This window comes from Nonomuraea sp. NPDC050786 (assembly GCF_040654115.1).
Classification (GTDB): domain Bacteria; phylum Actinomycetota; class Actinomycetes; order Streptosporangiales; family Streptosporangiaceae; genus Nonomuraea.
The window spans coordinates 170183-227500 of sequence record NZ_JBFAHJ010000013.1; the positions used below are offsets into that span (position 1 = coordinate 170183).

Here is a 57318-nt window from a genome sequence, read left to right on the forward strand (position 1 = left end):
CTGGCCCCGCGCGTTCCGCAGCTGGCCCCCGCGTCCACTGCCGGCCTGGCCGCGCAGCGCACCGCACCGCACCACGCCGCACCGCCTCGCCCGGCGGGGCGCTTGACCAAGCTTCTCTGTCCGTGCCGGCAGCCCGCCCAGCACAGTCTTCCCTTCCCAAGAGGCCCGCACCATCATGAAACGAACCGGGATGCGTGACATCCTGATTTCCGGTAAACAAGCCACTCCTCGCCCCTTCCGCGCGATCTTCGTCCTGGCCCTCGGCACGTTCGCCGTCGGCACCGACGCCTACGTGGTGGCCGGCTTCCTGCCTGCCATGGCCGGATCCCTGCACGTCTCCGAGGGCGCGGCAGGCCAGTCCGCGACCGTCTTCGCGATCGCCTACGCCGTTCTCGCCCCTGTGCTCGCCACTGCCGCCGCCCGCGTTCCCCGCCGCGCCCTCCTGGTGATCGCACTGCTCGTGCTCGCCGTGGCCAACCTGGGCTCGGCGCTGTCTCCCAGCTATGGGTGGCTGATGGCGTCCAGGGTGCTGGCCGCGTTCGGGGCCGCCGGGTTCACCCCCAACGCGGGCGCCGTCGCCGCCTCTCTGGTCGCCCCCGCGCAGCGGGCCCGCGCGCTGGCCGTGGTGGTCGGGGGCCTGACCGCCGCGACCGCGCTGGGGGTGCCCCTGGGCAACCTGGCCGACAGGCTCCTGGACTGGCGGGCCGCGCTCACCCTGGTCGCGCTCCTGTGCCTGGTGTGCGCCGCAGGCGTGTACGCCGTCATGCCCGCACTGCCGGGCAGCCCCCACGTGCCCCTACGTGACCGGCTCGCCGCCCTGCGCCGCCCTGGCGTGGTGGCGGTGCTCCCGCTGACCGTGCTCGGCCTGGCCGCCGGCTATGGGCTGTACGCGTACGCCGTCCCGCTCCTGCACGCGCTCGGCGCGGCAGGGGCATCGGAGATGTGGATGCTGTTCCTGTACGGGGTCGGCGCCGTGGCCGGAAACCTGGTGGCGGGCGCGGCGGCCGACCGGCACGGGCCGATCCGCGTCCTGGCCGTCGGATACGCGGTCCTGGCGGTGACGCTGGCCGTGTTCGCGTGGGCGGTGGAGGCCCGCTGGCTGCCGCTGGCCGGTCCCCTCATGGTGATGTGGGGCGCGAGCACCTGGTCCCAGACCCCGGCCCAGCAACTGCGGCTGATCTCGGCCGCGCCCCAGGAGACGGCGGTGGTCGTCGGCCTCAACGCCTCGGCGCTCTACCTGGGCATCGCTCTCGGTACGGCGCTCGGCGGGCTGCTCCTCCCCGTCGGCGTCCCCCTCGCACTGGCGGCCGCCGCGGGGCTCGCCGTCCTGGCCCTCGTCTACCTGGCGCTCACCCGCCACACCGGCCGGCGCGGAAACCCTTGACCGGTGGTCAGCGGTCGCGCTGCGCCAGGGTGAGGCGTGTGCGCGCCGGCCGGTGGGGGCGGCCTTCGACCGGTCAGCGGTGGCGCTGCGTCCGGGTGAGGCGTGTGCACGCCGGCCGGCGAGGGCGGCGCCTTTGATCGGTCAGCGGTCGTGCTGGGCATGGGCGATGCGTTTGCCGAGGCCGGCCAGGGAGTCGTCGGCCATGAGGGCGGGCAGCCGGGGTGCGTCCGTCTCGACCTGGGCGAGCACCTCGGCATGGCCTCCGGAGAACCGGCTCCAGGCCCGCACCACCTCCGGCATCGCCGCGATCCCCGCCTCCGACAGGATGGCCTCCCTGGGCAGCCACGACGTCAGGAACTGGGAGACCCGCGCAGGGCTCCACCACAACGGGCGATCACCCACGAACTCGGCCAGCTTCTCGAACGCCTCCTGCGCGCCGGGCAGCTCCGGCAGCTCCTGGAACCGGCTCATCGTGTCGTCGGGCGCCGGCCGTACGAGATCGGGCACCGCGTGAGCCCGCAAGAGCGCGACCGGCCGGACGGCGGGCAGCGTCTCGGCGACCAGCGCGCCCATGATCCGGTCACCCAGCTCGAACGCGTCCAGCACCCGCCCCGCGACCACACCCGGCTCCTCCGCCCGCAGATCCAGGTCGTCGAGGAACTTCACCTCCTCGACCACCGCGTCAACGGCCAGCCCGCCGCTCACCTGGTCGATGCCGACGACGAGGAGGTGCGGCTCCTTGCCGTTCTCGTAGCGGAAGGACAGGGCCGCGAGGGTCTGCTCGCCGTACGGGTCTGCCTTGCCGTACCAGGCTCCCTCGCACGTCACCCGCCCCATGCGCCGTACCCACCCGGGCAGCGTCTCCATCACGCCATTCGCGGCACGCGCGAACACCCCACCATCCACGGCTCCGCCCGCAGCCGGGCCCGTGCCTGCACCTGCGGACAGGCTCGCGTCCTCGCCGGTGGGCGGGTTCGCCTCAGCGGAGGCGTTGACCGCGGAGAGGGCCGCGAGGGTGAGACGTGCCTCCGCGCTGCCGTCCTCGACCAGCCGCCGCAGGAAGGGCTCCGCTTCGTCCGGCTGAAGGTCGGCGGTGAGCCGCGCAGCCCACAACTCGGTCCGCAGCGGCGACCGCCACCTGAGGAGGTCGCGGGCCTGCCCGATCGCCGTGCTGAACGCTGTGCTGCTCACACCTCGACCGTATCGCCCCCGGCCCGCTGGGCGCGCAAAGCAGCGCACCGCCGGGCGAGACGGGCGTCGGCGGCTCATCCGGCACCCGTCTGCGGCAGACCGGCGGCTGGCCGGTCGGCGTGGACGGGTGCCGGCAAGCTAGCGGTCGTTGCCTGTGAGGCCCGCCTTGCGGAGGGCTTCGGCCATCGCGCCGGTGGGTGCCGGGCGGTCCTGGCGGCGGCCGCCGCGCTGGCCGTCTCCGCGCCCGCGCTGGCCCCCGTCGCCGCCTCGGCTGCCGTCGGCACCGCGGCCTCCAGCGCCGCCCCGGCCTCCCTCACCACTGCGGCCGCTGTCCCCGCCTCGGCCGCTGTCCCCGCCTCGGCCGCTGTCCCCGCCTCGGCCGCTGTCCCCGCCTCGGCCGCTGTCCCCGCCTCGGCCGCCGTCAGCACCGCGGCCTCCAGCGCCGCCTCGGCCGCCGTCGCCTCGGTTGCGCTGGTCGTCGCCGCGGCCCTGGGCGCGGTCGCGCTGGCCGTTGCCCCGTCCGTCACCCCGTGCGCCGTCCCCGCGCCCCGAGCCCCTGCGTGAGCCGTCGCCCGAGGTCTGAGCCGGCGTCTCGTCCTCCAGCCGGAGAGTCAGGGAGATCCGCTTGCGGGGAATGTCGACGTCGAGGACCTTGACGCGGACGATGTCGCCGGGCTTGACCACGTCGCGGGGGTCCTTCACGAAGTTTCGGGACATGGCCGAGACGTGGACCAGGCCGTCCTGGTGGACGCCGATGTCCACGAACGCGCCGAAGGCGGCGACGTTGGTGACCACGCCCTCGAGGATCATGCCGGAGCTCAGGTCGGAGATCTTCTCGACCCCCTCCTTAAAGGTGGCGGTCTTGAACGCGGGCCGCGGGTCGCGGCCGGGCTTCTCCAGCTCCCGCAGGATGTCGGTGACCGTCGGCAGGCCGAACGTGTCGTCGGTGAACTCGGCGGGCTTCATGGCCCGCAGCGCCGCCGTGTTGCCGATCAGGGACTTGAGGTCGGTCTTGGCCGCCGTGAGGATGCGGCGGACGACCGGGTAGGCCTCGGGGTGGACGCTGGACACGTCGAGCGGGTCGTCGCCGCCCCGGATGCGCAGGAAGCCCGCGCACTGCTCGAACGCCTTGGGCCCGAGCCGCGGCACGCTCTTGAGCGCGGCACGCGTCCGGAAGGGGCCGTTGGCGTCACGGTGGCGGACGATGCTCTCGGCCAGCGTGGAGCCGATGCCGGACACGCGGGTGAGCAGGGGCGCGGACGCGGTGTTGACGTCGACCCCGACGGCGTTGACGCAGTCTTCGACCACCGCGTCGAGCGAGCGGGAGAGCTTGGATTCGGCCAGGTCGTGCTGGTACTGGCCGACGCCGATCGACTTGGGGTCGATCTTGACCAGCTCGGCCAGCGGGTCCTGGAGCCTGCGGGCGATCGATACCGCCCCGCGCAGGGACACGTCGAGCTCGGGCAGCTCCTGCGACGCGTACGGCGAGGCCGAGTAGACCGAGGCCCCGGCCTCCGAAACGACGATCTTGGTGATCGACGGCATGTGCTGGACCAGCTCGCCGGCCAGCTTGTCGGTCTCGCGCGAGGCGGTGCCGTTGCCGATGGCGATCAGCTCGACCCCGTGGCGCTGCGCGAGCGCGCCGAGGACGGCCAGCGACTGGTCCCACTGCCGCTTGGGTTCGTGGGGGTAGATGGTCGCCGTCTCGACGACCTTGCCCGTGGCGTCGACCACGGCGACCTTTACGCCCGTACGCAGGCCGGGGTCGAGACCCATCGTGGCCCGGCTCCCGGCGGGGGCGGCGAGCAGCAGGTCGCGCAGGTTGGCCGCGAAGACCCGCACCGCCTCGTCCTCGGCCGCCTGCCACAGCCGCATCCGCAGGTCGATGCCGAGATGCACGAGGATACGGGTGCGCCAGGCCCAGCGCACGGTCTCGTTCAGCCACTTGTCGGCCGGCCTGCCCTGGTCGGAGATGCCGAAGCGGGAGGCGATGCGCAGCTCATAGTCGGGGCTGTCGTCGGGCTCCAGCGTGACGGAGAGCACCTCCTCCTTCTCGCCCCGGAACATGGCGAGGATCCGGTGGGAGGGCAGCTTCGTGAACGGCTCGCCGAACTCGAAGTAGTCGGAGAACTTGGCCCCCGCCTCCTCCTTGCCCTCACGGACCTTCGACACCAGCCGACCGCGGTTCCACAGCTGCTCGCGCAGGCCGCCGATCAGGTCGGCGTCCTCGGCGAAGCGCTCGATCAGGATCGCCCTGGCGCCCTCGAGGGCAGCGCCCGCGTCGGCCACGCCCTCGGTGACGAAGCCCTCGGCCGTCGCGGCGGGGTCGAGCGTGGGATCGGCGAGCAACTGGTCGGCCAGCGGCTCCAGGCCCAGCTCGCGGGCGATCTGCGCCTTGGTGCGCCGCTTGGGCTTGTAAGGCAGGTAGATGTCCTCGAGCCTGGCCTTGGTCTCCGCCGCCATGATCTGCTCGCGCAGCTCGTCGTCGAGCTTGCCCTGAGACTCGATCGACTCCAGGATCGCCGTCCTGCGCTCCTCCAGCTCGCGAAGGTAGCGCAGCCGCTCCTCGAGCGTGCGCAGCTGCGCGTCGTCGAGGGCGCCGGTGGCCTCTTTGCGGTATCGCGCGATGAACGGCACGGTCGCGCCGCCGTCGAGCAGATCGACGGCCGCCTGCACCTGGCCGTCGCGTACGCCCAGCTCTGCCGCGATCCGCTGGTGAATAGAGAGCACTTGCCTGCCTTTCGATGGTCCCGCCGGTCAATTGTGCAGGACGACGCCGTCTTTCATGACCAGAGTGCGCGCAGGGTGAACGACCACCGCCTCCGCCGCGCCCCCGCACGGCACGGCGACCAGATCGGCCCGGTCACCCGGCGCCAGCCCGTACGACTCCAGCCCGAGCGCGCGGGCCCCGCCGTAGGTGGCGGCCTCCAGCGCCAGCTCGATCTCCTCGTCCCTCCGGAACGTGCTGCGGTAGGCGACGTGCATGGCCCGCTCCAGCATGTCGCCGCTGCCGTACGGGCCCCACAGGTCGCGGATGCCGTCGTGACCGCAGGCGACCGTGACGCCGGCGGCCCGCAGCTTCTTGATCGGCGGCACGGGGAAGCTGTAGACGGCCGCGGTCGCGATGGCGACGCCCGCCTCGTCGAAGCCCTGGATCAGCCGATCCTGGTAGGCGTCGTCGAGCTGGCCGAGCGCGTACGCATGGCTGACGGTCACCCGGCCGCCCAGCCCCAGCGCCCTGGTGCGCTCGGTGATGAGCTCGAGCTCCCACCCGCCCAGCGAGCCGCCGTCGTGCAGGTGGAGGTCGAGATGGGTGCCGTAGCGCTCCGCCAGTCCGAAGATCAGGTCGAGGTGGCGTACGGGGTCGCGGTCGATGCCCGCCGGGTCGAGGCCGCCGACCGCCTCGACGCCGCTCTTCAGTGCCTCTTCGAGCAGCTCGGCCGTGCCGGGGTTGACCAGCACGCCGTGCTGCGGGAACGCCACCTGGCGCACGTCGACGGGGGAGCCCGCGGCGGCCTCGAGCACGGCCTCCACGCCCCGCAGCCCCACGACGGGGTCGATGTCGGTGTGGGTGCGGACATGGCATGTGCCGGCCGCGCTCATGCGCTCCAGCAGCGCGCCTATCCGCTCGACGCTCGGCACGCCCAGCTCCGCGCGGCGGCCGAGGTCGTTTCCGATGCGCCCGGCCAGCGTGTCGTCGGCCGAGTGGGGCACCCACGGGCCGCCGAAGAGGGTCTTGTCGAGGTGGCAGTGCGCCTCGACGAGGCCGGGCAGGACGAGCTGCTCCGCGATGTCGACGACCAGGGCGCCGGGCGCATCGATGCCCTGGCTGACGAGGTGGATCCGGCCGTCGCGGACGAGGATGTCGGCAGGGCCCTCGAGCCCCCAGGGGAGCCCGCCGCGGAGCAGGACGTCGGTCATGCCAAGCACCCTAAACGGCGGCGCCGACGATTTCCGCTCCTCCGCCGCGACCGGTCCCACTCGCGAGGGTCGTTCGGCCTCGCTCACGGTGAGCGGCCGGTCCCGCTAACGGGCGGCGGCCGGTCCCGCTGACGAGCGGTGGTCTGTCCCGCTCACGACGGGCGGCCGGTCCCGCTGACGAGCGGCGGCCGGTCCCGCTTACGACGGGCGGTCGGCGAAAAGCTCCAGGTGGTGGCAGTAGCGGCAGCGGTAGGCGTCGATCTCCCACTTCGGCCGGCCCATCAGCTTGGCGCCGCCGAAGATCCCCCGCTCCAGCGCGCCCTCGACCCACCTGGCGAACCCGCGGGAGTTCTCGCCGGAGTCCATGATGAACCCGGGCTCCAGCCCCTCTTCACCGCAGTGCGTACAGCGTAAGTCCATACTTGTATAGCGTAGTCAGATCTCCTCCAGATGGGAGACGTTCGCCACGTCGGCGGCGTCGGTGCTGGGCCGCCCGTCCAGCCAGGCGTTGAGGATCTCGTCGAGCACCACGTCGGACGTGAGCCGGAGGCTGAGCGCCAGCACGTTGGCGTCGTTCCACTTCCTGGCCCCGTCGGCGGTGTAGGCGTCCACGCACAGCGCCGCGCGGACGCCCGGCACCTTGTTCGCCGCGATCGATGCCCCCGTGCCGGTCCAGCAGCAGACCACCGCCTGGTCGGCCCGCCCCTCGCTCACGTCGCGGGCGGCCAGCTCGGAGGCCCACGCCCAGTCGGCGCGCTCCTCGTCGCTGAGCGCGCCGTGGGTCACCACCTCGTGCCCCCGCCTGCGCAGCTCCGACACGACCCGCTCCGCCACCCCGTCCTTGCTGTCGGCGGCCACCGAAATACGCATGCGCCCTCCCTTACCCGATCTCAGGTCTACCAAGGGCCGCGGACGGAGGTAAAGGCACGAGCACCTCGCCTGGACTGGCTATATGAGATGAAATGTGCTTGGTTGTGTCGCCATATGAGCAGCGTTGATGTGAGCGACATTCCCGCTCTCGCCCGAGGGTGCGCCGTTCTGGGCACCGGAGGCGGCGGCGACGTCCGTACGGGATCGCTGGCGGCGATCAGGGCCATCCGCGAGCACGGTGAGGTGCCGCTGGTCGAGCTGGACGACCTGCCCGAGGACGCGTTGGTCGTGCCGCTGTCCGGCATCGGGGCCCCGACCGTCAGCCACGAGATGATCCACAGCGCGGACGAGCCCGTACGCATCGCCGAGGAGGTCGAACGCCTCTTCGGCCGGCCCCCGAGCGCGATCATGTCCTCCGAGATCGGCGGCTCGAACGGCGTGGCGCCCGTCGCCTGGGCCGCCCAGCTCGGCCTGCCGCTGCTCGACGCCGACGGCATGGGCAGGGCGTTCCCCGAGGTCCAGATGGTCTCCATGTACGTGGCGGGGCTCCCGGCGGACCTGGTGATCATGTCGGACATCGTGGGCAACGTGGTGACCATCCGCCCCGTCGACGGCCTCTGGTCGGAGCGGCTCGCCCGCGCCGTGTGCGTGGCCGCGGGCTCGTCCGCGCTGATGGCCGACTACGTGCTCACCGCCGCGCGGGCCAGGGGCGCGGTCATCGAGGGTACGGTCACCCGCGCCATCGAGATCGGCAGGGCCGCGGAGGGGACGGCGGATCCGCTCCGAGCGCTCCAGGAGACCCTCGGCGCCGTACGGCTGATCACCGGCAAGCTCACGGACGTGGAACGCCGCACCACCGGCGGGTTCGTCAGGGGGACGGCCACGATCGAGGGCACCGGGGACGACCGGGGCCGCCGCCTCACCCTGGAGCTGCAGAACGAGAACCTGGTCGCCCTCGAGGACGGCCGGGTGCGGGCCATGGTGCCCGACCTCATCACCGTCGTGGACACCGAGACCGCCGGCGCCGTCCAGACCGAGGCCCTCAGGTACGGCCAGCGCGTCACGGTGCTCGCCTGGCCGTGCGACCCGCTCTGGCGCACCCCCAAGGGCCTGGAGACGGCCGGGCCACGGGCCTTCGGGTACGACCTGGACTACGTTCCCGTCGAGGAGCTGACGGCGCATGGCTGACCTCAGGATCGGGATCGATGTCGGCGGCACGAACACCGACGCGGTGGTGCTCGGCGCCGACGGCCAGGTGATCGCCAAGGCCAAGCGCCCGACCAGCCCGGACGTGACCGAAGGGCTGCGGGCCGCCCTCGACGCGGTCCTCGGCGAGCTCGAGGGCGGGTGGGGGCGGATCGGCCGGGTCATGCTCGGCACCACGCACGCCACCAACGCGATCCTGGAGCGCAGGAACCTCGGCCGCGTCGCCGTGCTGCGGCTCGGCGCGCCCGCCACCACCTCCGTCCCCCCGCTCTCCGGCTGGCCCGACGACCTGCGCGCGGCCGTCTCGGCGGGGGAGGCGATCGTGCCCGGCGGCCACTACGTCGACGGCCGCGAGATCGCCCCGCCGGGGCTCGACGCGGTCCGGCGCTTCCTGGACGGCGTGGAGGCCGACGCCGTGGCCGTCACCAGCGTGTTCAGCCCGGCCGGTGACGAGCACGAACGGCTCGTCGAAGAGCTGGTCAAGGCCGAGTACGGCCTGCCGGTCTCGGTGAGCCACGAGATCGGCTCGCTCGGCCTGCTCGAGCGCGAGAACGCCACCGTGCTCAACGCCGCCCTGTACGGCGTCGCCGCCCATGTGACCGAGGCCCTGGTCACCGCGCTGGCCGAACGCGGCCTGAGCGCGCGCCCGTACCTGGCGCAGAACGACGGCACGCTCATGACGCTCGAGCACGCCGCGCGACTGCCGGTCTCGACGATCGGCTCCGGCCCGGCGAACTCCCTGCGCGGAGCCGCGTACCTGTCCGGCGTGTCGGACGCGATCGTGGTGGATGTGGGCGGTACGTCCACCGACCTCGGCGTGCTCGCCGGCGGCTTCCCGAGGGAGTCGGCGGCGGCGGTGGAGATCGGCGGGGTGCTGACCAACTTCCGCATGCCCGACATCCTGGCCATCGCGCTCGGCGGCGGGACGGTGGTGCGGGACGGCGGCATCGGCCCCGACTCGGTCGGTTACCGGATCGCCAGGGAGGCGCTCGTGTTCGGCGGCGCCACGGTGACGATGACCGACGCGGCCGTGGCGGCGGGCCGGAGCCCGCGCGGCATGACCGGGTGGCGTGAACGCCTCGAAGCCGCCGTCAAAGCCGACATGTCGGAAAGAATGAAAGACATTCTGGAAAGAGCGGTGGCCATCGCGGACGAGACGGTCATCGACGCCGTGGACAGGATGGCACTCGGCAGAACCGACCGGCCCCTGGTCGCGGTGGGTGGCGGGGCCTTCCTGCTGCCCGACGCCATCCCTGGCGCGAGCCGGGTCATCCGCCCGGAGCACGCCGAAGTGGCCAACGCCGTGGGCGCCGCCATCGCCCTGGCGAGCGGCAGAGTGGATACGATCTTGCCAGCGGGAGACAGCCGGTCAGCAGCGATCGAACGGGCCAAGGAGGAGGCGGCGGCGCGGGCCGTGGCGGCGGGGGCGGATCCCTCCGGCGTAGAGATCGTGGACCTCCTCGAGGTGCCGCTGAGCTACCTCTCCCAGCCCGCCGTGCGGGTACACGTCAAAGCAGCCGGACCCCTCGCCCGGTAGAAGATCGAAAGGATCCCCCCACCATGCGCTGGCACAAGCGTCTGCTCGTCGCCGGGGTCACCGGTGCCGTGGCCTTGACCGCATCCGCGTGCGCGGGCGGCCAGGTGCGCGGCGCCGGCGGGACCCCCAAGCCGGCGGCGAGCGACAGCAGTCAGCCGGCGGCCTCCCCGGCCGCGCAGGCCAACGACAGCACGTTCGTCTACGTGCCGAACCTGGACGTGGTCACCGACTGGGACCCGGCGACCTCGTACTCCAACGAGATCATGGCCATGCAGAACATCTACGAGGGCCTGACCAGGTACAACTCCGAGTCCCGCAAGGCCGAGCCGCGTCTGGCCACCGAGTGGAGCTCGGCGGACGGCGGCAAGGAGTGGACGTTCAAGCTGCGCCAGGGCGTCAAGTTCCACTCCGGCGCGACGCTCGACGCCGAGGCCGCCAAGAAGGCCATCGAGCGGACGATCGAGAAGAAGGGCGGCGCGTCCTACATCTGGGGCGCGGTCAAGAAGATCGACGCGGTGGACCCGGCCACGCTGAAGTTCACGCTCAAGTACGCCACGCCGCTCGACCTGGTCGCCTCCTCCGCCTACGCCGCCTACATCTACGACGTGAACGCCGTGGACAAGGACGGCAAGTCGGACGCCGGCACCGGCCCGTACACGATCGGCTCCTGGCAGAAGGGCAAGGAGACCGAGCTCACGCTGAAGGCGTTCGACGGCTACTGGGGCGGCTGGAAGCCGGAACAGTACAAGAAGGTCGCCTTCCGCGTCACGCCCGAGATCACCACGGCCTGGCAGCTCCTGCAGAAGGGCGAGGTGAACTTCGTCCAGCGCCTGAACCCGCAGCTGTTCGAGCAGGCCGGCATGACCCAGAACGTGAAGACGTCCTCGTCGCCGTCGTTCCAGAACCTGCTGGTGCTCTTCAACACGGCCGCGGGGCCGACGAAGGACGTCAAGGTCCGGCAGGCGCTCCAGTACGCGATCGACTACGACGGCCTGACGGCGGCGCTGAAGGGCTCGGGCCAGAAGGCCAGCGGCCTGGTGCCGCAGGGGCTGCTCGGCCACGTCAACGGCATGGAGCCCAAGCAGGACCTGGCCAAGGCGCAGGCGCTGCTCGCCGAGGCCGGGTACGGCCCCGACAACCCCGAGCTCAAGCTCACCCTGACCTACGCCCAGGGCGACGACGACCAGAAGCTGCTGGTCACGCTGCTCAGCTCGGCGCTCAAGGGCATGAACGTGACGCTGCAGGCCAAGCCGATGTCGTGGGCCGCGCAGTGGGACCTGGGCAAGAAGCAGGGCCAGGACATCTTCGTCATGTACTGGTATCCGGACTATCCGGACGCCTATTCCTGGTTCCTCAACGTGTTCAAGAGCGCGGACAAGCCGCAGTTCAACCTCTCGTACCTGAAGGACCCGGCCATCGACAAGGAGATCGACTCGCTGCCGCAGCTCACGGCGACCGACCAGCTCCAGGCCGACCAGGCGTACCAGGACTTGCAGAAGAAGATCATCCAGGAGCAGGCGGCGGTGGCGGTGCCGTACGTGCAGAAATACTCCCGCGCACTGACGGCCGACGTCGAGGGATATGTGGACAATCCCGCCTATCCCAACGTCGTCTTCTTCTACGACCTCAAGCGCGCAAGCTGACCCATGCTGCGTTACCTGACCCGCCGGCTCGGCCAGGCCCTCCTGGTCGTGGCCGGCGTGGTCGTGCTCACGTTCGCCGTCATGCGGCTGGTGCCGGGGGACCCGGCGGTCGCGTTCGCCGGGCCGAAAGCCACGCCCGAGGAGCTCGCCGCGGCACGCAGGCAGTTCGGGCTCGACGACCCGATCCCCGTGCAGCTCTTCAACTACGTACGCGACCTGCTCTCGGGCGACTGGGGCATCAGCCTGCACACCAGGCAACCCGTGCGTGACGACCTCTACCTGGCTTTTCCCGCTTCTCTGGAGCTGGTCGGTACGGCTCTGCTCATCGCGGTCGTCGTGGGCATCCCGGTCGGAGTGCTCGCCGCCCGCTACAAGACGAAATTGCCGGATATGGGGGTGCGGTTCGGCAGCATGCTGGCCGTCTCCGTCCCGGTCTTCTGGCTGGCCCTCGCCCTGCAGACGGTCTTCGCCAGCAACCTCGGCTGGTTCCCGATCGCGGGCGAGTACGACTCCAAGCTCGACACCACCAGCCCCCTCACCCTCTGGACGAACATCACCGTCGTCGACGCCCTCATCACCGGCAACTGGCCCATCTTCACCAGCACGCTCCAGCACCTGGTGCTGCCCGCGCTGGTCGTGGCCGCGTACCCGACGGGCGTGATCGCCCAGATGACCAGGGCGGCGCTCATCGAGGAGTCCGGCCAGGACCACACCAGGCTGGAGCGCGCGCTCGGCTTCGGGGAGACGTCCATCCTGACCAGATTCGCCCTGAGACCCGCGTTGAATCCGGTCCTGTCGCTGATCGCCCTGGTCTTCGCCTACTCGATCGTCAACGGCTTCCTCGTCGAGGCCGTCTTCAACTGGCCCGGTCTGGGCCGCTACGCCGCCGACTCGATCCGCTCGCTGGACACCCCGGCCATCGCGGGCGTCACGCTGCTGGTGGCCCTGGTGTACGTGCTGGCCAACCTGCTCGTGGACGTCCTCCAGGGCTTCGTCGACCCGCGAACGAGGGCCCGATGACCGAAGCTCCGCTGCGCCGCACCCTGCCCAGGATCCCCGACCGGTTCGCCGCGCTCGGCGCGGTGCTCATCGTGCTGGTCCTCCTGGCCGCGATCTTCGCGCCGTGGCTCGCGCCGTACCCCGTGGACCGGCTCAACCCGGTGGAGGGGCTGCAGCCGCCGAGCGGCGCGCACTGGTTCGGGACCGATCAGGTGGGCAGGGACGTGCTCACGAGGATCCTGTACGGCGGCCGCACCTCGCTGTTCATCGCCGTCGCCGTCCTGGCCGTGTCGTCGGCGGTCGGCGTCACGCTCGGCGTGGTCGCCGGGTACGCGGGCGGCTGGATCAGGGACGTCATCATGCGGGTCACGGACGTCTTCCTGGCCTTCCCCGCGCTGCTGCTCTCGCTGGCCCTGGCCGTGGTGCTCCAGCCCAGCGTGACCACGGTCATCCTGGCCATCGCGGTGACGTGGTGGCCCTGGTACACCCGCCTGGCCGCCTCCGTGGCCGCCTCGATCGCCACCCGCGGCTACGTGGACGCCGCCAGGTGCCTCGGCGTGCCGGCGCCGCTGATCGTGCTCAGGCACGTGCTGCCGAACTCGCTCACCCCCGTCCTGGTCCAGCTCTCCCTGGACGCGGGTGGCGTGATCCTGACCTCGGCGGCGCTGTCGTACCTGGGGCTGGGCGCGCAGGAGCCGACGGCGGAGTGGGGGCTGATGGTGCAGCAGGGGCAGACGCTCTTCACCACGAACTGGTGGGTGGTCACGTTCCCCGGGCTCGCGATCCTGGTGACGGCGTTCGCGTTCAACGTGCTGGGCGAAGGGCTGCGCAACGCGCTGGATCCCCGGAGCGGAGGAGCTCGGCAGGAGAGAGCGGAGCCAACGAGTGCCGAAGCGGCCGCGACCATGAGCACGAGGGCGGTCAGATGATCGAGGTGCGCGACCTCCAGGTGCGGTACGGCGGGCGGCTCGTGGCCGACGTGCCGGAGCTGGACGTGGGGCGGGGGGAGTGCGTCGCGATCGTGGGGGAGAGCGGGTCGGGCAAGTCGACCACGCTGATGTCGCTGCTCGGCCTCACCCCTGATGCCGAAATTTCAGGACACGTACGGGTGTGCGGCGTGGACGTCCTGACGGCCCCGCCGCGCCGGCTCCGCGAGATCCGGGGCGCCAGGGTGGCACTCGTCATGCAGACGCCCCAGGCCGCCCTCAGCCCCACCACCCGCCTCGGCGTCCTGATGCGCCGCGCACTCAAGCTCCACGGCGTCGGCAAGGTCCCCAGGCCGGCCCCTGACGGGTCCCCTTCCTCCGCCCAGGACAGCACCCCTCCACAACGTGCCGTCACGCACGGTGGAAAGGGGAGCCTGGACGAGATCATGGGGGAGGCCGTGGAGGCGGTCATGCTCGACCGCGAGATCCTGCGCCGCTACCCCCACGAGATCTCCGGCGGCCAGGCGCAGCGCTTCGCCATCGCGCTGGCCATCGCCCTCGGCGCCGAGGTGATCCTGGCCGACGAGCCCACGAGCGCTCTCGACGTGACCGTGCAGGCCGAGGTGGTCGGCGTCCTGCGCAGGCTGCGGGCGGAGCGCGGCCTGGCGCTGCTGCTCGTCTCCCACGACCTGGCCCTGGTCTCCACGATCGCCGATCGGGTGCTGGTCATGAAGGACGGCGCCGTGGTGGAGTCGGGGCCCGCCGCGAAGGTGCTGGCCGAGCCGTCCCATCCGTACACGCGTGAGCTGCTGGAGGCGCTGCCGTGACCATGCTCAGGGCCGAGCGGGTGACGCTCGGGTACGGCCGCCAGCCGGTCGTGCACGACGTGACCCTGGACATCACCGAGGGCGGCGTCGGCCTGATAGGGGAGAGCGGCTCGGGCAAGACCACCCTGGCGCGCGCGTTCCTGGGCCTCCTCACCCCCATGTCCGGAAATATCTGGTACGGCGACCAAAACCTGAAAAAGACGGACATGCGGAAGTTCCGCAAGGACGTCCAGCCCGTCTTCCAGGCCGAGGCCCTCGACCCCAGGATGCGCATCGGCACCTCCGTCGCGGAGGCACTCCCGAGAAGCGCCCGGTCCAGAGTGAAGGAGCTGCTCGAACAGGTCGGCCTGGACCCCGACGTGGCCACCCGCAGGCCGCACCAGCTCTCCGGCGGCCAGCGCCAGCGCGTGGTCATCGCCAGGGCCCTGGCCGTCGGCCCACGCCTGCTCATCCTGGACGAGCCCACCAGCGCGCTCGACGTCACCGTCCAGGCCAGGATCCTCGACCTGCTGGCCTCCCTGGAGACCGAGCGCCTGCTCATCACGCACAACCTCGCCGTCGTGGACCGGCTCTGCCGCGCCTCGCACGTGCTCTTCGCGGGCCGCGTGGTGGAGTCGGGCCCCACGGGCGACCTGCTGGCGAAGCCGGCCCACCCCTACACGCGTGCGCTGCGCGACGCCGTGCCGAAGCTGGGCGGCGCTCCGCCCGAGGCCAGGGGCAGGACGGAGGCCGTACCCGCCCGGACCGGATGCGCCTTCCGGCTGCGCTGCCCGCTGGCCGTGCCGGAATGCGAGCAGCCGCCCGCGCTCAGAGAGATCGGAGGAGGCCGTCAGGTCGCCTGCCACCGCGCGGAGGACGTACTGGCTAGATAACGCCCCGCAGGTGTGCGGTGAGGTCGTCGGCCAGTTTCCCCATCAACCTGGACAGCTCCGCTCGATCCGCCGTCGACCACTCGGCGAGCGCGCCCTCGAACCAGTCGGTCGTCACCTTGCGGCACTTGTTCGCGACCTCGATCCCCTCCTCGGTGAGCGCGATGCGCCACGCCCTGCCGTCGTTGGGGTCGCGTACCCGCTCGACCAGCTTGCGCTGCTCCAGCGAGGCGACGTGCCTGGTCACGTGAGGGCTCTCCACCCGCAGGCCTTCGGCGATCGCCCCGATCCTGCACGGCTCGGGCGCGTCCAGCAGGTGGGCGAGGATCTGCACGTCCGGCCGGTCGAGCCGGACGCCGGCCGCCTCGGTCAGCCGCTCGTGCGTCTTGGCGCGGTTGAGTGAGTTCACGAGTGTGCGGAACGCCACAACCGTCCTGTTGAGATCTTCGTCCATCCTGATTTACTTACCTAACTTACGTATGTAGTATCGTCGCTTGTTACTTACCTAAGTTACCTAAAGGAGCCGACATGGCGACAGTGGTCGTGCCCGCCGCGCGCGAGACGCCCACCAGGAACCCGTGGCCCGCGGTGGTCGCGCTCTCCTTCGCGGCCTCCATCGCCGCGCTGCAGAACACCGCGGTGGTGCCGTTGCTTCCCGTGCTGCAGCGGGAGCTGGATGTCTCGATCTCCGCCGTGAGCTGGACGCTCACCCTGAGCCTCCTGGTCGGGGCGGTCGCCACGCCGCTGCTGTCGCGCTTCGGCGACATGTACGGCAGGCGCCCCATGATCCTCGGCGCTCTGGCCCTGCTGGTGGTCGGCTCGGTCATGGCGGCGCTGGCGACCTCGCTGACCTGGTTGATCGTGGCGCGGGTGCTGCAGGGTGCGGTGGCCGCGCTGGTGCCGCTCTCCATCGGGGTGGCGCGCGACGTGCTGCCCAGGGAGCAGCTCGCGACCGGCATCGGGGTGATCAGCGCGACGATGGGGTTCGGGAGCGGCGGCGGGATGATTCTGGCCGGGCTCGCGTCCGGCGACTTCCACCTGGTGTTCTGGATCACGGGTGGCATCTCGCTGGTGGCCGCGGTGATCGTGGCCTTCCTCGTACGGGACGGCGCTCCGGCCGGCAAGGGCCGGCCCGACCTGGTCGGCGCCGCGCTGCTGACCGCCTGGCTGGTCGCACTCCTGCTGGCCATCAGCGAGGGCGGCTCGTGGGGCTGGACCTCGCCGGGCGTGCTGGGCCTGTTCGCCGCCGCGGTGGCGCTGGCGGCCGTCTGGGTGCTGGTCGAGCGGAGGGTGGCCGAGCCGCTGGTGGAGATGGCCATGCTGACGCAGCGGGGGACGATCGGGGCGACGGTGGCCTCGATGCTGCTCGGATTCTCGTTCTTCACCCTCATGACGGGCATCTCCAACTTCGCCCAGATACCCGAGAAGACCGGTTACGGCTTCGGCGCGTCCACCCTGGAGGTCGGCTTCCTCCTGCTGCCGAGCACGCTCTTCATGCTGGTGATCTCGCTGTTCGCCGGGCGGTTCATGCGCCGCTTCCAGGCCTCGTCCATGGTGGCGGTGGGTTCGGCGGTCACCGCGCTGGCCGCGCTCTGGCTGGTGGCCGAGCACAGCAGCCCGGCCCACCTGTACGTCGCGACCTCGCTGATGGGCATCGGGCTGGGCGTCGGCTACGCGGCGCTGGGCACCATGGCCGTCGAGCACGTGGACCCCGCCAAGACCGCCCTGGCGGCGGGCGTCAACGCGCTCGTGCGCATCGTGGGCGGCAGCACGGCGGGCGCGGCCATCGCCGCCATCCTGGCGGCCCAGCCGGGCGTGGGCGGCTACCAGCGGGTCTTCGGGGCGGCCGCCCTGGCAGGCGTCGTGGCCGCGATCTTCGCGGCCGTGTACGGGCGCCTCAACCGCAGGGCGGTCACAGCGCCTTCAACCCGCTGATCACCTCGAGCAGCACCTTCGCGTCGGGGGCGGGTGGCGGGTGCTCGACCTGCACGAGCTGCTGCGCGTGCAGGTCGCCGACCAGCACTCTGACCACGCCGATGGGCAGGTTCAGCTCGGCCGCGACGTCCACGAGCCGAGTCGGCTTGGTGCACTTCTGCAGGATGATCAGATGCTCGGGGCCCAGGCCCATGGGCAGGCTCAGACCGCCGGCGGTGATGATCACCGCGATGAGGTCGATGGCCTCGCTCGCGGGCACCGTACGGCCCCGGGTAAGCAGGTAGGCCGGGACGATAGGACCGGCGTCCTCGTCCAGCCAGCGCTCGTCATTCACTTCGCACCACCCGCATGGGTCGAGCGGGCTCGTTCACGTGGGCCTCCGGTTCTGGCTCGGCCACGTGCTCTTCCGGGATCAACACGATCGCGGTGGTCCCTCCATATGGTGAACCGCGCAACGTCACGCGGATGTCATGCCTGGCGGCCAGGCGGGAGACGACGAAAAGGCCGAGCCGGTCGCTGTCGGCCAGGTCGAACTCGGGTGGGCTGGCCAGCCGCTCGTTGAACTCGGCCAGCTCCGCTGCGCTCATCCCGAACCCGCGGTCCTCGACCTCGAAGACGAAGCCGCGGGCCGCCACCTCGCCGCGCACGATGACCGACGTGTGCGCGGGCGAGTAGACGGTGGCGTTCTCGATGAGCTCGGCGATCAGGTGGATCACGTCGCCCACCACGGGCCCGGCCAGGCGCTGGCCGGACATCGGCTCGACGGTGACCCGCTGGTAGTCCTCCACCTCGGCCGACGCGCCGCGGGCCACGTCGAGCATCGGCACCGGCCGGCTCCAGCCGCGGCCGGGGGTGGCGCCCGAGAGGATGATCAGACCCTCGGCGTGGCGGCGCATGCGGGTGGTCAGGTGGTCGAGCTTGAACAGGTCGTCCAGCGCGTCGGGGTCGGTGGCGCGGTGCTGCATGTCCTGCAGCTGGATGCGCTGGCGGTGCAGCAGCGTCTGGCTGCGCCTGGCCAGGTTGCGGAACACGTGCCCGACACCCTCGCTGAGCTGCGCCTGCCCCACCGCGGCCTCGACGGCGGTCTGCTGGACGGTGGAGAACGCCTGGCCCACGTCGTCGATCTCGACCGTGGTGCTCGCCACGGAGAGCTCCGGCACCTCGACCGTCTCTCCCTTGCGGAGCTTGGCCACCACGCGGGGGAGCCGTTCCTGGGCCACCTCCAGCGCGGCCATGCGCAGCGCGCCCAGCTCCTTGGAGAGCCGGTTCCCCATACGCAGTGAGAACGCGATCGACACGATCACCAGGCCCAGCGCCGTGCCCGCCAGCAGGAGCGCCCTGGACAGCACCTGGTCGGCGATCGGGTCCGCCCGCCCGTTCAGCACCGTGCTGGCCTGCATCTGCGCGTCCTGGAACGACTTCGCCAGCGACTCCGTGGTGGCGAGCCAGCCCTGCGGCGCCCGCCCGGCGATGATCTGGTCCTCCATCAACCGCATCCGCTGGTAGGCGGGGCTGGTGATCAGCGCCACCTGGGTGTCGCGCAGGACGGGGTCGAGCTCGCTGAGCGACTGGTCGACCAGGAAGCGCCGGTTGCCGGCGAGCTGGGTGAACAGCCTGCGCTCCGCGGGCGTCGTCGGCCCGAACGCGACGGCCTGCTCCCTGGTGAGCAGCTCCTTGGCGTACCCCATGTCGATGACCACGCGCGACTGCTCGTAGATCGGGATGTCGTCGATCATCTCGACCCGCTTGTGCAGGCCGAACAGGGTGTCGATGATCGCGCTGTACGCCTCCACGGTGTGCAGACGGTCAGACAGGCTCGTGTCGATCTCTCCTCGGATCGCCTCGAGCCTGTCGAGCTGCGTGTTCACCGCGTCCACTTGTGTGCGGATCTCTTCCGATCGGTCCTTGGATGTGCTGGAGCGCTGCCTGAACTCGTCCCTGGCGGCGTCGGTCCGGGTGCGCTGCGCTGTCACGGTCGACTTGCTCTCGGAGTGGCGGAGATACTTGGCCGCGACAAGACGCTCACGCTGAATCTCGCTGATCAGTTTGTACGCGGGGAGGCGGAGGTTCGTCCAGAGTGTCTTGTATTCGCGCAGCTCCAAGCTCTCAGTGGCGGTGACGGCGGTGATGACCCCCCACAGGACCACCATGGAGGTCAGCGGCACGAGCAGCAGTCCGATGATCTTCATGCGGATCGTTCGGCTACGACCCATGGCACCTCACTCCGGTCGGTCCCCTGCTGGCAACCCCGGACGGGACAAGCCCCGAGGATAGCAATTCGATCACCAGAATGCCCAATTTTTCGGGACTTTTGGACACCTGGGCACGGATCCTATCGATCTTGGAGTAGGTTTCCCGAGTACATCGCTGACAGAGGGAGTTGCGTTGCGCCGTCGTCTCGCAGCGGCCGCCGCGCTGATGCTCCTCGCGGCCTGTTCGACGCCTCCGGAGCCGCCTCAGGCCCCGGCGGGGGTGTCCTCGTTCGTCTACGTCAAGAACCTGGACATCGTCACCGAATGGGACCCGAGCAAGTCCTACTCCAGCGAGGTCGTCGCCTTCCAGAACATCTACGAGACGCTCACCTTCTGGAACCCCGTCACCAAGAAGTCCAGCCCCCGCCTGGCCACGTCGTGGCGCTCCTCACCCGACGGCCGGACGTGGACCTTCAACCTCCGTCCCGGGGTGACCTTCCACACCGGCAGGCAGCTGGACGCGGCCGCCGTCAAGGCGTCGATCGAGCGGACCATGCAGGCCAGGACGGGCGCCTCCTACATCTGGGACGCCGTCTCCTCCATCAGGGTCGACGGCCCCACCACGGTGACGTTCGCGCTGAAGTACCCCGTTCCCCTGGACCTGGTGGCCTCCTCCACGTACGCGGCCTACATCTACGACACGCAGGCGGCGCCCGACCTCGGGGCGTTCTTCGCGACCGGCAGGGACGCCGGCTCGGGGCCGTACACGGTGACGAAATGGCAGAAGGGCAAGGAGGACGAGCTCACACTCACCGCGTACGACAAATACTGGAGAGGGTGGGAGGGGCCGCACTACAACACGGTGAGGTTCCGCGTCGTGCCCGACCCCGACCGGGCGTGGCGGCTGCTGCAGCGGGGCGAGGTGAGCTTCGTGCCGCGGCTCAATTCGCGCCTGTTCGCCGAGGCCGCCGCAGAGCCGGGCGTGCGCACGTCGGAGCGGCCGTCGTTCCAGACGGCGATGATGCTCTTCAACACCGCGAGCGGGCCGATGCGCGACGTGCGCGTGCGCCGCGCGGTCCAGAAGGCCGTCGACTACCAGGGCCTGATCAAGGACCTGAAGGGCGCCGTCTCCCCGGCCAGCGGCATCGTCCCTGAGGGGCTGATGGGTCACGTGCCGAGGCGCGTGCCCCGGCAGGACCTGGCGGGCGCGGCCCAGCTGCTGGCCAAGGCGGGGTACGGCCCGGGCGGCCGGCCGCTGCGGCTGAAGCTCACGTACGGGGAGGGCGACACGGACTGGCACCTGCTCGCCACCAGGCTCGCGTACGCCCTCAAACCGCTCAACGTCACGATCGACGCCCAGGCCATGCCGTGGACCGCCCAGTGGGAGCTGGGCAAGAAGCGCGGCCAGGACATCTTCGTCATGTACTGGTGGCCCGACTACGCCGACGGCTACTCGTGGTTCGGCAACGTCTTCCACAGCGCGAACCCGCCCGTCTTCAACCTGACCTATCTGCGCGACCAGACCCTGGACGCGCTGCTCGACACCGTGCCCGAGCTGACCGTGACCGACAAGACGGCGGCGCAGCGGGCGTACGAGCAGGCCACGAAGCGGGTGCTCGACCTGCGGGCGGCCGCCGCGATCCCGTGGGTGGTCAACTACCAGCGGTCCTTCCAGGGCGCCGTGCAGGGCTACGACGACAACCCGGCCTACCCGGACGTGGTCTTCGTCTACGACCTGCGCCCCTCGGGCTGACCCGTCTCTGCACTTGCTCCTTGGACGCGCTCTTTCAGGCGCGCCCGGATCTCCTCGGGGGTGTAGGCGCGGCGGCGGCGCTCGGCGCGCGCGATCACCACTCCCGTGGCCGCGACCCCCATGATCCCCGCCAGACCCAGCATCTTCCACCAGCGCATGCGCATGTTGCCTAGGCTAGCGGTGTGCTGACTCTCGATGAGGCCGTCAGGGTGACCAGGACGGGCGATCTGTGGATCTTCCGCGGGCGTTCGGTGCCCGACCGCGCCATCCAGACGATGACCAACAGCCCGGTCAACCACGTGGGCATGGCCATCGTGGTCGAGGACCTGCCGCCGATGATGTGGCACGCCGAGCTCGGCAGGTCGCTGCTCGACCTGTGGTCGGGCACCCACCAGCGCGGGGTGCAGCTGCACGATCTGCGCGACGCGGTGACCACGTGGGGCGACCGCTACGGCCAGCGGGCCTGGCTGCGCCAGCTCGAGCCGGAGGCGACGCGGGAGATGGAGGACGCGGCCCTGCGCACGGTGGCCCGGCTCGACGGCACCCCGTTCCCCTCCACCGCCCGCCTGGCCGGCCGCTGGGCCAAGGGCCGCCTCCCGCGGCTGCGCCGCCGCCTCAAGGAGGAGACGCTCGAGAGCGCGTACTGCGCCGAGGTGGTGGCCGTCACGTACGAGGCCATGGGCCTGCTGCCCGCCGGGCGGCGCCCCAACTGGTACGACCCGGGCAAGTTCTGGAGCGGCGACGACCTCGAGCTGCTCATGGGGCACAGGCTGAGCAACGAGATCATGGTGGGCGTGGAGCGCAGCCGCCCCTGACTTACGGCGCTTCTCCATGAGGGTGCTTCCCCTGCCACGACGTTCAGCGGCGCGTCGGCGTGGCAGGGTGGAGACATGCGGCTCGCAACGTGGAACGTCAACTCCGTGAAAGCCCGTCTGCCCCGTCTCCTCGAGTGGCTGGCCGAGACGAAGCCGGACATCCTCTGCCTCCAGGAGACCAAGTGCCCGGCGGAGGCGTTCCCCACGGCGGAGGTGGCCGAGCTGGGCTACGCCGCCGCGGCCCACGGCGACGGGCGGTGGAACGGCGTCGCCCTGCTCTCCAAGGTCGGCCTCGACGACGTGACGCTCAGCTTCCCGGGCGAGCCTGGATTCGGGGAGCTCGACGGGGTGGGCGCGGCCATGCCCGAGGCCCGCGCGATCGGCGCGACCTGCGCCGGCATGCGCGTGTGGTCCCTGTACGCGCCGAACGGCCGCACCGTGGACTCGCCGCACTACGCGTACAAGCTCGACTGGTTCGCCGCGCTGCGGGACGCGCTGGCGGATGAGATGACCATGCCGCTGGTGGCGTGCGGCGACTACAACGTGGCGCCCACGGACGCCGACGTGTGGGACCCCGCGCTGTTCGCCGGCTCCACCCATGTCACCCCGGCCGAGCGCCAGGCCCTGGCCGAGCTGCGGGCCCTGGGGCTGCACGACGTGGTGCCGACGCCGATGAAGGGGCCGCACCCGTTCACGTACTGGGACTACCGGGCCGGGATGTTCCACAAGAACATGGGGATGCGCATCGACCTGGTCTACGCGAGCGCGGACGTCGCCGGACGGGTGCGCGCGGCGTACGTCGACCGGGAGGCCCGCAAGGGGAAGGGCCCGTCCGATCACGCGCCGATCGTGGTCGATCTCGAGCCTTAATTGCGATTACAAACCGCTGTCGGCCGAGTATCGTGAGTTCTCAAAGTTTCGGGGGCGTGAGTAACCTTCAGAGCCACAGGGGGTCTCCGTGGAACCTGCAGACGGTCGCATCATCTTATTCATCATCATCGCATTCGCCGTGTTCGCTCTCGGCCGCCGGTTCCAGCACATGATCATTATGCGTCAGGTCTGGAAGCAGAGCGCCAAGCAGGTGGTCGCCAGGAAGGAGGTGGCGAACAGCGCAGCGAAGTCGATGATCGGGATCACCCTGGTGGCGCTATTCGTCGTCTGGCTGGTGCTCAACCTCAACCGCGTCATGTGAAAAGCGCTCAATAGCAGTTGATTACCGCGCAATTGCGCCGCGGCCCGCAATCTTCCAAATGGCCTATTTGTGCCGATTTTTTAGGGCCCAGGCTGTCAGTACGGCCACTCCCGCAGCGGCCAGGCTCACCGCACGTGTCAGGCGCACGGCCCGGCGGATGTCCTTGACGCCGGGCTCCGGCCCGTCGCCCATGGTGGGGCGGTGCTCGGTCCTGCCCTGATAGACGTTCGTGCCGCCGAGGGTGACGCCGAGCGCGCCGGCGAAGGCCGCCTCGCACCGGCCGGCGTTCGGGCTGGGGTGCCGGTGGCCGTCCCTCCTGAGCACGGCCAGCGCGCGGCCGGGGCTCGGGCCGGTCAGGACCGTCAGCAGGGCGGTCACCCTGGCCGGCACGTAGTTCGCGACGTCGTCCAGCCGCGCCGCCGCCCAGCCGAACCGCTCGTAGCGGGGCGAACGGTGGCCGATCATGGCGTCCAGCGTGTTGATCGCCCGGTACGCCAGCAGCCCCGGCACCCCCGCCACCGCGCCCCAGAAGAGCGGGGCCACGACGGCGTCGGAGGTGTTCTCGGCCAGCGACTCGACCGTGGCCCTGGCCAGTCCGTCAGCCTCGAGGTGCGAGGGGTCGCGGCCGCACAGGTGGGGGAGGCGCGCCCTGGCCCGCGCCAGATCGCCGCGATCGAGGGCGTCGGCCAGGTACTCGCCCTCGCGGGCGAGCGTGGTGCCGCCGAGCACGGCCCACGTGGCGACGGCTGTGACGGCCGTACGCGCCTGTGGGATCCGCTGCGCGACGATACCGAGCGCGGTCACGCCCCCCACGCACATAGCGACATGTACGACTCCGTACGCCTTCTTATCCGCGTACAGGGATTTTTCAATCTTCGCGGCGGTACGCCCGAAGACCGCGACCGGATGGGCGGGGCTCTGCGGGTCGGCGAACAACCGGTCGAGGGCCACCCCGAGGGCGAGCCCCAGCGGATCACACCAGGTGCGCATGGAGTGCGTCTTCGTGCGCGTCCAGCCAGGCGGAGGCGCGGCGGATGCGCTCGCCGGCGCCGCCGGCCCACATCTTCGCCCAGTTGCCGCCGGTCGAGGCGCGGGTGCGCATGACGGTGTAGGAACGGTGGAAGCGCAGCCTGGCCAGGTCGAGGAGGCGGCGGCGGTCGCGGGGCGGCACGCCGTACGCGTCGCAGAACAGCCGCAGCCGGGCGCCCACGTCGAGGTCGCGGAGGAGGGGGTGCCGGTCGACGGGGTCGGCGATGGGGGCCCAGTGGCGGAGCGTGGTGACGACGTCGAAGAGCCTGGTGGTCGGGCGGGCCAGGTCGAAGTCGATCAGCGCGCGGGGCGTGTTGTCACGAAATATCACGTTTTCTGGCGTTAAATCACAGTGTCCTATGACTTCTGGCGCTTTGTCGTCATTCGACCCGTACGCCCATCCTTCGGTCGCCAGCGGGAACCCGGCGGTCGCGTCATGGAACTTGCGCACCAGCACGGCGAGCCCGGCCAGCGCCTCGTCGGTCACGCACTCGACCCGCAGCCCCGTCGTACCCGGCACGTAGGTGAGGATCTCGCGCCCCAGCGCGTCCATCCCCAGCACCCGCGGCGCCCCCTCGAACCCCGCGGCCTCGAGGTGCCTGAGCAGGGCATGCACAGCGGGCGTCGACGTACTGGCCGGTCTCCGTACGGTGTCACCGACCCGCACCACCCCGTCAGTCACGTCGCCGCCCTGCAGGGGAATCTCATGCAGGAGCGTCGCGACCATGCCACGAGAGCTTAGACCCTTTTGCCCCGTCCCCGCCCGGCCTTTTCACGGCTCGGCCGTCACACTCCCGCGCCTCTGACGTTGACTCCCATGCCGATCCTGCTGGCTCTGGCGGCGTTCCTCATGGCCATCCTGGGCGGCCTGGCCGCCGACCGCGTCGGCAACCGCCGCCACCTCCTCGTCGGCGCCGCCGCCGGGATGATGCTCGGCGTGGTGGCCTTCGACCTCCTCCCCGAGGCTCTGGCCCACGACACGCTGCGGGCGTACGGCGTATCCCTGCCGCTGCTGACCTTCGCCCTGGCGTTTCTGGCCCTCCACGTCGCCGAACGCGCGATGGGCATGCACGACGCCCACGAAACCGACCACGCCACCCACCGGCGCCACGCCCGTTCGGGAGCCGGCCTCACCGCCGGCGCGGCCCTCGTCGTCCACAGCCTCCTGGACGGGGCCGCCATCGGCGCCGCGTACCAGACGGACACCTCGCCGGCGGTGGCCGTGGCGGCAGGAGTGATCGCTCACGACTTCACGGACGGCTTCAACACGTACACGGTCACCTCCCTGTACGGCAACGCCCGCCACCGCGCCCTCACCCTCCTGCTCCTGGACGCCCTGGCCCCCGTGCCCGGCGCCACCCTGACCACCCTCGTCACCATCCCGGACGGCCTCCTGGGCGCCTACCTGGGCTTTTCTCCGGTTTTCTCCTCTACCTGGCAACCTCCGATATCCTCCCAGAGGCCCACACACCCAGACGTGCCACCGGCTGGACGCTGACGGCGACGGTCGTGGGGACGCTGGTGATGTGGGGTGTGATCGGGCTGACAGGCTGACACGAGGAAAACGTGTGCATGACAAGTCGCCGGATCATGCACAATAAGGCGGGAGCGCCCTTAGCTCAGCTGGATAGAGCACCGGACTTCTAATCCGACGGTCGCAGGTTCGAATCCTGCAGGGCGCGCTTTGATGATGGTCTGACCTGCGGTTATGCGGGATCGGATGCGTTCTAGAATTTTCGTCTAGCGCTTGCGTGCTCCGTGCGTGCTCGCGCGCACCAACCCCGCACACACCATGATCCATTAGGCCTCTCCGACTGCTACGGGAACTGCAGCGGCCCCGCCTCGCCGCGACAAGGTGGCGAATGCGGGGCCGGATGCTTAATCCGACTGTCAGCTTCTCAGCGAGATGAGTTTCCCGGGCGCGGCCTGGCCTTCGTCACCGAAGAGCAGGGCGGCGGTCTTCTCGGCCGCGGCCGTGGCCACCTGCGGGTAGACGGAGGTGTAGGTGTCGGCGGTGAACGCACTCGAGGTGTGTCCCAGAGTCTCCTGCACCACCTTCATCTCCACCCCGGCCGCCAACATCAACGAGGCCGCGCCATGACGCAGGTCATGGAGCCGGATCGGCGGTAGCCCCGCCAGGTAGGCCAGCCAGAGAAACTGGTCGGAGACGTGCTGGGGATGCAGGCGGCTGCCGTCGGGCTGGGTGAAGACGAACCTGCTGTCGGTCCATACCTCGCCCATGGCCAGCCGTTCCTGGAGTTGCTGCTGCCGGTGGACGCGCAGCACCCGGGCAGTGTCGCTGTCCAGGGCGATGGTGCGCACCGAGGCGTCGGTCTTCGGGGTGCCCTCATGAACCTCCCAAGCCAGCTGCACGAGCTGCCAGTTCACGGTCAAGGTCTGGCCGTCGAGGTCGACCTCTTTCCAGCGCAGTCCGCAGGCCTCGCCCCGGCGCAGCCCGCGCAGCGCGATCAACTGATAGAGGGCGAACAACCGATGCCGTCGTGCTTCTTCGAGGAACAGGCGGGTTTGCGCCGGTGTCCAGACCATCACCGGGGAGGGACGGGGCACGCCGGTGTAGGCGTCGATGGGATCGACCCGCCGCCCGCCCCGGCGCTGCTTCTCCCTCTCCCGGTAGCTGCGGTAGTCCTGCTGCCAGGCGCGGATCCGGTCGTCGGTCCACACCAGCGGCTTGGGCCGGGTGTGGGCGGCCATCTCCAAGACAGCGGCGGGGTTGAAGTCGATGAGCCGGTCTTGCCGCATGGCCATGTTGAGCGCGTGCCGCAGTGTGGCGCGGATGCGATGCATGGTGGAGACGCTGATCGGCCGCCGGTACTTCACACTCGCCCGAACCTTCGGGTCGGGGTCGGCGCGGCGTTCGGCGATGGTGTCGCTGAACTCCTCGATCTGCTCGAACATCAACGCGATGTCGCTAACCTTGAGCTGATCCAGCCTGAGCTGCCCCAGGTAGGGGGTGAGGTAGAGGCGGATGTGGCCTTCATAGGAGCGGCGGGTGGTCTCCTCGATCTTCCGTTTGCGGTTGAGGAACTCGGACAACCACTGCTCGACGGTGATCTCCTGAGTGAGATGCTGCCCAGTCTTGATCTTGCGGCGGATCGTTTCCGCGTCCGGGAGGGTGTCGGTCTCGGCCAGGGTGCGTTTGATCAGGTCGGCGATCTGGGTACGGGTGGCCGGCTCGCGCGGGTCGGCCAGCGCCAGCAGGTCACGCACACTGCTGAGTTCGTCCTTGGCGGCGTCCTGGGTGGCGAAGCCGCCCCGGCGCAGTGGCCCACGCCGCTTACCGTCAGGTCCAGGCGGGAGTTCGATCTGATAGTTCCAGATGCCATGCCGGTAGCTCCATCCGCCGTCGGCGCGGCGCAGCTTGGGGCATTGCTGCCCGAGTGCCTTGCCGACGCTGTCGCGGCAGGAGCAGCGTTTGAAAGTGCGTCCCTCGGCCATTGTGGTGACTGTCCTGTTCTCTTCGGTGCTGTTGGGCGGGGCCGACGTGGGGTCGTGAGAGGGGCAGGGTGGCACTCGGCACAGGATTGCTGCGCCCAGCTCCGGTAGCGGTGCTGGTGAAGGGACCGATCGCCCCGGTCAAAGGGCGTGCCTCTGAATGCTCCTGTTCCGGACACGCATCCCGCGCTACCCCGTTCAGTCATGGCCCCGGTGATTGCTGGGTATGGACGCACGGCAGCCCCTGTCGCCCGTGCCGCTGTCTGTGCGTTGTGGAGCGACGGGGCCCGTCGTGCTTCCCGTCCGGCGCGGCCGATGCGGTGGCGTGATCGGGCGAGCACGCCCGTGGTCGTCACCCCGCCGCATCGATGGCCGTGCCGGACATGGCGTATCGACGCCCACCTGGATGGCGTTGGTCAAGGCCGAATCCGACGGTCAACGCCGGAACGGGGCGCCGGCGGTTTTCGCACGGAGTCGCCGCCGTCTCATCGCGAATCGCTTCGAGGCGCCACAGCGTAAGGACAGCTTCCGTGTGCAGGAACGCACCCATGCGTGCCAGCGGGATGAGAAGCCGTTTCCAGTACGCCGGCCGGGGATGACATGTGCCGTCGCTGCCGACTCGATGGGCTCTTTGCAGCGGTCGGGGCCGTCGGTCGTGCTGAGCGGTAGGGTTCGCGATTCGCCTGGTACGGCGGATGATGTGGTTGGTGGTGTCGCGTTGTCCTGCGGTGAAGTCATGTCGGTGCGGCCCAATTACTTGGGCCACCTGATCCCTGTCACCTTTATAAATACCTGCGATCAGGTCCGGTTTTGGACAGCAGGCGAAGCAAAGATCTGACTATGATTACCGGACAAAGCATTCGTTTCCGGTTCATGTTCGCTGCCCTCGACCGGCGGGTGGCCGCCGCAGGTCGTAGAGGCCGGGGGCATGGCGGCGTGCAGGATGTGAGCGATGAAGGGAGAGAAGCTGGCGCGCCTGCGGATTAAAAGTCCGAAGCTCTTATGTCGAACCCTATCTCAACGTATCCGATTATATCACTCTGCGCGCTGATGTCAGTTTCGAAATGTCCAAGAATATCGCATGGTGCTATGCTGTATCAGGTGCCGCTGAGCATTTAACGGGCAACCATGGGGCGGATGGCATCTCTTGAACATTCTCACTTTTCATTCAATTGGCCGATTGGGGTCGCCTGATCCGTATCGAATATTATCCGGTGGGTGTTAACAGCTGGCCTGAGCCTGAGTGTCGCCGTGTACCGTGCCGGATCCAATTGCCGATCCACAGCGATTCGTCGCCCCCACCATACGTCTACGGGGCAGGCTCAGTGAAGTCCTCGACGGGCATTAACGCGCCGCTTGATCAGCCCGGATAGAGTTTTCGGCAGGCACGGTGCTCTCGTGATTCATTCGCTCGCCTCCAAGAGCTCGCCGCGAAATGCCTTCGCAAGTACGACCTGTCCAGCACGCTCCAGGCGCGTAGAGGAATCGTCGATCTTCTGCAAGGCTCTATCGGCTATTTTAAGTAGCTCGTCAACACGCCGAACTATCTCACGCTGCTCGTCGAGTGGCGGAAGGTCAACAATCAACCCACGAGCGTCGCGGACGTTTATTCGCGGCATCGCCAGGCCAACATACTGGTCGCGCATCCTTTGCTGAGTGCTTGGGGCGGATAGGTAGTATGCCAGATATTTGCCTACGATGTTACTGCCCGGACGGATGCGAACCATTCCTTGCGTTATGTTTGCTCCGTCAATTCCTGGGGCGACAATGGCAACGCGAAGATTGCGAATTATGCATAGGAGTACATCGCCTTCTCGGAGAGCTGTCCGCTGGCGTTTAGACGCTATGTCGGTGCTTGTGTGGGCAAGCTGATCAACGAGAACCGTGCCGTTGATAACATCCTGCTGGCGCACATACGGGGTCTTCGTAATTGACGGGGCCGGTGTTGTCATGTGATCACCTTGGGTGATCTTGTTGTGGGTTCGGAACGTGACGATGGTCGGCGGCTCACCCGTGTTGTCGCGTAGCGGGCGCGGCGGCGTTGGTTGACAGGGTTGCGGAAGCCGAAGGCGATCCGCCCCACCAGTTTGATGATGCGGTTGGTGCCTTCGCTGGCGGCGTTGGAGACGCCGAGCAGGACGGCGGCGGCGATCTCGTGCCGCCAGGTGCTGACGGTCTGGGCCAGCCCTGCCAGCTCGGGGATGTGGGAGTGATCGGCGCACCAGGCGAAGAAGGTGGCCAGCCGGTCGCGGACACCGCTGGCGCAGGTGGCACGGAAGACCGCGCGCAGTTGTTCCTTGGCCACCCAGCAGGCCAGCACCTGCTCGCCTGCGCCGCCGGCGGCCAGAAAGACCTCCCACATCGCGTTCACCCGTTTCTCGGGCACGTCTTCCCGGTTGCGCAGCAGCGTGCGGCGCATGCCGTACTCCGGGTCCCCAGCGCGGCCCCGACGGCCGTAACGGGCATGGATGGCGCGACGGCGCACCAGGTTGATGACCTTGCTGGCGGCCTGGATCACGTGAAAGTGGTCGACGGCCAGCACGGCGTGCGGCAACGCGGCGCGCACTGCGTTGGCATAGGAGGTGCTCATGTCGATGGCCACCACCCGGATCTGGTCGCGCCAGGCGGCCGGCTGCGCGGCCAGCCAGGACATGATGGTCTCGGCGGTGCGGCCCTCGACCTGCCCCAGCAGGCCCTGCCCGCCGTCGAGATCGACCAAGCCGGTGTGTCAGGTGTCGGCCTGCAGTACCCGCTGTCCCTGCTCATCGAGCCGATAGCGGGGCTTGCCGCGGCGGGTCTCGTCAATGCCCAGCGCGGCGACCGGCTCCAGCGGGCGCTCCAGCACCGGATCGGCCACCGCCGCGAAGGCGGCATGGGCGGTATGCCAGCTCACCCGATGAGTGGCGGCGACCTCGGATACCGGACGCACCTGGTCGCCGATCTCGACGGGCCATCTGCTCGCGCAACGCCTGGCTCAGCCGGGCGCCGCAGGCGATCGGCGGCACCTGCTCGGTGAAGGAGGCCCGCTCACACCACGGTGTGTCACAGCGCCAGCGCCGCTTGTGCACCACCAGCGTGACCGGCTCCAGCCCGATCGGCACATGCGCCGCCCGCGCCGTCACCCACTGCTTGGCCCGGCCTGCAGGAAGATCGCAATCCGGGCATAACGGCGGCCCCGACCGCTCCGGGACGACGTGCACCACCCGGCCATCGTCCCCGTCGTGTTCCACCTCGAACACCGACACACCTATCAGCCCCAGCAGGGCCGAACCCGTATGCTGCTCCATGCACCCGTGTGGCTGTGATCTTTATTCTTTGGCGAGAACATGATCCATCACCACGGGTGCTTCTTCGTCAATGGGTGCGGCTCTCCCGCAGGGACTGATTCGCCCAGCTCAGCGGATCCCTCCATGAGAGCTGCACCCAACCTGTAAAGTCCCCACCATGTCGACCCAGCGCCTGGCCTTTGTGGCTCCGCTTGACGAAGACAGCGAGGTCGAATGGGATGAGGACGGGGGATGGTGTCACGTTGCAACCAACCACCCGTTTGTCGTATTCGCCGGTGACCAACGATGGCAGCCAATTCGGCTGCCCGAGTCGTACGGCGATGGCGACCGCGCCGCGTGCGACTGGCAGACCCCCGATAAGACAGTCGTACGGCTGACCTTGGACACGATCGTCGCAGTGAGCCATGTCGAACTGCAGGGCGACTCGGTTAAGACGACGGAGGCGACGATTCGGACGAGCTGGGAGTGCGGAAGCTATGCCGACGTACTGTCCGGGCTCGTCCACCTGCATATGCTTAGCGAGGCGCAGGCCAAACAGGAGCTTCGGCGGCTCGCCGTGACAGGGCCGCGAGACCCGGACGCACGAGCTGTCGAGGTGGTCGAGGCTGCCGTTCGAGACCCACGTCCAAAGGTCCGTTCGGCGGCGATGACAGTCGTCCAATACCTCAAGTGGCAAGAATTTCGTCCCAGCGTGGAGGAGGTCTTGCGCCTCGACTCCGACGACGTTGCCGCATCGACGGTCCTCTATTTGCTGGACCTGGTGAGGCAGGCGGCGGGCGGCTGACCGTCATTCCGCCCACCGTGGGAATCTGGCTTGGGTGCAGCTCTCATGGAGGGATCCGCTGAGCTGGGCGAATCAGTCCCTGCGGGAGAGCCGCACCCTTCGTCTATCCAGCCCTGTTCGCTTCTCAGGCGACCGACCGTCACCGCACGGGATCACTCAACGTGATCAACTAGCAACTCAAGCCGGCGAACTACGAGAAGCCATCAAAGCGCCGCTGGACTACTCTCGCGGCCCTGAAAAGACCTGGGTATACGGAGGCCTGCGCATCGCCGACGGGACCGCGGTGACCATGACCGCCCCGCCCCGCAGCAGCCACTACTACCAGCAGTTCCTCGCCACGATCGAGGCCGCCAACCCCGGCGATAGCCTCATCTTCGTCATCACCGACAACTTATCCAGCCACAACAGCTACGCCACCCGGGACTGGCTGGCCGGCCATCCCCGCATCCGACAGGTCTTCATCCCGGTCGGCGCCTGCTGGCTCAACCTGCAAGAGGCCTGGTGGCGCATCTTCCGGCGGCATGCCATCGCCGGGCAGTGCTTCGTCGGCCCCGACGACATCGACTATGCCACGCGAATCGCCACCGCCCAACTCAACGCCCAGGCCAAACCCTGGGTCTGGGGACGCCCACCACCGCTACCACGGCAGCTACGCCGACGGTTCACCTACACCCTTTGAGGAACGCAGCACTAGTGCTGCGACCAGAACGGTTCACCGGCTTCGCCGCCCCCATGTTCCACCTGGTGACCCGCTTCCTCCAGGACGGTGACGGCCTGCTGCTTTCTCTGCTGAGGAACGAGCACCAAGTCGGCGTGGGAAGTCGAGGCGACGAACACCGTTATCGCTGCATCCGCCAACGGTTTGACGATTGCCGACAGCATGCCGGGAGTGTCAAGGTCGTGGGCGGTGGCGCCACTGTAGAAACCGATCCACCGTTCCCCTGGGTCCCGAGGCCCGGCCTTGCGAACAACGGTCAATCCTTCGGGCGCGCGGACAAGTACAACCCAGTCATCCTCGAGCGAGTCTGCATGCGTCAATTGCTCGATGACGAACAGTGGAGACACGATTCGCAGGTGTTGGGTCGTGAGGGGATCCATGGATGGGTTTATACCAGAAGTTCTGCGGCTCCACGGGATCGCATGCCAGAGCCGCTCAGCCGGACTTCCATGGAGCACAGCGTGTCACGGGCCGGAACAATTTAGCTTTTTCTAAAACGATACCGATGGCCTCGCCAGGCGTTTTATCCTGATTTCGTCACGCAGAAAGTGTCCACGGGGAGGACAAGGATGCCGATCGTGTTCCGGAGTGAGGATCTGCCGGCAGATCAGCGATTCGAGGCCTGGCGGGAGTTGGCCAGTCGCACACCGGCGCCGCTGGCGGTACGCAGCGACCATGAACACGATTTCCGCGCGACTTTTCGAGCTCTTGATTTGGATGCCGCCTACGTCACCTCGGCATTGGTGCCCTCACTTCGAGCTCATCGGAACTCGCGGATGATCCGTCAGTCCGACCCTGAACATTACCAGATGGAGCTGGCTCTCCACGGCAGTTTCGGAGTCTGTCAGGCGGGCCGAGAAGCCTTGATCAGTCGTCATGAGCTGGTACTCCACAGCTCTTCCCGTCCATTCATGGCGTGGTCGACGGGTAAGGGCGTCGTATCGGGTATCGCGGTGCGCGTGCCCCGTGCGCTGCTGCCGTTGCCGGCTGCTCAGGCCGACCGGCTCTTAGCACGACCCCTACGAGGGCGGGACGGGATCGGAGCTCTCCTGGCCGGATTCCTCACCTGCCTGGACATGGACGGTTACGGTTATCGCTTGAGCGATGCCACTCGATTGGGAACGATCCTGATAGACCTGGTCACCGCACTGTTCGCGCACGAGTTGGACGCCGAATCAGCCGTGCCGCCCGAGTCTCGGCACCGGACCCTGCTGTTGCGCATTCAAGCCTTCATCCAGCAGCACCTGCACGACCCGAACCTCACACCGGAGATGATCGCCGCGGCTCATCACATCTCCGTCCGGCAGCTGTACCGGCTCTTCGAGCAGGAACACTGCACCGTCGTCTCATGGATTCGCCATCAGCGCCTGGAAGGTGCCCGCCGCGACCTGGCCGACCCCCTCCAACGCAGCACGCCCATCCACGCCATTGCCGCCCGCTGGGCTTTCAGCCATCCCGCCGACTTCAGCCGCGCCTTCCGTGCCGCCTACGGGGAAGCCCCTCGCAACTACCGCCGCCAGGCCACGGACGGCAGTGGCAGGGAGCGTTAAGAAACCCGGCATACACAGCCAACGACATATTGCCTGCCAGAACGCAATAGTTGAGCCCGTCTTCGCTGCGTACACGTGAAGGAATCACATCTGGCCCATGCCGGTTACACCGCCGATCCGCGCCAGCACCCACTGCAACGTCGGATCACTTTCCCACGACACTTCCTCGCACCGCCGGCAGGGAGCTGCTGCGCCACCACGTCACGCGGGGCTGGGACGGCCGGCGGCCCGCCATGCCGGCGATGATCGGAGACGAGAACGAGGAACGCCCTTGAAGCACATCAGACCGCCCTACCACCACGTCGCGACGATCAGGAAGGTGATTGCAGAGCTTGCGGCCCTGTCGGATCGGGAGCTCGCCGTGCTCACCCGCGCCTTACGCGGCCGTCTCGCCTCGGGCGAGAGCCTGGACGACCTTCTGCCGCAGGCGTACGCGGCGGTCTCGGAGGCAATGCGCCGCACCGGCGGTCGGCCGTGCTCGGATGCCGAGTTGCGGGCCGGGATCGCGATGCACCATCGGGCGGTGGTGGAGGTCGCCGACCCCGGCGCCTGGCCTGCGGCGCTGTCCCTGGCCGTCTACCTCGGTGCGCTCGAAGGGCGCGGGGTGCACCTGATGACCGCTGACGGCGCGCCGCACACGACCGTCGTCTGCCGACTGCTCGGGCTGAGCGTGGCCCACCTGTCCGAGCACGAGGAAGACGAGCGAAAAGATGAGGCGTATGCGGCCGACGTGACGGTGGGCTCAGCCGTGCAGTTCGGCCGCGACCACCTGCACGACAACTGGCGTTGCGGACCTGGCGAGCGGATGCGGCGGGGTGCGTACCGGGCCGTGGTGGCCGACGCCGACCACGTTCTGCTCGACCTGGCCGCCGACCACGTGATGCTGAAGCGGGACGAGGACGTGCTCGCGGTCATCAGCATGGGCGCCTTTCTGCGGCTGTACGAGCACCTGGCCGGTGTGAGCGCGACGGCGCTGACCGACGCCGCCGAACTCGCCCACCACTATGGCTTGAGCGTGGAGCCGATCGACGTCAAGCGCTCCAGCAGCCGACGCGACCATCGTGACCTCGTCTATGCCACCACCCAGGCCAAGCTGGCCGCCATGGCCGACGCCGCCGCGGAACACCACGCCGCCGGCCGCCCGGTCCTGCTGCACACCATATCCGCGGAAACGGGTGAGCAACTGGCCGCGCTGCTGGCCGAACGGGACGTGCCGGTTCGCGCCGCCGACCCGCGCAGGCCGCTCGCCCACGCCGGTCGGCTCAACATCGTGACGCTCCTGGTCGAGACGGCGGCGCACGGCGAGGTCGTGCTCGGCGGAGATCTCGACCGGCTGGCCGAGGAATCCGTACTCGCCTCCGGGCTCGACCCGCTGTCGGCCTCCGACGAGATGTGGGACGAGGCCGTGGCCAATGCCCGGCACCGGCTGGAGCGCCGCTGGATCATCAACCGGCAGGGCGCGATCGACGCGGGCGGACTTGTCGTGCTGGCCGCCGAGCGATTGCGCTCACGGCGACTGGAAGCACGCGTTCGAGCGCTCGCGGGCGTCCACGGGCAGACGAGGTTCTACTGTGCCGTCGACGAAGACTGGCTCGCACCCCACGTGTCCGCGATCAGCCACCGCACGTTCCAGTCCATTGAAGGACCGGCCGAAGGATGGTTGATCGCCAAGTGGATCAACCGCGTGCAGTTGCGCATCGAAGAACGGATCGCCGCCCACATGCGCCGCTGGGCCGCCTTCGACGCCATTGCCGTGTCGATCGGCGAACGCATGTACGCCGACCGCGCCGCGCTGGTGTCGGGCGACGACCCGGTAACGGCAGCGTCGTCGCTGGTCGCGCAGGACCACGAGCAGGAACTGCGCACCAAGCCGGCTGAGCAGGTACGCGCCGCGGCGCAGGAAGCCATCGACTCCTCCTGGACGGGTTGCCTGCGCGGCTTGCGGGCACTGCTCGACGTCTACGAGGAGAAGGGGTTCCCCGAGGAGGAACTGCCCTCGTTCCGCCGGCAGGCCGAGACCATGTACGAGGACATGCGCCGCGACGCGAGCCAGAGATTGACCGACCGGCTCAGCCTGCCATCGCCGGAGAGCATGCCGTCCGCCACACAGTGGTACGTCGCTCCAGCGGAGAACCGTCCCCGCTATCCCTGGCGATCCCGCTGACCCCGCAGGCGCTTGGGCCCCAGCATCGTCGGGGGAGCTGCGCCTGCGGGAGTGGTACGCGTTTGGTTTGGTCACGGGCGCGTGACGGCCGTATTCCAGGCGACACGGGTCCCCTAGGGCATATCGGTCCTGCCGGAATGGGCTGCGTACGGGGGCACACAGCAGCGTCACCGCCGGGCTCAACTCGGCTAACACCTCGGCTTTCGTGAGGTGATCCTGCTTCGGCGATCGGGGGAGTTTTATGACCAGGAGATCGACACAGCGCCATCGAGCCGGGCTTGGAGCAGTCCTGCAAATAGTGACGGGTCTGCTTCTGTTCATGCCTGTCGGCGTATGGCTCGGCGTTCACGTGGCAGCGCCGACATGGCGTGACCCCCTGTGGGCGATGGCGTTACTTGTCTTGCCGGGTCTCATGGGAGTGGTTCCCGTCGTGCGCGCGGGTTGGAAAACACCCGAGCTGCCCCCGATGTACTTTCTGATCGGCGCAGCTCTAGGGGAAGTCGTGCGACAGGCAGCGGTGACCCTGTCAGGCGCCGGCTTCGGCAGAGCCGCTTGGATTGGTTTGTGGTCCGCAATCCTGATGTGGGGATTCTTCGTGCTGGCCGAATTGCTCCGCTTTTTAGCCGGACGTGCAGAGCATAACCCGTCAGAGGGTCCGGACGCCCCCACGACGCGTTCGCAGAAAGCAGTGTTGTTGATCGTCCTGGGCGTGAAGGCGCTGTTTGCCCGGTCGTGGCTGATCGCGCTCGAGATCGCATTCTGCCTGCTTCTCGCCTGGAGCCCGTGGTTGCTCCTGATCACCATTCCCACGAGCGTGATCTCCGCGCGGTTGTACGGCCGTTCCTTCGCTAATGCGTTTGACTTGATCAGCGGATACGCATTGCTGGCCGTGGCGTTGCTCTTGTGGCAGGGATGACCTGCCCCGCCGAAGACACTTAGCAACTGCTCTCGATCGGCTTCCGCGCCGGTAGAGATCTTATCCCAGCTTGAGCACAACGGGGGTGCGGAGATCGGGCCGGGAGGAGGGGCACGGTCCGGCGTGCAACGCCCGTCGGCAACAGCACCGCACGCTAGCGACACATCACAAGCACTGAATGGAGTAAGAATGCGATACCCGATAGCTGTCTGCGCTGGGGCGGTGATTGTGGCGACCGCTTCCCCCGGTGGAGTTCAGGCCCATGCGTCAGCGGTCACCGAGGTGCCGAAAGTCGACATGACCGCGACCGGGTTCACCGTTTCCGGCCGGAAGTTCGTGCCACGCGGAGCCAACTACGTGCGGCTCGAGAAGTCGGCCGACGTAAAGTCTATCGTTCGACCTTCGAGCCGGGCCTGTACAGCTCCGCCGCCGTTGCCGGCGTGCTCGACGACATGATCGGAGCGCTCACGCAAGAGGCCGCATCACCACGAATTCGGGGGAGTTCACTTGTTGAAGAGCATACTTTCGTTGTCCGGGACATCGGCCCCGCTACTTCAGGATGGCCTGACGACCTGGTTCGAACGTACGTGGATCAAGCTGGAGACCTGGCCCTTGGCTAGGAGGAGCGTGCCACCGCTCGCGATGCGCTGCCTGGTGGCCGCAATCAGCGAGGCCCTGACCAACCTCGAACGACACAGCGAGGTTCGCAGCGTATCCATCGCCATCACCTGGAGCGCTGAGAACGTTCTGCGTATGACGATCAGCGACGACGGCGTGGGAGACGACGTCGCCACCGTCACCCCGAAAAGCGAGGCCATGCGAATGCGAGCAGCATTCGCCGAACCCGGTGGACTTCTCCCGGTCAACAGCGTAACCAGCACGGGCACGACCATCAGCGCGATGGCGACACGCCGGGACCTACCATGATCGGGCGACCCTCGGCTCACCGGCTCTGTCCCACAGGCTCAGGAAGCGGCTCCCGATTCGGGTCCGTCCCGAGGCGGCCGGATGCGGACAGATCCTCTTGGCAAGATCCCCTCATGGGCGGGAACGGGGAGACAAGGCTCGGAGTGCTGGGATCGATCGAGGTGGTGCGGGATGGCCGGGCGGTCACCGTCCGGGCGGCCAAGCAGCGGGTGGCACTGGCGACCCTGCTGCTGAGTGCCAGCAGGCCGGTCACGGTCGACGAGCTCATCGAGCGGATATGGGACGGGCGCGCGCCTTCGAGGGCGCGAGGGGCGGTGCAGACGCACATCGCCAGACTGCGCGCCACCCTGAGCGACGACGGCCGTTTGATCGAGACCCGCGGCGGCGGATACGTGATCGAGCCTGGCTCCGCGGTCATCGACCTTCTGAGTTTCCGTGACCTGACCGGCCGAGCGGCGCAGGCGGACGATCCGGCTCTCGCGGCCGAGCTCCTGGAAAGGGCGCTGGCGCTGTGGCGAGGGCCTGCCCTGGCCGACGTGCCGTCGGACTCCTTGCACCAGGACCACGCCCCGCAACTCGCGGAGGAGCGGCTGCGGGCTCTGGAGCACTGGTTCGAGCTCAACCTCGTGCTCGGACGGCACGAGCAGATCATCCCCGAGGTGACGGCCGTGGCGGCGACGCATCCGTTGCGCGAGCGGTTATGGAGCCGGCTCATGCTCGCCCTGCATCGCTCGGGGCGGCAGGCCGAGGCGCTGGAGGCGTACCTGACCATCGCGACCCGGCTGCGCGAGGAACTGGGCGTCTATCCGGGCGAGGAACTGCGCCGCCTGCACGAGGGCATTCTGGCCGACGCGCCGGACTCCGCCGACCTGGCACCATCCGCCGAGCTCATGGCGTCCGCTCACCTGACCGCGCCTGCCCAACTGACGGCACCCGCCGGACTGCCGGTCGCGACCGTCGGCCCGGCGCAGTGGGTGCCGCGGCAGCTGCCGCCGGACATCGCCAGGTTCACCGGCCGCCACGCCGAACTGGAGCGGTTGGACGAACTGCTGACAGAGGTGGACGGGCGGGCCGGGGCTTCGGAGCCGATTGTGATCGCCGCGGTCGGCGGGGCGGGGGGCGTGGGGAAGACCGCGCTCGCGCTGCACTGGGCGCACCGGGTGCGGGACCGGTTCCCCGACGGGCAGCTCTACCTCAATCTGCGCGGCTTCGGGCCGGGCCCGGTCATGGAGCCCGCCCCCGCGCTGGATACCCTGCTGCGGGCGCTTGACGTTCCGGCCGAGCGGATCCCCGCCGACCTGGACGCCCGCTCGGCGCTGCTGCGCGACGTCCTCGCGGGGCGCCGCGTGCTGATGGTGCTGGACAACGCCAGAGATCCCGCGCAGGTGCGTCCCCTGCTGCCCGGCTCCCACTCGGTCGTCCTGGTCACCAGCCGCAACAGCCTGGGGGGTCTGGTCGCCCGCGAGGGCGCCCACCGCATCAGCCTCGACCAGCTCTCGCCCGCCGAGTCGGTCGCGTTGCTGGGCGAGATCCTGGACGCGGACCGGGTGAACGCCGAGCCCGGAGCGGCAGAGGAGCTCGCCCGGCTCTGCGCCCACCTGCCGCTCGCCCTGATGATCGCCGCCGAGCGGGCGAGCCGCCCAGCGTCCGGCGCCCTCGCCAAGTTCGTCCGGCAGCTGCGCGATGAGCAGGCCCGGCTCAACGTGCTCGACACGGGAGACGACGTGGAGGCCAACCTGCGCGCCGTCTTCTCGTGGTCGTACCACGCGCTCGATCCGGCCGCTGCCCGGCTGTTCCGGCTGCTCGGGGTGCATCCCGGCAACGACTTCGGGCTTGAGTCAGCCGCGGCGCTGACTGGCGTGGCGCCGGCTGAGGTCCGGCGTCTGCTGGACCGGCTCGTCGATGCCCACCAACTGCAGCAGCGCCGCCCGGGCCGGTACGAGTTCCACGATTTGGTACGCGCGTACGCCGCGGAGGAGGCCGCTGGGGACCCGCACGAGAGCGACGCGGCCGTGCGCCGGGCGCTGGACTGGTATTTGCACGGCGCCGCCAACGCCCGAGCCTGGCTGCGCCCTGGCCAACCCGCCATCCCCGTGCCCGAGCACGGCGTCGAGCCACCCTCCTTCGGCAACGACCGGGAAGCGCTCGACTGGCTGGACGGCGAACGGCCGAACCTGCTCGCCGCCATACGCCAGGCCGCCGAGCTCGGGCTGCACTCCCACACCTGGCAGCTCGCCGAGGCCACGTGGGTCTACTTCGAACTCCGCCAGGCATGGGACGACTACGGCGCCGCCCAGCTGATCGCGCTCGAGTCGGCCAGGCGGGCCGGCGACGCGTACGCCGAGGCGCAGGCGCTCGACGCCATGGGCAACCTCTACCACCGGACTGACCGGCTCGACGACGCGCGTGACTGCGTCGAGCAGGCGCTCCGGCTCTTCCAGCGGCTCGGCGACCGGTCCCAGGAGGCCATAGCCCTGGCCCACCTGGCGACCGTCCGCTACCTGGAGGGTCGGCTGGGCGAGGGGATCGACCTCGCGAAGCGAAGTCTGACCATCGCCAGGCAGAGCGGCGATGCCCAGGGCCAGGTGCTCGCACTCAACGCGCTGGCGGCCACCTACACACTGGCCCACCGCCACGAGGAAGCGATCGAAGCCGCAGGGGTCGCCGTCGACGTGCAACGCACGCTGAACGATCGAAGAGGGCTCGCCTACGTCATCGACAGCTTGGGCGACGCCCATGCGGGCAGCGGCGCCCTCGACGCGGCCGCGGCCCGCTACCGACAGGCACTGGAGCTCAACCGGGAGATCGGCAACCGCCGGGCGGAGGCGGTCAACCTCAAGAACCTCGGGCGGGTCCAGCTCCGAGCCGCCCGGCTCGACGAGGCCCGGGAGAGCTTGGGGGAGGCACTGCTGATCCTCGAGGACCTGGGCAATCCGGACGCCGCCCACGTCCGCTCTCTGCTCCGCGAGATCGATGGCCTCTGACCGTGCATGTCCATCCTCACCGGGCGCCCAGGCCGCTACTTAACCCTCTGGGGGATGGCCAGTGGACGGCAAGGCAGCCGTCAACAAGGGCGAATCCCTGCACCCGCTTCGGCGTGACCTGCACTATGCCCAGCAGGGCACCATCGCCCGCCCAGCCCAGCAGGGTGTGTCCAGTCAGTGGTGTATCTCGATCTTGTTTGATTATCGGGCGGTCGGGGTCAGGCGGCTTCGAAGGTGATGGCGAAGGCGTTCAGTGCGGCTTTCCAGCGGGTGATCCAGCGTTTGCGGCCCTTCCCGGTCGGGTCCAGGCTCATGATCGCCATGTAGACGCACTTGAGCGCGGCCTGCTCGTTCGGGAAGTGGCCTCGAGCCTTGACTGCCCGCCGGATGCGGGCGTTGACGGACTCGATGGCGTTGGTGGAGCAGATGACGCGTCGGATATCGGTGTCGAAGTTGAGGAAGGGCACGAATTCGGCCCAGGCGTCTTCCCACAGCTTCACGATCGCCGGGTACTTCCCGCCCCAGACCTCGGCGAACTCCAGGAACCGCTCCAGCGCGGCAGCCTCCGTGGGCGCGGTGTAGACCGGCTTGAGGGCCTTGGCGATGGCGTCCCAGTGCTGGCGGGCGGCGTAGCGGAACGAGGCGCGCAGCAGGTGAACGACGCATGTTTGGACGACGGCCTGGGGCCAGGCCTGCTCGATGGCCTGAGGCAGGCCCTTGAGGCCGTCGCAGACCACCATCAACGCATCGCCGACGCCGCGGTTCTTGATCTCGGTCAGTACGTGCAGCCAGAACTTGGCGCCCTCGCCGCCGTCGCCGGCCCACAGCCCGAGAATGTCGCGCTCGCCGTCCACCGTCACCGCCATCGCCACGTAAATCGGCCGGTTGGCGACCTGGCCCTCGCGCAGCTTCACGTGGATGGCATCGATGAACAGGACCGGGTAGACGGGGTCGAGCGGCCGGTTTTGCCACTCGGCCATCCCGTCCAGCACCTTGTCGGTGATGGTGGAGATGGTCTGCTTGGACACCTGCGCGCCGCAGACCTCGGCAAGGTGGGCGGAGATCTCTCCGGTAGTCAGGCCCTTGGCGGCCAGCGAGATGACCATCTCATCGACGCCGGACAGGCGTCGCTGCCGCTTGCGCACGATCTTCGGCTCGAAGCTGCCGTCCCGATCGCGTGGCACGCTGATCTCGACCGGCCCGATGTCAGTGATGACGGTCTTGGAGCGGGCGCCGTTGCGGCTGTTGCCTGTCTCGCTTGCACCGCGTTCGTGCTTGTCATAGCCGAGATGGTCGGTGATCTCGCCTTCCAGCGCGGACTCCAGCACGAGCTTGGTCAGCCGGCCGAGCAGCCCGTTCTCGCCCACCAGTTCCACGCCCTCGGCGCGGGCCTGGTCGACCAGCCGGGCCACCAGCTCCCGATCCGAATCCTTGGCCTTGCTCCCCTTGGGCTGCTTGCGGGCCACGCCGGCGTCCTCCAGGTCGATCTCCGTCGATGCCTGGATCACAGTACTCATCAGGTGCGTTCTCCTTGAGCAGGAGTTACACCAGTGACCGTACAGTCCCGCCCAGCATGATACGGAGGCCCGATAATGTCCCAAGGCACCGTGCCCTGCGGCGATCTGGCCCGCACCGGCCGATGTGCCGGTCCAGGCCTCGTCAGCGAACCGCAGGTGGTGCGGCGGTTCACCACTCCTGCGGGCCCTTCGCTTCCGACCGTGGCCGATGGCGTGATGTATGTGAGCGACGCCGAGGGCAATGCCTGCGCCTTCGACATCGACTCAGGCCATCGGCTCTGGCACCAGCAGCACTGCGACAATCCGCAGGATCACGACGACTGGGATTTCATGCGCCTGGAGTGGCCACCCGCTCTCACTCCCGGCCTGGTCATTATCGACACAGGTGAAGAAACCTTCGGGTGTGAGAGAAGCGATGGACAGTTGAGGTGGAAGATCGAAGGAGCAGGCAGGCCCACCGTGGTCGACGACCTTCTCTTGAGAGTCGGCATCAACGGGATAGAGGCTCTCGACGCCGCCTCGGGTCGGCTCCGCTGGCAGACCAGCGAGCGTTCTGATAACCACACTTACGGCCTGCTCTCCGTCCATCCCACCATCGCCGATGGGATGGTGCTGGTGGCCGAAGGGTTTGAGCCGCATCGCCACGAAGTTAGCGGGGTGCATGCCTTCGACCTGCGTACCGGCGCTCTGCGCTGGGAGATCTGGGGAGACGACGAATCGGCGTGCCCGCGGCTGCCGCCGTGTGACACGCCGGACGCATTGCTGTTCGCTCATCCACCCGTCTGGGCGCACGGCCTCGTATGGGTGGTCCAAGGCTGGCTACATGCCGATCACCCGAACGAACCGAAGCTGGTCGGTCTCGATCCGCGAACGGGGCGGCCGGAGCGGACGCTTACCCTGAAAGGGGCTGATGACGCGTACGAGTCTCCCGCCGGAGCGCCGATCTTCGGGCCTGATCTGGCCTACTGCCGCACGGATAAGCGGATCGATGCTCTCGATCTCGCCACCGGGACCGTCCAATGGACTCGCTACCTGGACGCATCCATGGTGGGAGCGCCATTGCTTGCCGGAAACATCCTGCACCTGGCGACCGAGAACGGCGGCCTGCAGGCGCTCGACGCCGGCACCGGCGACCTGAGATGGAGCATCGCCCTGGACGAGGCAGCCACGTGGTCGGCGGACTTCCCCGCAGATGCAGGCGAAGAGATCGGATACGAGGAGATCGCAACCCCTCTCGTCCTCATCGACGGCAGTCTCTTCGCCCGCACCGACAACGCTGTGCTCCTACTCTGCTGATAGATCAACCATTCGGCTTCTTCCAGGCGCGTCTTCGGCTGATCGGTAACTTCCACGCCGGACCGAGTTCAGGGAGCGCCGTCCGTCGGCCACAGGCGTCGCCTGGAGAGGCTATTTCGCGGTTTTGGTGGACCACAGCGGCTTGTCGCTCCTGCTGTAGACCACCGCGTTGCCGTCGTCCTGGACGAGAAGATAGGCGCCCGGGTTCGGGGCGGTCTGTGCGCCCCATAGCGGCTTCTCGCCCTTGCTGTAGACGGCGAAGTTCCCGTCGCTCTGCATCACCGCGAACGCGCCGGGACTGGGGGCGGTCTTGCTGCTCCACAGTGAGATCGTGCCGCGATAGAGCACGAGGTTGCCGTCGTCCTGCATGAGCAGCACGTACCGGCGGTTGGGCGAGCGGACGTAGTCGCCCTGCCGGAGTACTCGGTCGGCAGCCAGCTTGGCGGAGGTCATCTTGCGCTCCCACACCGGAATCCCGTATCTGCTGTAGATGACCAGGTTGCCGTCGTCCTGAACGGAGAGGGACGCGCCGGCGGAGGGTGCCGTACCGCTGGACCACAGAGGCTTCTGGGCGGCACTGTAGACGACGAGGTTGCCGTCCGGCTGCATGACGGCGGCGGCGCCCTTGCTCGGCGCGGTCCCGCTGGACCACAGCACCTGCTTGGCATCGTTGTACAGGACCAGGTTGCCGTCGGGCTGCATGGCCAGCAGATAGCGGCCGCTGGGCGAGCGTCGCGTCTCGCCCGCCGCAAGCGTCTGGCCCGACTGCAACGTGTCGCCCGCCGCCTGCCGGGCTGCGGCGGGAGCAGCCGAGGTGGCGGAGGCCACCGCAGGCAGTGCTGACACGGCCATTACGACTCCGAACGTCAGCACGGCGGCCGCGCCGCATACGTTCTTCCTGGTGAAGCCGGAGTAACCGGTCTTCATGTTGAAACTCCCATCGGAGATGCGATCGAGGAAATTCAGCTTCAGGCCGGCCGTCATGCGCCATGCGCCACCAGACGCACGCCGTCCCCCATAGAGCGGCCGGCTCGAACAGGCCCCAAGTCTGGCGACCTGCTCTGTCGCGCCACTTGCGCCGTCCTGGCACATGCCGGTCGGCGGCGTCGCCAGGACGACAGGAGATCCCGCACACTGTGACCGCATTTGAGAGAGATCTCTCCTTGGGCCGGCCACACGGCGGGGTAATGATGGCGGTGGTGGTCAGCCACTGAGCGGGCGTCACGCTGGTGTCTGCGGCCACCGTCTGCTTCTCCCTCGATCTCCGTCCAGCTACTCGAAGGATCACTCGATGGCCGTCTTCATTTCACGACGCCACGCCTGTGACCAGGCCAAACTCGTACACCACTCCCGTGGCCGCAATCTTACGGGCGTGCTGGCTGCCTACGAGGCCCGCTCCAATGAGCATCGCCCGCATCGCTCCCTGGGGCAGGCCGCTCCGCTGCGAGCCCTTCCCGATCCGGCCGAGGACGATATCGAGTTCATTCGACGTGACGGCCTCGGCGGGCTGATCCACGATTACGTGCAGGTCGCATAAGGCGCCCGAGTCCTTGGCACCCAGCCTGAATTGTCCTCGGACAAGGACATTCTCGCGTCAGTCGGGCGTCAGCGTCACGCCAGCGCTCGCTGCAAGACTTCTGCAAACAGCAACGCAGCAGCGAGAACAGGAGCCACCGATGGCCGACACACGGATCGAGCACCGCCACGCGACCGGCGCAATGGATGTCAAGCTACGAGGCCCACCCCAACGATCAACCCGCCGAAGGGCCGGTACTGGTCCGCATTCATGTCGTCGAAACATTCTCTGGCGACATCGAAGGGAGGGCTTCGCCGAGTTCTTGCAGACCGTCAACGATGATGGGGCCAGCTTCGTTGGCGTCGAGTGTGTGATCGGCACTCTCCACGGCGGTGCTGGAACCTTGGTCCTGCGAGATCAGGGGACGCTGAAGGCCGCCACAGTCACCGGAACCTGGCGCGTCGTCCCCGGCTCCGGTGAGTTGCGTGACCTTCGCGGTGAGGCGCACGAGTCGGGATGTGGATGTGCCGACATTTTTTGGGACAGCGATAGCACATTGAGAAGGCATCGTTCATCGCAATGTTTACATGCGCACTCAGAGCCGGGTCGCGGCGAGTGCTACAGCAAAAGTGTGATCACCGGGACGCTTTGGCTCAAGAAGAAGGGTTTAGATAGATGCGAATCATGAAATGGGCAAGTATGGTGTGCCGAGCATGGGGCGATCGGCAATCGGCTGCTATTACACAGCCCTCCATTACGTGCCCCGGCGGCGCCTGTTGTCTCGATCCGAGGGGTTGGTGGTTTACGGAATCGTGATACGTGGTAACGGGGGTAGCATTGCACACTGGACCCAGCCCAAGACAGTCACACGGGACAATGAAACCGCACGAGGCAGCAACTTCGGCCGCACCGCATGCCGTAACAGCCAGCATAGGGGGACTGCCCATCGGATCGGGTATTCGCGTTCACAAAGCGGGCTTGTTGTTCACGTCCAAGCAGAGCCTGAACATGTGGGAACAGGTCGGCAGCAGGCTCTTCGCCATCAGCGATTCCTCGACCTGGTGGATTGCCGATTGGCTGGTCTACGGCGAGACCACGTTCCAGGACCGGTACGAAGAAGCAATCAAGCGGACATCGCTGAGCTACCAGACTCTTCGCAACTACACCTGGGTGGCTCGTAGGTTCCCGCTGCCCCGTCGACGGCCGGGGCTGAGCTTCAGTCACCACCTCGAGGTCGTGGCCCTCGAGCAACCGGAGCAGGACTACTGGCTGCGGAAGGCTGAAGAGCTGAGCTGGAGCAGGAACAAGCTGCGCGCCGAGATCAAGGGAAGCCTTCTCACTCGACGGGGCGAACCGGCACTGCCGGACGTCGAGGGTTCCACTGGCGCGGACGGCGTCGACACCGCTGCCGGATCCGCCCCAGCAGCAGCCCGCGGCAACTCCGGCCCGACGCCCGAAGCGCGCCTCCTGCATCTTGAGCTCTCCGCCGAAGATCTGTCACAGCTCAAAAGAGCCGCCAACAGGGACGGTGAGCCGCTCGAGACCTGGGCCGCGGCGATACTGCGGCAGGCCGCAAGCCGATCCTGACTGTTTCGAGGACCGTTTCGAGCCGCGCGCTGGGAGGCACCACCATCGTCTCCAGCGCGCGGCTCTCAGGTCTTTGCGCTGCACCTGTCCTCGGCGCCAGGCCGAGGCAGCGGCGGGTGCAACGACCGGAAGCCGACTCTGATCCGCTCCCACGACTTCTCGGCCGCCTCCGCCCCCAGACGCGTGCACAGCCCGGCGAGGTAGATCTCGATCGCGTCGGCCGCCCAGGCCGAATGACCGGTCGCCACATTGTCGATGGTGTTGTGGATGTCGAAGTACTCGCTGCTGAAGCCGTGCGCGCGAACGTTGAACCGCTCACGCCGATACGTTCCGCCGACCCCCGACAGCTCCATCGCGAGATTGAGCCCGAGGGTTTCGGGCAGAAACCTTCGTGGAAACCTGTTGATCGACAGCCAGTAGACGGGCAGCTCGAAGGATTCATCCCGGAAACCCGGCCAGTCGGCGAACTCGAGAGACGCTGTGGGCGGTAGATCGAATCCCATCTCGCGCATGAGTTCGCGATAGATCAGCGGATGGTTCAGTCGACGCTCGCCGTTCCCGAGCTCGTCAAAGTACGTGGCGAAGAGGAAATGGCCGAAATCCGACGATGCCTGCCGATAATCGGTGAAACCCGAAAGCCAGCTTCCGTCGATTAAATTCAACGGCGCCATCTGCACATACGTGTCGATGACGAGGTCACGGGCCGGCGCCTCCAGGTCACCGAAGGCCTGGAACAGTTCGTCCTGTTCGTCGTGCTGGTCGAGGAGCCATTTCCGAAGGCTGCCGGGCTGCCAGGTCCGAGGAGGTTTCCGAACCCGTTCGATGCCCGCTCGCGATCGGTCCAGCCAATCGGAAACGTAAGTGAGCGCATACCGACGAAGCTCAGGCGAGTCGCCTCGGCGGAGCAGCCGATGGTAGGCCAGGCGAATCGTTGCCGGCACTTCGTCGTCGACAATGACTCTTCGTGCTGCGGCCAAGCCAGGCGGAGTTGTGCGGGAGACGTCGGTTCCGATCGATTCCCCTCCGTCGGTCTCCAGCGTGGTGGACCGGCCGGCCCCCGGCGATGAACCTGCGCTCTGCCCGTTGTCCTTCCCCAGAGACGCGATCCACCGACGGATCACGCCCACGTCTTCCGGGGAGAAGATCCGGAACATCGGCCCGGCAGCGTCGACAAGGCTGCCGAGGAGTCTGCTGCCATCCGGCTGCCCCGGCTTCACCAGTCTGCTCGCGGCCAGCGCCGCCATGAACCCTTCGGCGCCGCCGTCTCTGGCATCCAGGAACCAGTCTCTCAGCGACTTGCCGTCGAGCAGGAAGTCGTCGTGATACACAGCCGCCTGCCGAGCGCGCAGCCGAAGCATCTCCGCCATCTCGAACGCCGGATCGAGAGCGTTCTCGACATCAGTGCGCAATTCATTGCTCCACTCCTGCACTCGCGCAAGAGCCCATTGTGCGCCGTGCAGCAGTCTCGCCGCTTCGCCGCCATTGGCTGCGATGAAGGTTCGCGCGATCGTGAGCGATGTGTCGCGGGTCTGCCGGCCGAGATCGATGGAATCCCACCGCGCCTCGATGTGCAGACTGTTCCGCAGGAATCCAAGGGGCGGCAACAGACCCATCCACCGGAGGCAGACGTCGGCGCCCAGCAATTCCGCCAGGAACTCTTCACCGCAACGACTCATGGCCAGCATCACACTGGGCAGCTCGAACGCACAGTCCAGCGTCTGGGGTTCAGCCGCCAGGCGCGATTCCGGCACTGCTCGACTCGCGAGACCGAGATCTTGGAGGAGGTCCGAATAGCGGCTTCCCCGGTCGGACCGCGGATGTCCGACCCCCACGTCTGTCGCATACATGCCAAGCACGAGGGTGCTCAACTCGCTGTCGCCGTTGCCCGATGAGACGAGCCACTGGAGCCAAGCCCCTGAGACCAGGGCCATCGGTGCGCTGTTCAACGCGATTCGACTGACTATCGACGACTGGGTGTCGGCGAATCGCGGGGACTCGGCGATGAGTCGATAGCATTCACGCTCGGCGTCCGCCCATTCTCTGGCGCGACGCAGGATGTGGTCAAGCTCAGCAACAGGCTCTCCATGGGCTTCACCGGCGTGCCCTTGCCCGTGGATCGCCTGAGCCAGATCGTCGACCATGGCATTGGAGAGCAGGATCTCTTCCGGATCACTCGCCCTTACGTAAAGAACCCGATGGGCGCAAAGTTCATCGCTGGGAAACTGGGATTGATCCACGGTCATCTGAAAATTCCCCCAGGTCTGCGCAACATCGCGAAGAATCCAAATTCGCCGAGACGGACGGATCGGTCTACTACGCAGCAGTACCGTACCCCAAGGTCGATGCGTCTCCGGAAGCTAATCGTCGACTCCTGTCTCGCCAGCAAGACAAGAAACGAGGTCGGGAAGCAGTTCAGCGCGGTGTCAATTAGGAAAGTGCGTACTCTTGCCGGTGACACCCACATGGCGGCCTGTGGATACCTCACACGCCCGTCATAACCCCGAACCGACCAAAAGTCACGACCCGGCCTGCCTGCAAGTTCAATTTGGGTAACGGCCGGGACCGCCCTGTCCGCTGTCTCGCCGGCAAGACAGAAGCCGATGCGGTCCTATGTCGGTCGGCGGCGTTCTGTTTCTCCTGGGTTGTCCGTCGCCCTTTCCGGCATGAGGGAAAACCTCTTGGGATCAGTAGGCTGACTTTTCGATGACAGAACAGAATTGGTGGGAGTTCCTTCGTGTCCGGATTGCTTGACAAGAATTGGATAGGACATGTCGGCTCCAGGAGGTAACCGGGTGAGCGGGCGCGATTCCCGGATCGCCGCCGCGTCGTCCGCGCAGCGGAGGATGTATCTCGCCTGGGTCATGGAGCCGGACGGCACCGCCGACAACTGGAAGGCGGTGCTCGACGTGGGCGGGGATCTCGAGACGGACCGCCTTGAGCGTGCGCTCAACGTGCTGCACCGTCGGCATGAAGCCCTACGGACGACGTTCCTGGAGCGCGACGGTGACATTCTCCAGGTGGTGCGGCACGTGGATGACGTCGCCGCCCAGCCCGTCCTGGTCGACGTCGTCGAGGCCGAGGGCGAGACGCCGGACACGCGGCGGGAATGGGCGCACGTCGAGGCCCGGCGACTGGCCGACATCCCGTTTGATCTCGCGTCGGGACCGCTGTGGCGGGCGAGCGTCATCCGCGTCGGGTCCGGGCAGCATCTGTTGCTCTTCGCCTTCCACCACATCGTCATCGACGAGATCTCCGCGCAGATCTTCGCTGAGGAACTGTGCCTGGCTTACACCGATCCCGAAGCACACGCCCTCGCCGCGCCAGTCACTCAGTACTCCGAATTCTGCCTGGCGCAGAACAGCCGCGGGGTGGATCGCGAAGGCCTGGACTACTGGCGTGGCCAGTTGGCCGGCGTCCAGCCGCCGCGCCTGCCTGAGGACGGCGAGCCCGGCCCGGACAGGATGGTCGGTTCCCGGCTGCCGGTGCCGCTGTCAGAGAACGTGGCGGTGGAATTCGCAGCGTTCTGCCAGGAACGCAAGGTCACCCCGTTCACCTGCCTACTCGCGGTGTACTTCGTCCTGCTGCGGCGCTGGACCGGGGAGAGCGACGTGACGGTCGGCGCGCAGATGCTGGGCCGGCCGCACTCGGACTTCTTCCGGACGATCGGGTTCTTCGCCAACACGGTGGTGCTGCGCTCCCAGGTGCTGCCGACGCCGACCTTCGCCCAGTTCCTCGACGGCGTCGGGGACACGGTCCAGGACGCTCTGGACTATCAGGACGTGCCGTTCGATGCCGTGGTGGACGCCCTGGCTCCGCAGCGGAACGCCGACCGTAACCCGCTGTTCCAGGCCAACATCGAGTACGACACGCTCGACCCGAACGGGGTCTGGGCGCTGGACGGCCTCCAGGTGACGGTCGCGCCGGACCAGTCGGACCAGTCGGGGCTGCACTTCGACCTGAACCTGCGCGTTCAGCGGCTGGACGGGGACCTCGCGGTCACCGTCGAGTACGACCGGCGGCGGTTCTCCGACGCGGTCATGCAGAGGTTCGCCGAGGCATACGGAACTCTTTTGCGGTCGCTCATCCGGACGCCCGACGTCCCACTCGGGAGCATTCCGATTCTCGACGGGCCCGGACTGGCGTGGACGCTGGCGCTCGGCGCCGGCGACGGGACGCGCGACTCTGCCGCCGTGAAGTGCACCTCGGCGTGGGAGCTCTTCGAACTGACCGCCGCGTCCACTCCCGAACGTGAAGCGGTGCGCGCGGGGGCGGAACACCTCACCTTCACCGAACTGGCCGACAAGGCTCGGATGACGGCCGCGGGTCTGCGCGCCCGCGGCGTGCGGACCGGCACCGTGGTGGGGATCTCCCTGCCGAGGCGCACCGATCTGCTCGTCGCGATGCTCGCCACCTGGTGTGCGGGCGGGGCCTTTCTGCTGTTGGATCCGCAGCAGCCCGAGGCCCGCCGCCGGATGCTCATCGAGGAGGCGGGCGTCGCCCTGCTGGTCGCGGATGAGTCCTTCGCCGAGGTGGAGACGGTCTCCGCGGTCGGGCTCCGGGCGGACGCGGCGCAGTCTGCCGAGGGGGAGTCCGGCGCCGGCGTCACGTGTCGCCCTGCCGCCGCCCCGGCCTACGTGGTCTTCACCTCGGGTTCCACAGGAAAGCCGAAGGGTGTCGTCGTCGACCAGGCGGGCGTGGTCGCGCTCGCCACCACCCAGCTCGCCCCGATGTACGCCCAGCTGCCCGAAGGCCGGCAGGCGACCATCGGTGGAATCAGTCCCTTGACTTTCGACGTGTTCGTCAACCAGTGCCTGGCCATGATGGCCTTTGGGCACCGGCTGGTGCTGATCGACGAGGACGAGCGCATGGACCCGCTCCGGCTCCTCGCCCGGGGATCGGATCCCGGGTCGGCGATCGACGTGCTCGACCTCAGCTGCAGCCAGATGGAGATCCTGGTCGACGGCGGCCTCCTTGAGCTGCCGCACCGGCCGAAGATCCTGGTGACCGGCAACGAGAACGCCTCCGATCGGCTGTGGCAGCGCCTGCGCGACGAGCCCGGGCTTCTCGCTTTCACCTCGTACGGCGTCACGGAGTGCACGGTCGAGTCGACCCTGACGGAGATCCGTGAGCATCCCCGGCAGGTGGCCGGGCGCGCGGCCGGAATGTCCCGGCTGTACATCGTCGACGACCAGCTCCAGCTTCTGCCGCCGCTGTTCGCCGGCGAGGTCTGCATAGGCGGGCCCGGCGTGGGCCAGGGGTATGTGGGACAGCCCGGGCACACCAGCCAGCGGTTCGTCGCCGACCCGTTCAGTGACGTCCCCGGACAGCGCATGTACCGCACCGGCGACAAGGGCCGACTGCGTCCGGATGGGCAGCTGGAATTCCTGGGCCGGATCGACGACCAGGTCAAGGTTCGCGGCGTGCGCGTCGAGCCCGGTGAGGTGGAGACCGCGCTGCTCGCCCACCCCGCCATCGCTCGAGCCGCCGTCGTCGCGACCGACGAGGGCACGCCCATGGCGAAACTGGTGGCCTACATCGTGCCGGGCATCGTGCCGGGCGACGAAGGCGGGGACGGGCTGACGACCTCCGCGGTCCGGGAATTCCTGCGGGGCAGGCTCCCATCCGCGATGCTGCCTGACCGGGTCGAGGTTCTCGACACGTTCCCGGTCACGGCCAACGGCAAGCTGGACCGCGGGGCACTGTCGGCCCGCAAGCCGACGAGCACGGAGCCGGACGCGGACGGGGCTGTCACGACGCCTGCCGATCCTCGGGAACAGCAGCTGTGCGAGATCGTGGCCGAGGTGCTCGACGTTCCGGAGGCGTATCCAGACGACGACTTCTTCACTCTCGGTGGAACGTCACTGCTCGCCATGCAGCTGAGCAGTCGGGTGCGCGCCGTCCTGGGGTGTGAGCTCAACGTTCGGGCGGTCTTCGACTCGAAGACGATCCGGGGCATGGCGGCTCAGCTCACCGTCGCCGGCAGCAGCCCCCGGCCCACGCTGCGCAGGAGAGAGAGATCGTGACAGCGGCTGGAGCCGGGCCCCGGATCGGGTTTCTGTTCCCTGGGCAGAGCTCCGAGTACGCCGGCATGGGCGTGGGGCTCTACCGCGAACACCCGGTGTTCCGTGCGGCGGTCGACCGGCAGGCCGACGTCTTCCGCCGCCTCACGGGCGTCGGCCCGCTCGACGTGTTCGCCGACGCGGCCGCCCAGACCCGGGCCGAGCTGCTCCAGCCGGCGCTCTTCCTCCTGCAGGTCGCGCTGGCGGAGTTCTGGACCTCGTGCGGGGTGACGCCGGCCGCGGTAATCGGCCACAGCCTCGGCGAATACGCGGCCGCCTGCGTGGCCGGGGTCTTCGGTGCCGAGGAAGGGCTCGAACTGGTCAGCGCGCGCGGCCGGTCCTTCGCGGCCGTCCCCGGTGCCGGCCGGATGGTCGCCGTGGGCTGTCGCGACCTGGGCGAGCTGGAGCGACTGGTCGCGGCCCAGGGAGACGCGGCGGCGGTAGCCGCGTACAACGCGCCGGAACGCGTCACCGTCTCGGGCACGGATGCCGCGATGCATGCGCTGGAGAGTGCGTTCGAGCAGCGGGGCTGGCTGACGATCCCGCTGGAGACCACGCACGCCTTCCATTCGACGTTGGTCGCCCCGGCCGTCCCGGCCCTGGTGGCGGCGGCGGGCCGGATCGCCCACCGGCCGCCGGCCGTGCCGCTGGCGCTGAACGTCACCGGCGGGTGGGCGACCGGCGGGGATCTCGGCGCGAAGTACTGGGGTCGTCAGCTCACCTCGCCGGTCCGGTTCCTCTTCGGCATCCGTGCCCTGCTCGACAGCGGCTGCACGGTCCTGCTCGAGGTGGGACCCGGCCGGACGCTCACCACCTCGGGCCGGTCCCAGGCTGGCGGCGACGAGGTCTGGCTGCCGGGTCTGTCCGCCCGGAATCCGGACCCGGCCACGGTCCTGGGGCACCTGGACCGTCTGGAACGGGCCGGTGTTCGGGTCGATTGGGCGGCGTACTACGCGCCGTTCCGCGCGAGCAAGGTGTCCGCGCCCGCCGCGGATCCGTTCTCGCCCGAGGAGGCAGAACGGCTGCTGGCCTCGTTTCATTCGCTGAACCAGGACCAGATCGAGTCGCTCCTACCCTGGCTGGCCGACCACGACGCCGCCGGATCGACCGAGAGGACGATCTCATGACCGACCACGACATCCGGACGCGGCTGGAGGCGACGCTCCGGTCGCGGGCCGGCCAGGCGCGGACCGAGCATCCGCTCTCCTACGCGCAGCGCTCGCTGCTGTTGCTGCATCAGATGAACCCGGACAGCGCGTCCTACAACGTCGCCTTCACCGCCCGGTTCACCGGCGGGTTCGACTCCGCCACGCTCCACCGGGCGATCCAGTCGCTCGTCGGCCGGCACGCGGCGCTGCGTACCACCTTCAGCCCGGTGGGCACGGGCGGCCCGGACGACACCGCGGGCCGCCAGACCGTGCACGGCTGGCTCGAACCCGACTTCGCCGAGCTGGACGCCCGTCAATGGACCGGGGAGCAGCTCGACGAGGCGGTGCGGACCGCCAACCGCAGGCCGTTCGACCTTGCGGCCGGCCCGCTGATCCGGGTCCGGGTGTATCAGGTGGCGCCCGGAGAGGCCGTCGTCCTGCTGGCCCTCCACCACGTGGTGTGCGACTTCTGGTCGCTCGGCATCATCGTGGCCGAACTCGAGCAGCTCTACCTCGCGGAGGCCGAACGGCGCCCCGCGAAGCTCCCAGGACGAAACGTCCCGTACAGCGACTTCGTCGCGCACCAGAGCCGACTGATCGCCGGTCCGAAGGGCAGCAGGGCGCGCGCCTACTGGCACACCCAGCTCTCCGGTCGGCTGGAACCGACCGAATGGCCCCGGTTCGACCTCGACCCGTCGGACGCAGGCGAGGGCGGATCGATCGTTTTCCCCTTCCCCGCCGGGCTCGCCCACGACGTGGTCACGCTGGCCAAGGAGGAGGGGGTCACACCCTACGTGGTGCTGCTGACGGCCTTCCAGGTCCTCGTCAGCCGCTACACCGGGCAGCGGGACGTGCTGGTGGGGGCCCCGTTCGCCGGCCGGACCGACCGGACGATGTCCGAGAGCGTCGGGAACTTCATCAACCCTGTCGTGTTGCGCGCCGATCTGAGTGATGCGCAGTCGTTCCGGAAACAGCTCGGCCGGACCCGCCGCACCGTTCTCGAGGCGCTGGAGCACCAGAGCTATCCGTTCGAGCTGCTCGTCAGCGAGCTGGCCCCGCGCCGGGTGGGCGACCGGAATCCGGTCTTCCAGGCGATGTTCGGCTACCAGAAGCCCAGCCGGTACCCGGCTCACGCAGGCCTGTACGTGGCCGACGAGGGCGCGGGGCCGGTCGCCTGGGCCGGGCTGACCGCGGTGCCATTCCGGCTGGACCAGCAGGACGACCAGCTCGAACTCGTATTGGAGATCGTCCACGACGGGGACCGGCTCGTCGGGTTGCTCAAGCACCGCGCGTCCGTCTTCCCCACCGCGGTGGCCCAGCGGATGACCGAGCACTACCTGACACTGCTGCGGGCCGCGATCGATGATCCGGGCCGGAGCGTGGCGGATCTGCCGCTCCTCACCGAGGCCGGCGACGGCATCAACCTGCACGCCATGACGGTGTCCGTCGGGCCGGAAGACAGCTTGGCGGTCCGGTTCCGCAGGACTGCGGAGCAGCACGCTGATCGCGTGGCTGTGCGCTGCGCCGGCGACCAGCTCAGCTATGCCGAGCTCGACGAGCTGGCCGGACGCTGGGCAGCCCGGCTGCAGGCCGAGGGCGTCGGGCCGGGCAGCCGCGTCGCCCTCCTGCTCGAACCCTCCATCGACACGGTGGTCGCCATCGTCGCCACCCAGCGGGCCGGCGCGGCCTACGTGGTCCTGGACTCGTCCTATCCCGCGGCCCGGTGCCGGATGGTGCTCGAGGACAGCGAGGCGCGGGTGGTGCTCACCCAGCCGGACCTGGCAGGCATGCTGGCCGACGCCGCGGTGCCGGTCCTGGTGATGCGGGAGACCGACCTGCCGCCGGCCGGCGAACCAGGAGACCTGCCGGGTGCCGGCGACGTGGCCTACACCGTCTACACCTCGGGCTCGACCGGGACTCCCAAGGGGATCGACGTCGAGCACGGCAACGTGCTGAGCCTGATCGACGCGATGCGCGAGTACACCGTCATGGACGAGACCGCGGTCGGGGCGCTCTTCCACTCGACCGGCTTCGACCTGTCGGTCTGGGAGGTGTGGGGCACTTTGCTCGCCGGAGCGCGCCTGGTCGTCGTGCCCTCGACCGCGGTCCGGTCGCCCGACCTCTTCCACACGCTGCTCGTCGAGGAAGGGGTCACACACATCGTCCAGACCCCGTCGGCACTGCACGGCCTCGCGGCCGCGGTGCGGCAGAACGGTCCGCGGGGCCTGGCGCTGCAGCACGTCTTCTCGTGCGGTGAGCCGCTGCCCGCGCCGCTGGCCCGGACCGCCCGCGAGTGGTGCGGCACGCTGTGGAACATGTACGGCCCGGCCGAGACCACGGTCTGGGTCACTGCCCAGGCGGTCCGGGCGGAGGACTGCGCGGGCACCGGCGTGCCGGTCGGCCGCCCGCTGGCGAACACCTGGGTCCACGTGCTCGACGAACACGGACGGCCGGTGCCGCCGGAGGTCACTGGAGAGCTGCACATCGGCGGGCAGTGCGTCGCCCGCGGCTACGTCAATCGGCCGCAGCTGACGAAGGAACGCTTCCTGGACAGCCCCTTCGAGCCCCAGGGTCGGCTGTACCGCACCGGCGACCTGGCGCGGGTCAACTCCCAGGGACTGCTGCAGATTCTCGGCCGCGTCGACAACCAGGTGAAGATCAGCGGGTTTCGGATCGAGCTGGAGGAGGTGGAAGCTCAGCTGGACAAGGTGCCCGGCGTCCGAAGGTCTACGGCGCTGGTCGTCGGCGCAGGGGTCGATGACCGTCGGCTGGTCGCCTGTGTGATCCCCGAACCGGGACGGCAGCTGACCGAGACCGCCCTGAAGACGGAGCTGCGTTTGTCGCTGCCGTCGTACATGGTGCCGACCGCGATCAAATTCTTCGACGCGTTCCCGCTCAACGCCAGCCAGAAGGTCGACCGCGTGCAGCTCGCCGGGCAGTTCGCGAATGCGGCCGTGCGGACCGAACCGGGGCCCGTCGTGACGCTGAGCACCCACGAGCGCCGGGTCGCGGCCATCTGGCGGCAGGTCCTGCAGCGGCCGGACATCGGGCGCGAGGACAACTTCTTCGACCTCGGCGGCACCTCCGTATTGCTGATGCAGGTCCACCAGCAGCTGCTCACCG

General features: G+C 68.7%; 47 protein-coding genes, 1 tRNA gene and 1 pseudogene (1 of these 49 running past the window's edge). 29 read left to right on the top strand and 20 right to left on the bottom strand.

Features of this window, described 5'->3' with window-relative positions; all coding sequences use genetic code 11:
• The first annotated feature begins 190 nt into the window (after window positions 1–190).
• Window positions 191–1384 (top strand): MFS transporter, encoded by a 1194-nt coding sequence (locus tag AB0H84_RS24430; RefSeq protein WP_357608282.1) that lies wholly within the window; start codon window positions 191–193, stop codon window positions 1382–1384.
• Window positions 1385–1525: 141 nt separating this feature from the next.
• Here the strand turns inward: AB0H84_RS24430 and AB0H84_RS24435 are convergent, their stop codons facing one another.
• The 5 genes from AB0H84_RS24435 to AB0H84_RS24455 form a co-directional block, all read right to left on the bottom strand.
• Window positions 1526–2575 carry a hypothetical protein gene (locus AB0H84_RS24435; RefSeq protein ID WP_357608284.1) on the bottom strand — a complete coding sequence of 350 codons (1050 nt, stop codon included), beginning with the start codon at window positions 2573–2575 and terminating at the stop codon, window positions 1526–1528.
• A 138-nt stretch (window positions 2576–2713) separates the two neighbouring features.
• Window positions 2714–5305, bottom strand: a complete 2592-nt coding sequence (locus tag AB0H84_RS24440) for a Tex family protein (RefSeq protein ID WP_357608286.1) — start codon at window positions 5303–5305, stop codon at window positions 2714–2716.
• 27 nt (window positions 5306–5332) lie between these two features.
• On the bottom strand, window positions 5333–6496 hold the full coding sequence (locus tag AB0H84_RS24445; RefSeq protein ID WP_357608289.1) for an amidohydrolase: 1164 nt from the start codon (window positions 6494–6496) through the stop codon (window positions 5333–5335).
• 198 nt (window positions 6497–6694) lie between these two features.
• Window positions 6695–6916 carry a hypothetical protein gene (locus AB0H84_RS24450; protein ID WP_357608292.1) on the bottom strand — a complete coding sequence of 74 codons (222 nt, stop codon included), beginning with the start codon at window positions 6914–6916 and terminating at the stop codon, window positions 6695–6697.
• Between the two features lie 15 nt (window positions 6917–6931).
• Window positions 6932–7366 (bottom strand): RpiB/LacA/LacB family sugar-phosphate isomerase, encoded by a 435-nt coding sequence (locus AB0H84_RS24455; RefSeq protein WP_357608295.1) that lies wholly within the window; start codon window positions 7364–7366, stop codon window positions 6932–6934.
• 114 nt (window positions 7367–7480) lie between these two features.
• Here AB0H84_RS24455 and AB0H84_RS24460 point away from each other — a divergent pair, with 114 nt between their 5' ends.
• From AB0H84_RS24460 to AB0H84_RS24490, 7 genes are read left to right on the top strand one after another with little or no spacing between them, the layout of a single operon-like run.
• The gene (locus AB0H84_RS24460) at window positions 7481–8554 is read left to right on the top strand and encodes a DUF917 domain-containing protein (protein ID WP_357608298.1); all 1074 of its coding nucleotides are present in this window, start codon (window positions 7481–7483) and stop codon (window positions 8552–8554) included.
• Window positions 8547–10109, top strand: coding sequence for a hydantoinase/oxoprolinase family protein (locus tag AB0H84_RS24465; RefSeq protein ID WP_357608301.1), 1563 nt, complete (start codon window positions 8547–8549; stop codon window positions 10107–10109). Before AB0H84_RS24460 ends, AB0H84_RS24465 begins: the two co-directional genes overlap by 8 nt.
• Window positions 10110–10132: 23 nt before the next feature.
• Entirely contained in the window at window positions 10133–11752 is a 1620-nt protein-coding gene (locus tag AB0H84_RS24470) for an ABC transporter substrate-binding protein (RefSeq protein ID WP_357608304.1), read from the top strand.
• Between the two features lie 3 nt (window positions 11753–11755).
• Window positions 11756–12772, top strand: coding sequence for an ABC transporter permease (locus tag AB0H84_RS24475; protein ID WP_357608306.1), 1017 nt, complete (start codon window positions 11756–11758; stop codon window positions 12770–12772).
• The gene (locus AB0H84_RS24480) at window positions 12769–13680 is read left to right on the top strand and encodes an ABC transporter permease (RefSeq protein WP_357608309.1); all 912 of its coding nucleotides are present in this window, start codon (window positions 12769–12771) and stop codon (window positions 13678–13680) included. The genes AB0H84_RS24475 and AB0H84_RS24480 overlap by 4 nt, the downstream gene beginning before the upstream one ends.
• Window positions 13677–14504, top strand: coding sequence for an ABC transporter ATP-binding protein (locus AB0H84_RS24485; RefSeq protein ID WP_357608312.1), 828 nt, complete (start codon window positions 13677–13679; stop codon window positions 14502–14504). The genes AB0H84_RS24480 and AB0H84_RS24485 overlap by 4 nt, the downstream gene beginning before the upstream one ends.
• 2 nt (window positions 14505–14506) lie before the next feature.
• Window positions 14507–15376 carry an ABC transporter ATP-binding protein gene (locus AB0H84_RS24490; RefSeq protein ID WP_357608435.1) on the top strand — a complete coding sequence of 290 codons (870 nt, stop codon included), beginning with the start codon at window positions 14507–14509 and terminating at the stop codon, window positions 15374–15376.
• Here the strand turns inward: AB0H84_RS24490 and AB0H84_RS24495 are convergent.
• Complete coding sequence (locus AB0H84_RS24495; RefSeq protein ID WP_357608314.1) at window positions 15369–15827, bottom strand: MarR family transcriptional regulator; 459 nt, start codon at window positions 15825–15827, stop codon at window positions 15369–15371. The two genes, AB0H84_RS24490 and AB0H84_RS24495, sit on opposite strands and share 8 nt — an antisense overlap.
• Window positions 15828–15901: 74 nt before the next feature.
• Here AB0H84_RS24495 and AB0H84_RS24500 point away from each other — a divergent pair, with 74 nt between their 5' ends.
• Window positions 15902–17308, top strand: a complete 1407-nt coding sequence (locus AB0H84_RS24500; protein WP_357608317.1) for an MFS transporter — start codon at window positions 15902–15904, stop codon at window positions 17306–17308.
• On the opposite strand, the gene AB0H84_RS24505 is transcribed toward AB0H84_RS24500, so the two are convergent.
• Window positions 17286–17642 carry a DUF742 domain-containing protein gene (locus AB0H84_RS24505; protein ID WP_357608320.1) on the bottom strand — a complete coding sequence of 119 codons (357 nt, stop codon included), beginning with the start codon at window positions 17640–17642 and terminating at the stop codon, window positions 17286–17288. The genes AB0H84_RS24500 and AB0H84_RS24505 overlap by 23 nt on opposite strands.
• Complete coding sequence (locus tag AB0H84_RS24510; protein ID WP_357608323.1) at window positions 17635–19497, bottom strand: nitrate- and nitrite sensing domain-containing protein; 1863 nt, start codon at window positions 19495–19497, stop codon at window positions 17635–17637. The genes AB0H84_RS24505 and AB0H84_RS24510 overlap by 8 nt, the downstream gene beginning before the upstream one ends.
• A 196-nt stretch (window positions 19498–19693) precedes the next feature.
• Here AB0H84_RS24510 and AB0H84_RS24515 point away from each other — a divergent pair, with 196 nt between their 5' ends.
• Window positions 19694–21253: an ABC transporter substrate-binding protein gene (locus tag AB0H84_RS24515; protein WP_357608326.1), complete on the top strand. Its 1560-nt coding sequence runs from the start codon at window positions 19694–19696 to the stop codon at window positions 21251–21253.
• Here the strand turns inward: AB0H84_RS24515 and AB0H84_RS24520 are convergent.
• Window positions 21229–21417: a hypothetical protein gene (locus AB0H84_RS24520; RefSeq protein ID WP_357608445.1), complete on the bottom strand. Its 189-nt coding sequence runs from the start codon at window positions 21415–21417 to the stop codon at window positions 21229–21231. The genes AB0H84_RS24515 and AB0H84_RS24520 overlap by 25 nt on opposite strands.
• 21 nt (window positions 21418–21438) lie before the next feature.
• Here AB0H84_RS24520 and AB0H84_RS24525 point away from each other — a divergent pair, with 21 nt between their 5' ends.
• The 3 genes from AB0H84_RS24525 to AB0H84_RS24535 all read left to right on the top strand — a co-directional run bounded on the left by AB0H84_RS24525 (window position 21439) and on the right by AB0H84_RS24535 (window position 23260).
• Window positions 21439–22068: a hypothetical protein gene (locus AB0H84_RS24525; protein ID WP_357608438.1), complete on the top strand. Its 630-nt coding sequence runs from the start codon at window positions 21439–21441 to the stop codon at window positions 22066–22068.
• A 75-nt stretch (window positions 22069–22143) separates the two neighbouring features.
• On the top strand, window positions 22144–22938 hold the full coding sequence (locus tag AB0H84_RS24530) for an exodeoxyribonuclease III (RefSeq protein WP_357608329.1): 795 nt from the start codon (window positions 22144–22146) through the stop codon (window positions 22936–22938).
• An 88-nt stretch (window positions 22939–23026) separates the two neighbouring features.
• Entirely contained in the window at window positions 23027–23260 is a 234-nt protein-coding gene (locus tag AB0H84_RS24535) for a hypothetical protein (protein ID WP_357608331.1), read from the top strand.
• 63 nt (window positions 23261–23323) lie between these two features.
• Here AB0H84_RS24535 and AB0H84_RS24540 read toward each other — a convergent pair whose 3' ends face one another.
• On the bottom strand, window positions 23324–24250 hold the full coding sequence (locus AB0H84_RS24540; RefSeq protein ID WP_357608334.1) for a cobalamin biosynthesis protein: 927 nt from the start codon (window positions 24248–24250) through the stop codon (window positions 23324–23326).
• Window positions 24234–25016: a phosphotransferase gene (locus tag AB0H84_RS24545; RefSeq protein WP_357608337.1), complete on the bottom strand. Its 783-nt coding sequence runs from the start codon at window positions 25014–25016 to the stop codon at window positions 24234–24236. The genes AB0H84_RS24540 and AB0H84_RS24545 overlap by 17 nt, the downstream gene beginning before the upstream one ends.
• A gap of 90 nt (window positions 25017–25106) precedes the next feature.
• Between AB0H84_RS24545 and AB0H84_RS24550 the strand changes: the two genes are divergently transcribed.
• Window positions 25107–25787, top strand: coding sequence for a permease (locus AB0H84_RS24550; RefSeq protein ID WP_357608340.1), 681 nt, complete (start codon window positions 25107–25109; stop codon window positions 25785–25787).
• Window positions 25788–25897: 110 nt separating this feature from the next.
• Window positions 25898–25971, top strand: a tRNA-Arg gene (locus AB0H84_RS24555).
• 208 nt (window positions 25972–26179) lie between these two features.
• Here AB0H84_RS24555 and AB0H84_RS24560 read toward each other — a convergent pair.
• From AB0H84_RS24560 to AB0H84_RS24580, 5 genes and pseudogenes are all read right to left on the bottom strand, one after another.
• Window positions 26180–27745: a tyrosine-type recombinase/integrase gene (locus tag AB0H84_RS24560; RefSeq protein WP_357608343.1), complete on the bottom strand. Its 1566-nt coding sequence runs from the start codon at window positions 27743–27745 to the stop codon at window positions 26180–26182.
• 1400 nt (window positions 27746–29145) lie between these two features.
• Window positions 29146–29694 carry a restriction endonuclease subunit S gene (locus AB0H84_RS24565; protein ID WP_357608345.1) on the bottom strand — a complete coding sequence of 183 codons (549 nt, stop codon included), beginning with the start codon at window positions 29692–29694 and terminating at the stop codon, window positions 29146–29148.
• Window positions 29691–30461, bottom strand: coding sequence for a transposase (locus AB0H84_RS24570; protein ID WP_357608348.1), 771 nt, complete (start codon window positions 30459–30461; stop codon window positions 29691–29693). The genes AB0H84_RS24565 and AB0H84_RS24570 overlap by 4 nt, the downstream gene beginning before the upstream one ends.
• A 9-nt stretch (window positions 30462–30470) precedes the next feature.
• Window positions 30471–30635: a hypothetical protein gene (locus AB0H84_RS24575; RefSeq protein ID WP_357608448.1), complete on the bottom strand. Its 165-nt coding sequence runs from the start codon at window positions 30633–30635 to the stop codon at window positions 30471–30473.
• A 160-nt stretch (window positions 30636–30795) separates the two neighbouring features.
• A pseudogene (locus AB0H84_RS24580) lies at window positions 30796–31029 on the bottom strand (transposase family protein); the annotation flags it as partial.
• 157 nt (window positions 31030–31186) lie between these two features.
• Here AB0H84_RS24580 and AB0H84_RS24585 point away from each other — a divergent pair.
• Both AB0H84_RS24585 and AB0H84_RS24590 read left to right on the top strand, forming a co-directional pair.
• Window positions 31187–31813: a hypothetical protein gene (locus tag AB0H84_RS24585; protein WP_357608351.1), complete on the top strand. Its 627-nt coding sequence runs from the start codon at window positions 31187–31189 to the stop codon at window positions 31811–31813.
• A gap of 34 nt (window positions 31814–31847) precedes the next feature.
• Window positions 31848–32492 (top strand): transposase, encoded by a 645-nt coding sequence (locus AB0H84_RS24590; RefSeq protein ID WP_357608353.1) that lies wholly within the window; start codon window positions 31848–31850, stop codon window positions 32490–32492.
• 11 nt (window positions 32493–32503) lie between these two features.
• Here the strand turns inward: AB0H84_RS24590 and AB0H84_RS24595 are convergent, their stop codons facing one another.
• Window positions 32504–32911 (bottom strand): ACT domain-containing protein, encoded by a 408-nt coding sequence (locus AB0H84_RS24595; RefSeq protein ID WP_357608356.1) that lies wholly within the window; start codon window positions 32909–32911, stop codon window positions 32504–32506.
• Between the two features lie 189 nt (window positions 32912–33100).
• Here AB0H84_RS24595 and AB0H84_RS24600 point away from each other — a divergent pair, with 189 nt between their 5' ends.
• From AB0H84_RS24600 to AB0H84_RS24620, 5 genes are all read left to right on the top strand, one after another.
• Window positions 33101–34081, top strand: coding sequence for a helix-turn-helix domain-containing protein (locus AB0H84_RS24600; protein ID WP_357608359.1), 981 nt, complete (start codon window positions 33101–33103; stop codon window positions 34079–34081).
• Between the two features lie 271 nt (window positions 34082–34352).
• The gene (locus AB0H84_RS24605; protein WP_357608361.1) at window positions 34353–36245 is read left to right on the top strand and encodes a hypothetical protein; all 1893 of its coding nucleotides are present in this window, start codon (window positions 34353–34355) and stop codon (window positions 36243–36245) included.
• Window positions 36246–36711: 466 nt separating this feature from the next.
• Complete coding sequence (locus tag AB0H84_RS24610) at window positions 36712–37161, top strand: hypothetical protein (protein ID WP_357608363.1); 450 nt, start codon at window positions 36712–36714, stop codon at window positions 37159–37161.
• A gap of 627 nt (window positions 37162–37788) precedes the next feature.
• The gene (locus AB0H84_RS24615) at window positions 37789–38088 is read left to right on the top strand and encodes a hypothetical protein (protein ID WP_357608366.1); all 300 of its coding nucleotides are present in this window, start codon (window positions 37789–37791) and stop codon (window positions 38086–38088) included.
• A 113-nt stretch (window positions 38089–38201) separates the two neighbouring features.
• Window positions 38202–41072, top strand: coding sequence for a BTAD domain-containing putative transcriptional regulator (locus tag AB0H84_RS24620; RefSeq protein ID WP_357608369.1), 2871 nt, complete (start codon window positions 38202–38204; stop codon window positions 41070–41072).
• Between the two features lie 218 nt (window positions 41073–41290).
• On the opposite strand, the gene AB0H84_RS24625 is transcribed toward AB0H84_RS24620, so the two are convergent.
• A complete protein-coding gene (locus AB0H84_RS24625) occupies window positions 41291–42589 on the bottom strand; it encodes an IS256 family transposase (protein ID WP_357608371.1) in 1299 nt (432 codons plus the stop codon).
• A gap of 75 nt (window positions 42590–42664) precedes the next feature.
• Between AB0H84_RS24625 and AB0H84_RS24630 the strand changes: the two genes are divergently transcribed.
• A complete protein-coding gene (locus AB0H84_RS24630; RefSeq protein ID WP_357608374.1) occupies window positions 42665–43885 on the top strand; it encodes a PQQ-binding-like beta-propeller repeat protein in 1221 nt (406 codons plus the stop codon).
• Between the two features lie 111 nt (window positions 43886–43996).
• Here AB0H84_RS24630 and AB0H84_RS24635 read toward each other — a convergent pair whose 3' ends face one another.
• Window positions 43997–44812, bottom strand: coding sequence for a hypothetical protein (locus AB0H84_RS24635; protein WP_357608376.1), 816 nt, complete (start codon window positions 44810–44812; stop codon window positions 43997–43999).
• Window positions 44813–45176: 364 nt separating this feature from the next.
• On the opposite strand from AB0H84_RS24635, the gene AB0H84_RS24640 reads away from it, so the two are divergent.
• The 3 genes from AB0H84_RS24640 (at window position 45177) to AB0H84_RS24650 (ending at window position 46988) form a co-directional block, all read left to right on the top strand.
• On the top strand, window positions 45177–45422 hold the full coding sequence (locus tag AB0H84_RS24640) for a hypothetical protein (RefSeq protein WP_357608379.1): 246 nt from the start codon (window positions 45177–45179) through the stop codon (window positions 45420–45422).
• A gap of 181 nt (window positions 45423–45603) precedes the next feature.
• Window positions 45604–46089, top strand: a complete 486-nt coding sequence (locus AB0H84_RS24645) for a DUF3224 domain-containing protein (RefSeq protein WP_357608441.1) — start codon at window positions 45604–45606, stop codon at window positions 46087–46089.
• A 293-nt stretch (window positions 46090–46382) separates the two neighbouring features.
• Entirely contained in the window at window positions 46383–46988 is a 606-nt protein-coding gene (locus AB0H84_RS24650; RefSeq protein WP_357608382.1) for an LmbU family transcriptional regulator, read from the top strand.
• 65 nt (window positions 46989–47053) lie between these two features.
• Here the strand turns inward: AB0H84_RS24650 and AB0H84_RS24655 are convergent, their stop codons facing one another.
• On the bottom strand, window positions 47054–49231 hold the full coding sequence (locus tag AB0H84_RS24655; RefSeq protein ID WP_357608384.1) for an iron-containing redox enzyme family protein: 2178 nt from the start codon (window positions 49229–49231) through the stop codon (window positions 47054–47056).
• A gap of 549 nt (window positions 49232–49780) precedes the next feature.
• On the opposite strand from AB0H84_RS24655, the gene AB0H84_RS24660 reads away from it, so the two are divergent.
• The 3 genes in view from AB0H84_RS24660 to AB0H84_RS24670 are tightly spaced (each overlapping or abutting the next) and all read left to right on the top strand, a layout consistent with a single transcriptional unit that may run on beyond the window.
• Complete coding sequence (locus AB0H84_RS24660) at window positions 49781–53011, top strand: amino acid adenylation domain-containing protein (RefSeq protein ID WP_357608388.1); 3231 nt, start codon at window positions 49781–49783, stop codon at window positions 53009–53011.
• Complete coding sequence (locus AB0H84_RS24665) at window positions 53008–54174, top strand: acyltransferase domain-containing protein (RefSeq protein WP_357608391.1); 1167 nt, start codon at window positions 53008–53010, stop codon at window positions 54172–54174. Before AB0H84_RS24660 ends, AB0H84_RS24665 begins: the two co-directional genes overlap by 4 nt.
• Window positions 54171–57318, top strand: partial view of an amino acid adenylation domain-containing protein gene (locus tag AB0H84_RS24670; RefSeq protein WP_357608393.1) — the 5' portion only. 212 nt of this gene lie beyond the right edge of the window; only the first 3148 of its 3360 coding nucleotides appear in the window; the start codon lies at window positions 54171–54173; its stop codon lies off the right edge, out of view. The genes AB0H84_RS24665 and AB0H84_RS24670 overlap by 4 nt, the downstream gene beginning before the upstream one ends.

What these genes read in the sequence shown, in the direction of transcription:
- AB0H84_RS24460 (WP_357608298.1), top strand. Translation starts at nt 7,481, where the DNA reads ATGAGCAGCGTTGATGTGAGCGACATTCCCGCTCTCGCCCGAGGGTGC.
- AB0H84_RS24610 (WP_357608363.1), top strand. Translation starts at nt 36,712, where the DNA reads ATGTACTTTCTGATCGGCGCAGCTCTAGGGGAAGTCGTGCGACAGGCA.
- AB0H84_RS24655 (WP_357608384.1), bottom strand. Translation starts at nt 49,231, where the DNA reads ATGACCGTGGATCAATCCCAGTTTCCCAGCGATGAACTTTGCGCCCAT.
- AB0H84_RS24625 (WP_357608371.1), bottom strand. Translation starts at nt 42,589, where the DNA reads ATGAGTACTGTGATCCAGGCATCGACGGAGATCGACCTGGAGGACGCC.
- AB0H84_RS24450 (WP_357608292.1), bottom strand. Translation starts at nt 6,916, where the DNA reads ATGGACTTACGCTGTACGCACTGCGGTGAAGAGGGGCTGGAGCCCGGG.
- AB0H84_RS24640 (WP_357608379.1), top strand. Translation starts at nt 45,177, where the DNA reads ATGGCCGTCTTCATTTCACGACGCCACGCCTGTGACCAGGCCAAACTC.
- AB0H84_RS24455 (WP_357608295.1), bottom strand. Translation starts at nt 7,366, where the DNA reads ATGCGTATTTCGGTGGCCGCCGACAGCAAGGACGGGGTGGCGGAGCGG.
- AB0H84_RS24595 (WP_357608356.1), bottom strand. Translation starts at nt 32,911, where the DNA reads ATGGATCCCCTCACGACCCAACACCTGCGAATCGTGTCTCCACTGTTC.
- AB0H84_RS24490 (WP_357608435.1), top strand. Translation starts at nt 14,507, where the DNA reads ATGCTCAGGGCCGAGCGGGTGACGCTCGGGTACGGCCGCCAGCCGGTC.
- AB0H84_RS24620 (WP_357608369.1), top strand. Translation starts at nt 38,202, where the DNA reads ATGGGCGGGAACGGGGAGACAAGGCTCGGAGTGCTGGGATCGATCGAG.
- AB0H84_RS24545 (WP_357608337.1), bottom strand. Translation starts at nt 25,016, where the DNA reads ATGGTCGCGACGCTCCTGCATGAGATTCCCCTGCAGGGCGGCGACGTG.
- AB0H84_RS24635 (WP_357608376.1), bottom strand. Translation starts at nt 44,812, where the DNA reads ATGAAGACCGGTTACTCCGGCTTCACCAGGAAGAACGTATGCGGCGCG.
- AB0H84_RS24560 (WP_357608343.1), bottom strand. Translation starts at nt 27,745, where the DNA reads ATGGCCGAGGGACGCACTTTCAAACGCTGCTCCTGCCGCGACAGCGTC.
- AB0H84_RS24445 (WP_357608289.1), bottom strand. Translation starts at nt 6,496, where the DNA reads ATGACCGACGTCCTGCTCCGCGGCGGGCTCCCCTGGGGGCTCGAGGGC.
- AB0H84_RS24510 (WP_357608323.1), bottom strand. Translation starts at nt 19,497, where the DNA reads ATGAAGATCATCGGACTGCTGCTCGTGCCGCTGACCTCCATGGTGGTC.
- AB0H84_RS24630 (WP_357608374.1), top strand. Translation starts at nt 42,665, where the DNA reads ATGTCCCAAGGCACCGTGCCCTGCGGCGATCTGGCCCGCACCGGCCGA.
- AB0H84_RS24470 (WP_357608304.1), top strand. Translation starts at nt 10,133, where the DNA reads ATGCGCTGGCACAAGCGTCTGCTCGTCGCCGGGGTCACCGGTGCCGTG.
- AB0H84_RS24540 (WP_357608334.1), bottom strand. Translation starts at nt 24,250, where the DNA reads ATGCGCACCTGGTGTGATCCGCTGGGGCTCGCCCTCGGGGTGGCCCTC.
- AB0H84_RS24645 (WP_357608441.1), top strand. Translation starts at nt 45,604, where the DNA reads ATGGATGTCAAGCTACGAGGCCCACCCCAACGATCAACCCGCCGAAGG.
- AB0H84_RS24495 (WP_357608314.1), bottom strand. Translation starts at nt 15,827, where the DNA reads ATGGACGAAGATCTCAACAGGACGGTTGTGGCGTTCCGCACACTCGTG.
- AB0H84_RS24500 (WP_357608317.1), top strand. Translation starts at nt 15,902, where the DNA reads ATGGCGACAGTGGTCGTGCCCGCCGCGCGCGAGACGCCCACCAGGAAC.
- AB0H84_RS24480 (WP_357608309.1), top strand. Translation starts at nt 12,769, where the DNA reads ATGACCGAAGCTCCGCTGCGCCGCACCCTGCCCAGGATCCCCGACCGG.
- AB0H84_RS24465 (WP_357608301.1), top strand. Translation starts at nt 8,547, where the DNA reads ATGGCTGACCTCAGGATCGGGATCGATGTCGGCGGCACGAACACCGAC.
- AB0H84_RS24565 (WP_357608345.1), bottom strand. Translation starts at nt 29,694, where the DNA reads ATGACAACACCGGCCCCGTCAATTACGAAGACCCCGTATGTGCGCCAG.
- AB0H84_RS24530 (WP_357608329.1), top strand. Translation starts at nt 22,144, where the DNA reads ATGCGGCTCGCAACGTGGAACGTCAACTCCGTGAAAGCCCGTCTGCCC.
- AB0H84_RS24430 (WP_357608282.1), top strand. Translation starts at nt 191, where the DNA reads ATGCGTGACATCCTGATTTCCGGTAAACAAGCCACTCCTCGCCCCTTC.
- AB0H84_RS24600 (WP_357608359.1), top strand. Translation starts at nt 33,101, where the DNA reads ATGCCGATCGTGTTCCGGAGTGAGGATCTGCCGGCAGATCAGCGATTC.
- AB0H84_RS24585 (WP_357608351.1), top strand. Translation starts at nt 31,187, where the DNA reads ATGTCGACCCAGCGCCTGGCCTTTGTGGCTCCGCTTGACGAAGACAGC.
- AB0H84_RS24485 (WP_357608312.1), top strand. Translation starts at nt 13,677, where the DNA reads ATGATCGAGGTGCGCGACCTCCAGGTGCGGTACGGCGGGCGGCTCGTG.
- AB0H84_RS24475 (WP_357608306.1), top strand. Translation starts at nt 11,756, where the DNA reads ATGCTGCGTTACCTGACCCGCCGGCTCGGCCAGGCCCTCCTGGTCGTG.
- AB0H84_RS24520 (WP_357608445.1), bottom strand. Translation starts at nt 21,417, where the DNA reads ATGCGCATGCGCTGGTGGAAGATGCTGGGTCTGGCGGGGATCATGGGG.
- AB0H84_RS24550 (WP_357608340.1), top strand. Translation starts at nt 25,107, where the DNA reads ATGCCGATCCTGCTGGCTCTGGCGGCGTTCCTCATGGCCATCCTGGGC.